This window comes from Lysobacter brunescens (assembly GCF_042677005.1).
Classification (GTDB): domain Bacteria; phylum Pseudomonadota; class Gammaproteobacteria; order Xanthomonadales; family Xanthomonadaceae; genus Lysobacter_I; species Lysobacter_I brunescens.
The window spans coordinates 1-56798 of record NZ_JBHTIF010000003.1; the positions used below are offsets into that span (position 1 = coordinate 1).

The 56798-nt window shown below is 65.9% G+C and carries 52 protein-coding genes, 1 tRNA gene and 1 pseudogene (1 of these 54 running past the window's edge); 41 read left to right on the forward strand and 13 right to left on the reverse strand.

Features of this window, described 5'->3' with window-relative positions; genetic code table 11:
• Positions 1 to 45 precede the first annotated feature (45 nt).
• Complete coding sequence (locus tag ACFQ0E_RS13870; protein ID WP_386824784.1) at positions 46 to 12897, forward strand: putative Ig domain-containing protein; 12852 nt, start codon at positions 46 to 48, stop codon at positions 12895 to 12897.
• 2 nt (positions 12898 to 12899) lie between these two features.
• A complete protein-coding gene (locus ACFQ0E_RS13875) occupies positions 12900 to 13166 on the forward strand; it encodes a hypothetical protein (protein ID WP_386824786.1) in 267 nt (88 codons plus the stop codon).
• A 184-nt stretch (positions 13167 to 13350) separates the two neighbouring features.
• On the opposite strand, the gene ACFQ0E_RS13880 is transcribed toward ACFQ0E_RS13875, so the two are convergent.
• On the reverse strand, positions 13351 to 13731 hold the full coding sequence (locus tag ACFQ0E_RS13880) for an integrase core domain-containing protein (RefSeq protein ID WP_386824788.1): 381 nt from the start codon (positions 13729 to 13731) through the stop codon (positions 13351 to 13353).
• 84 nt (positions 13732 to 13815) lie between these two features.
• A complete protein-coding gene (locus tag ACFQ0E_RS13885) occupies positions 13816 to 14622 on the reverse strand; it encodes a hypothetical protein (protein WP_386824790.1) in 807 nt (268 codons plus the stop codon).
• A gap of 625 nt (positions 14623 to 15247) precedes the next feature.
• Here ACFQ0E_RS13885 and ACFQ0E_RS13890 point away from each other — a divergent pair.
• The 29 genes and pseudogenes from ACFQ0E_RS13890 (at position 15248) to ACFQ0E_RS14030 (ending at position 36901) form a co-directional block, all read left to right on the forward strand.
• Positions 15248 to 15964 carry a hypothetical protein gene (locus tag ACFQ0E_RS13890; protein WP_386824792.1) on the forward strand — a complete coding sequence of 239 codons (717 nt, stop codon included), beginning with the start codon at positions 15248 to 15250 and terminating at the stop codon, positions 15962 to 15964.
• Positions 15961 to 16347, forward strand: a complete 387-nt coding sequence (locus ACFQ0E_RS13895; protein ID WP_386824794.1) for a hypothetical protein — start codon at positions 15961 to 15963, stop codon at positions 16345 to 16347. The genes ACFQ0E_RS13890 and ACFQ0E_RS13895 overlap by 4 nt, the downstream gene beginning before the upstream one ends.
• 204 nt (positions 16348 to 16551) lie before the next feature.
• Positions 16552 to 16644: pseudogene (locus ACFQ0E_RS13900) on the forward strand (hypothetical protein); the annotation flags it as partial.
• A 234-nt stretch (positions 16645 to 16878) separates the two neighbouring features.
• Positions 16879 to 17700: a tetratricopeptide repeat protein gene (locus ACFQ0E_RS13905; protein ID WP_386825392.1), complete on the forward strand. Its 822-nt coding sequence runs from the start codon at positions 16879 to 16881 to the stop codon at positions 17698 to 17700.
• Positions 17701 to 17715: 15 nt separating this feature from the next.
• Positions 17716 to 17979: a flagellar biosynthetic protein FliQ gene (locus ACFQ0E_RS13910; RefSeq protein WP_386824795.1), complete on the forward strand. Its 264-nt coding sequence runs from the start codon at positions 17716 to 17718 to the stop codon at positions 17977 to 17979.
• 2 nt (positions 17980 to 17981) lie between these two features.
• On the forward strand, positions 17982 to 18758 hold the full coding sequence (locus tag ACFQ0E_RS13915) for a flagellar biosynthetic protein FliR (protein ID WP_386824797.1): 777 nt from the start codon (positions 17982 to 17984) through the stop codon (positions 18756 to 18758).
• A 1-nt stretch (position 18759) separates the two neighbouring features.
• A complete protein-coding gene (locus ACFQ0E_RS13920; RefSeq protein ID WP_386824799.1) occupies positions 18760 to 19830 on the forward strand; it encodes an EscU/YscU/HrcU family type III secretion system export apparatus switch protein in 1071 nt (356 codons plus the stop codon).
• A complete protein-coding gene (gene flhA / locus ACFQ0E_RS13925; protein WP_386824801.1) occupies positions 19827 to 21887 on the forward strand; it encodes a flagellar biosynthesis protein FlhA in 2061 nt (686 codons plus the stop codon). The genes ACFQ0E_RS13920 and flhA overlap by 4 nt, the downstream gene beginning before the upstream one ends.
• Positions 21888 to 21894: 7 nt before the next feature.
• Entirely contained in the window at positions 21895 to 22581 is a 687-nt protein-coding gene (locus tag ACFQ0E_RS13930; protein ID WP_386824803.1) for a flagellar hook-basal body protein, read from the forward strand.
• A 46-nt stretch (positions 22582 to 22627) separates the two neighbouring features.
• Positions 22628 to 23392 carry a flagellar hook-basal body protein gene (locus ACFQ0E_RS13935; RefSeq protein ID WP_386824805.1) on the forward strand — a complete coding sequence of 255 codons (765 nt, stop codon included), beginning with the start codon at positions 22628 to 22630 and terminating at the stop codon, positions 23390 to 23392.
• Positions 23393 to 23535: 143 nt separating this feature from the next.
• Positions 23536 to 24126 carry a flagellar basal body P-ring formation chaperone FlgA gene (gene flgA / locus ACFQ0E_RS13940; protein WP_386824807.1) on the forward strand — a complete coding sequence of 197 codons (591 nt, stop codon included), beginning with the start codon at positions 23536 to 23538 and terminating at the stop codon, positions 24124 to 24126.
• 35 nt (positions 24127 to 24161) lie between these two features.
• Positions 24162 to 24755: a flagellar basal body L-ring protein FlgH gene (locus ACFQ0E_RS13945; RefSeq protein WP_386824809.1), complete on the forward strand. Its 594-nt coding sequence runs from the start codon at positions 24162 to 24164 to the stop codon at positions 24753 to 24755.
• An 80-nt stretch (positions 24756 to 24835) separates the two neighbouring features.
• Positions 24836 to 25897, forward strand: coding sequence for a flagellar basal body P-ring protein FlgI (locus ACFQ0E_RS13950; protein WP_386824811.1), 1062 nt, complete (start codon positions 24836 to 24838; stop codon positions 25895 to 25897).
• Between the two features lie 48 nt (positions 25898 to 25945).
• The gene (locus ACFQ0E_RS13955) at positions 25946 to 26317 is read left to right on the forward strand and encodes a flagellar basal body rod protein FlgB (RefSeq protein WP_386824812.1); all 372 of its coding nucleotides are present in this window, start codon (positions 25946 to 25948) and stop codon (positions 26315 to 26317) included.
• A 2-nt stretch (positions 26318 to 26319) separates the two neighbouring features.
• On the forward strand, positions 26320 to 26727 hold the full coding sequence (locus tag ACFQ0E_RS13960) for a flagellar basal body rod protein FlgC (RefSeq protein WP_386824814.1): 408 nt from the start codon (positions 26320 to 26322) through the stop codon (positions 26725 to 26727).
• Positions 26727 to 27038 carry a flagellar hook-basal body complex protein FliE gene (gene fliE, locus ACFQ0E_RS13965; RefSeq protein ID WP_386824816.1) on the forward strand — a complete coding sequence of 104 codons (312 nt, stop codon included), beginning with the start codon at positions 26727 to 26729 and terminating at the stop codon, positions 27036 to 27038. The genes ACFQ0E_RS13960 and fliE overlap by 1 nt, the downstream gene beginning before the upstream one ends.
• Before the next feature lie 66 nt (positions 27039 to 27104).
• On the forward strand, positions 27105 to 28493 hold the full coding sequence (fliF, locus tag ACFQ0E_RS13970; protein WP_386824818.1) for a flagellar basal-body MS-ring/collar protein FliF: 1389 nt from the start codon (positions 27105 to 27107) through the stop codon (positions 28491 to 28493).
• Complete coding sequence (locus ACFQ0E_RS13975; RefSeq protein ID WP_386824820.1) at positions 28490 to 28942, forward strand: hypothetical protein; 453 nt, start codon at positions 28490 to 28492, stop codon at positions 28940 to 28942. The genes fliF and ACFQ0E_RS13975 overlap by 4 nt, the downstream gene beginning before the upstream one ends.
• Positions 28942 to 29661 (forward strand): FliH/SctL family protein, encoded by a 720-nt coding sequence (locus tag ACFQ0E_RS13980; RefSeq protein ID WP_386824822.1) that lies wholly within the window; start codon positions 28942 to 28944, stop codon positions 29659 to 29661. The genes ACFQ0E_RS13975 and ACFQ0E_RS13980 overlap by 1 nt, the downstream gene beginning before the upstream one ends.
• On the forward strand, positions 29658 to 30989 hold the full coding sequence (locus ACFQ0E_RS13985; RefSeq protein ID WP_386824824.1) for a FliI/YscN family ATPase: 1332 nt from the start codon (positions 29658 to 29660) through the stop codon (positions 30987 to 30989). Before ACFQ0E_RS13980 ends, ACFQ0E_RS13985 begins: the two co-directional genes overlap by 4 nt.
• The gene (locus tag ACFQ0E_RS13990; protein WP_386824826.1) at positions 30986 to 31450 is read left to right on the forward strand and encodes a hypothetical protein; all 465 of its coding nucleotides are present in this window, start codon (positions 30986 to 30988) and stop codon (positions 31448 to 31450) included. Before ACFQ0E_RS13985 ends, ACFQ0E_RS13990 begins: the two co-directional genes overlap by 4 nt.
• Positions 31447 to 32316 (forward strand): hypothetical protein, encoded by an 870-nt coding sequence (locus tag ACFQ0E_RS13995; protein WP_386824828.1) that lies wholly within the window; start codon positions 31447 to 31449, stop codon positions 32314 to 32316. Before ACFQ0E_RS13990 ends, ACFQ0E_RS13995 begins: the two co-directional genes overlap by 4 nt.
• 3 nt (positions 32317 to 32319) lie before the next feature.
• Positions 32320 to 32736, forward strand: coding sequence for a flagellar hook assembly protein FlgD (locus ACFQ0E_RS14000; protein ID WP_386824830.1), 417 nt, complete (start codon positions 32320 to 32322; stop codon positions 32734 to 32736).
• A gap of 18 nt (positions 32737 to 32754) precedes the next feature.
• Entirely contained in the window at positions 32755 to 33900 is a 1146-nt protein-coding gene (flgF, locus tag ACFQ0E_RS14005; RefSeq protein WP_386824832.1) for a flagellar basal-body rod protein FlgF, read from the forward strand.
• On the forward strand, positions 33900 to 34676 hold the full coding sequence (locus ACFQ0E_RS14010) for a hypothetical protein (RefSeq protein ID WP_386824834.1): 777 nt from the start codon (positions 33900 to 33902) through the stop codon (positions 34674 to 34676). The genes flgF and ACFQ0E_RS14010 overlap by 1 nt, the downstream gene beginning before the upstream one ends.
• On the forward strand, positions 34673 to 34984 hold the full coding sequence (locus ACFQ0E_RS14015) for a FliM/FliN family flagellar motor switch protein (RefSeq protein ID WP_386824836.1): 312 nt from the start codon (positions 34673 to 34675) through the stop codon (positions 34982 to 34984). The genes ACFQ0E_RS14010 and ACFQ0E_RS14015 overlap by 4 nt, the downstream gene beginning before the upstream one ends.
• Positions 34985 to 34987: 3 nt before the next feature.
• Complete coding sequence (locus tag ACFQ0E_RS14020) at positions 34988 to 35464, forward strand: hypothetical protein (protein ID WP_386824838.1); 477 nt, start codon at positions 34988 to 34990, stop codon at positions 35462 to 35464.
• On the forward strand, positions 35454 to 36215 hold the full coding sequence (fliP, locus tag ACFQ0E_RS14025) for a flagellar type III secretion system pore protein FliP (protein WP_386824840.1): 762 nt from the start codon (positions 35454 to 35456) through the stop codon (positions 36213 to 36215). The genes ACFQ0E_RS14020 and fliP overlap by 11 nt, the downstream gene beginning before the upstream one ends.
• 74 nt (positions 36216 to 36289) lie before the next feature.
• Complete coding sequence (locus ACFQ0E_RS14030) at positions 36290 to 36901, forward strand: sigma-70 family RNA polymerase sigma factor (protein WP_386824842.1); 612 nt, start codon at positions 36290 to 36292, stop codon at positions 36899 to 36901.
• A 299-nt stretch (positions 36902 to 37200) separates the two neighbouring features.
• Here ACFQ0E_RS14030 and ACFQ0E_RS14035 read toward each other — a convergent pair.
• Positions 37201 to 37293: transfer RNA gene (locus ACFQ0E_RS14035), tRNA-Ser, on the reverse strand.
• 124 nt (positions 37294 to 37417) lie between these two features.
• Between ACFQ0E_RS14035 and dnaX the strand changes: the two genes are divergently transcribed.
• The 5 genes from dnaX to ACFQ0E_RS14060 all read left to right on the forward strand — a co-directional run bounded on the left by dnaX (position 37418) and on the right by ACFQ0E_RS14060 (position 41064).
• Positions 37418 to 39220 carry a DNA polymerase III subunit gamma/tau gene (dnaX, locus tag ACFQ0E_RS14040; RefSeq protein ID WP_386824844.1) on the forward strand — a complete coding sequence of 601 codons (1803 nt, stop codon included), beginning with the start codon at positions 37418 to 37420 and terminating at the stop codon, positions 39218 to 39220.
• 12 nt (positions 39221 to 39232) lie between these two features.
• Positions 39233 to 39559, forward strand: coding sequence for a YbaB/EbfC family nucleoid-associated protein (locus tag ACFQ0E_RS14045; RefSeq protein WP_386824846.1), 327 nt, complete (start codon positions 39233 to 39235; stop codon positions 39557 to 39559).
• A 93-nt stretch (positions 39560 to 39652) separates the two neighbouring features.
• Positions 39653 to 40252, forward strand: a complete 600-nt coding sequence (gene recR / locus ACFQ0E_RS14050) for a recombination mediator RecR (protein ID WP_386824848.1) — start codon at positions 39653 to 39655, stop codon at positions 40250 to 40252.
• Between the two features lie 103 nt (positions 40253 to 40355).
• Entirely contained in the window at positions 40356 to 40697 is a 342-nt protein-coding gene (locus tag ACFQ0E_RS14055) for a histidine triad nucleotide-binding protein (protein WP_386824850.1), read from the forward strand.
• Between the two features lie 73 nt (positions 40698 to 40770).
• Positions 40771 to 41064, forward strand: coding sequence for a hypothetical protein (locus ACFQ0E_RS14060; protein ID WP_386824852.1), 294 nt, complete (start codon positions 40771 to 40773; stop codon positions 41062 to 41064).
• A gap of 45 nt (positions 41065 to 41109) precedes the next feature.
• Here ACFQ0E_RS14060 and ACFQ0E_RS14065 read toward each other — a convergent pair whose 3' ends face one another.
• The 4 genes from ACFQ0E_RS14065 to ACFQ0E_RS14080 form a co-directional block, all read right to left on the reverse strand.
• Entirely contained in the window at positions 41110 to 41538 is a 429-nt protein-coding gene (locus ACFQ0E_RS14065; protein ID WP_386824853.1) for a cupin domain-containing protein, read from the reverse strand.
• 61 nt (positions 41539 to 41599) lie between these two features.
• Positions 41600 to 42478 (reverse strand): PhzF family phenazine biosynthesis protein, encoded by an 879-nt coding sequence (locus ACFQ0E_RS14070; RefSeq protein ID WP_386824855.1) that lies wholly within the window; start codon positions 42476 to 42478, stop codon positions 41600 to 41602.
• A 136-nt stretch (positions 42479 to 42614) separates the two neighbouring features.
• Positions 42615 to 42947, reverse strand: coding sequence for a hypothetical protein (locus tag ACFQ0E_RS14075; protein ID WP_386824857.1), 333 nt, complete (start codon positions 42945 to 42947; stop codon positions 42615 to 42617).
• A 13-nt stretch (positions 42948 to 42960) separates the two neighbouring features.
• Positions 42961 to 43833 (reverse strand): PhzF family phenazine biosynthesis protein, encoded by an 873-nt coding sequence (locus ACFQ0E_RS14080; RefSeq protein ID WP_386824859.1) that lies wholly within the window; start codon positions 43831 to 43833, stop codon positions 42961 to 42963.
• A gap of 121 nt (positions 43834 to 43954) precedes the next feature.
• Here ACFQ0E_RS14080 and ACFQ0E_RS14085 point away from each other — a divergent pair, with 121 nt between their 5' ends.
• The 4 genes from ACFQ0E_RS14085 to ACFQ0E_RS14100 all read left to right on the forward strand — a co-directional run bounded on the left by ACFQ0E_RS14085 (position 43955) and on the right by ACFQ0E_RS14100 (position 49750).
• Positions 43955 to 46573 carry a bifunctional aspartate kinase/diaminopimelate decarboxylase gene (locus tag ACFQ0E_RS14085; RefSeq protein ID WP_386824861.1) on the forward strand — a complete coding sequence of 873 codons (2619 nt, stop codon included), beginning with the start codon at positions 43955 to 43957 and terminating at the stop codon, positions 46571 to 46573.
• Entirely contained in the window at positions 46566 to 47936 is a 1371-nt protein-coding gene (murL, locus tag ACFQ0E_RS14090) for a UDP-N-acetyl-alpha-D-muramoyl-L-alanyl-L-glutamate epimerase (protein ID WP_386824862.1), read from the forward strand. Before ACFQ0E_RS14085 ends, murL begins: the two co-directional genes overlap by 8 nt.
• Before the next feature lie 4 nt (positions 47937 to 47940).
• Positions 47941 to 49332, forward strand: a complete 1392-nt coding sequence (gene murD, locus ACFQ0E_RS14095; RefSeq protein ID WP_386824864.1) for a UDP-N-acetylmuramoyl-L-alanine--D-glutamate ligase — start codon at positions 47941 to 47943, stop codon at positions 49330 to 49332.
• Between the two features lie 64 nt (positions 49333 to 49396).
• Positions 49397 to 49750: a hypothetical protein gene (locus ACFQ0E_RS14100; protein WP_386824866.1), complete on the forward strand. Its 354-nt coding sequence runs from the start codon at positions 49397 to 49399 to the stop codon at positions 49748 to 49750.
• A gap of 78 nt (positions 49751 to 49828) precedes the next feature.
• Here ACFQ0E_RS14100 and ACFQ0E_RS14105 read toward each other — a convergent pair whose 3' ends face one another.
• The 3 genes from ACFQ0E_RS14105 to ACFQ0E_RS14115 all read right to left on the reverse strand — a co-directional run bounded on the left by ACFQ0E_RS14105 (position 49829) and on the right by ACFQ0E_RS14115 (position 52122).
• Positions 49829 to 50761, reverse strand: a complete 933-nt coding sequence (locus ACFQ0E_RS14105) for an alpha/beta fold hydrolase (RefSeq protein WP_386824867.1) — start codon at positions 50759 to 50761, stop codon at positions 49829 to 49831.
• Between the two features lie 119 nt (positions 50762 to 50880).
• Positions 50881 to 51123 carry a helix-hairpin-helix domain-containing protein gene (locus ACFQ0E_RS14110; RefSeq protein WP_386824868.1) on the reverse strand — a complete coding sequence of 81 codons (243 nt, stop codon included), beginning with the start codon at positions 51121 to 51123 and terminating at the stop codon, positions 50881 to 50883.
• A 3-nt stretch (positions 51124 to 51126) separates the two neighbouring features.
• Positions 51127 to 52122 (reverse strand): polyprenyl synthetase family protein, encoded by a 996-nt coding sequence (locus ACFQ0E_RS14115; protein ID WP_386824870.1) that lies wholly within the window; start codon positions 52120 to 52122, stop codon positions 51127 to 51129.
• A 178-nt stretch (positions 52123 to 52300) separates the two neighbouring features.
• Here ACFQ0E_RS14115 and ACFQ0E_RS14120 point away from each other — a divergent pair, with 178 nt between their 5' ends.
• Positions 52301 to 52813, forward strand: a complete 513-nt coding sequence (locus tag ACFQ0E_RS14120) for a single-stranded DNA-binding protein (protein WP_386824872.1) — start codon at positions 52301 to 52303, stop codon at positions 52811 to 52813.
• A 173-nt stretch (positions 52814 to 52986) separates the two neighbouring features.
• On the opposite strand, the gene ACFQ0E_RS14125 is transcribed toward ACFQ0E_RS14120, so the two are convergent.
• From ACFQ0E_RS14125 to ACFQ0E_RS14135, 3 genes are all read right to left on the reverse strand, one after another.
• Positions 52987 to 54099: a glycerophosphodiester phosphodiesterase gene (locus ACFQ0E_RS14125; RefSeq protein WP_386824874.1), complete on the reverse strand. Its 1113-nt coding sequence runs from the start codon at positions 54097 to 54099 to the stop codon at positions 52987 to 52989.
• A 109-nt stretch (positions 54100 to 54208) separates the two neighbouring features.
• Positions 54209 to 55837: a DHA2 family efflux MFS transporter permease subunit gene (locus ACFQ0E_RS14130; RefSeq protein ID WP_386824875.1), complete on the reverse strand. Its 1629-nt coding sequence runs from the start codon at positions 55835 to 55837 to the stop codon at positions 54209 to 54211.
• Positions 55824 to 56798, reverse strand: the 3' portion of a protein-coding gene (locus ACFQ0E_RS14135; RefSeq protein ID WP_386824877.1) for an HlyD family efflux transporter periplasmic adaptor subunit. It continues 240 nt past the right edge of the window; the window shows 975 of its 1215 coding nt (coding positions 241-1215); its start codon lies beyond the right edge, outside the window — the gene reads right to left on this strand; the stop codon is at positions 55824 to 55826. The genes ACFQ0E_RS14130 and ACFQ0E_RS14135 overlap by 14 nt, the downstream gene beginning before the upstream one ends.

The following is a 56798-nucleotide window of genomic DNA, read 5'->3' on the forward strand; positions in this document are numbered from 1 at the left end:
ATGCTGGATCTGACCACGGCGGGCAAGATCGCCGGCGGCAACGGCGTGGAGTCCGACCTCGCCGCGTTCGTCGCCGCGAATCCGGCGACGGCGCAGGCGACGCGTACGGTGTACGACATGGCGGGGCGTGCGACCTACACCGTCGATGGTGTAGGCGGATACATCCAGTATCGCCATGACGATGCAGATCGGGTCGTGGCGGTGCGCAAGGCGGCAACAGCACTGAATCTGTCGGCGATCACCGATGCAACGACAGTGGAACAGCTGTCGTCGATGGTGGTGGCCTCTGCCAGCGACGAGCATGTGCGCTACCTGCATGATCGTGCTGGCCGGGTAGCCTATACGATCGACGCTACGGGGGCATCCACTCGCGTCTGGCACGATGGTGCGGGTCGCATTCTGGGCACCCGTACGTTTGCGACCCGTCTTTCGACGGCCAACCTGGAGGGATTGACGGATGCGACGACGGTCCAAGAACTGGATGCGTTGCAGGTACAGAACGCCTCGGATGCATTGAGTTACCAAGTACATGACGCAGTCGGTCAGGTGCGCTATACGGTGCAGATGACCTCCGCCTCGACGGCATCGGTTCGACATGTCCGCTATGACGGCGTCGGTCGTGCATTCCGTCAGGATGCCTACACCACGACGATGACGATCGATCCCGTGCTGGCTTCGCGCCTGATGGATGGGACGGCCGTCGATGCCGATTTCGCATCGTTCGTGAGCGCCAACGCATCCACGGCGCATTCCATGAGAACGGTGTATGACGCGGCTGGGAACGCGGTTTTCAGCGTTGATGCCACCGGCGCGGTCGCGCGGAGCTGGTACGACGGTGCGGGCCGCATGGTTGCCAGTCGCCGGTTTGCTACACGTCTGGATACGGCAGGATTGGGCGACGAGAGTACGGCCGCCCAGCTGGACACCATGTTGGTGTTCAGCGACCAGGATCAGGGAACGTTCTATCGCGTCTACAACGCAGCCGGACAGTTGCGTTACACCGTCGATATGACATCTGCGAGCACAGCAGTACTGGCCGAGATGCTGTACGACGGTGTAGGACGCCAAGTCCTGTCGCGTGCGTACGGCGATGCGATGGCCTTCGACAGCGCGCTTGCGGCTAAGCTGGTCAATGGCCTGACGATAGATTCGGATTTCGCAAGCTTTGTCACGGCCAACGAATCGAGCGCGCGTACCGAAGCGCAGGTCTACGATGCTTCCGGTCGGGTTCGCTTTGCCTTGCAAAGGAATTTCAGCGATTGGTCGGTGTCCGAGCGCAATTATGATGGCGCAGGGCGGACGACGAGTGAAACGCGCTACGGCGCCCCGATCGCGTATACGCCCGGACAGGAAATTTCGCAGTTGTCGTCCGTGCTGGCTGGACAGGCTGACAGTCGCACCACGCGCTATGTCTACGACGCAGCCGGTCAGCTGCGATTCGTGCTTGACCCGACGGGCGCGCTCAGCGAGCGCCGCTACGATGCGATTGGTCAGGTCGTCGAGACGCGGAGTTACGGTCTGCGCCCGGGGGCGGGTGTCAACGTCGATCTCAACGCAATTGCTGAATGGGCGAACACGCAGGTCAGCAGCAACGTGCGCAAGGTGACGACTGCCTACGATGTCGCGGGTCGTCTGGTTACGCGTACCGACGCGCTCAATAACAGCGAGATCTTTACCTACGACGGTACGGGCCGGATGCTGAGCCGCACCGATCGCGCCGGCGCGATCTGGACGTACCAGTACGATGCCGCCGGCCGCAAGACTGCCGAGATCAGCCCCGAGGTCATGGTCTACGGCATCACCACGCAGGGCGCTCTCTCGGCAGCATCTCGACCGGTGGTGACCCGCTATGTCTACGATGCGCTGGGTCAGGTCGCGAGCAAGACCGAAGACGCGGACAATGCTTCCAGCGCTCGTACGACCAGTTACGCCTATGACCGGGTCGGTCGCCTGGTGAAGACCACGCTGCCGCATCCGGGCAGCATCGATCCGGGCACTGGCAACCTGGTCTTCAATGGTCCGGCACCGACGGTGGAGATCACCTACGACGCGCTGGGCAACGCCGTCGTGCAGAAGGATGCCAACAACCACTACAGCTACAAGGTCTACGATGGCTTCGGTCGCGTCCAGGCCGAGGTCGACGCGGAACGCAACGTCACCACTTATCAATACAACGCCTACGGCGAACAGATCATGCTGCAGCGCTACGCTGCGAGGCTCGACACAGGCGTTGTCGCGTTCTCCGGCGCAAACTGGCAGGCAGGGCAGGCGATCAGCTCGTCGCAGATTTCTGCGGGCGTCAATGCTGTCGATCCATTGAATCGCCAGATCCACACCGTCTACAACCGTCTGGGCCAGAAGGCCGAAGTCACGCTTTCTGCCGTTGATTACCGCAATCTCGACAACAGCAGCATCATCAGCAGCGGTACACCAACGACACGTTACGAGTACAACGCCTACGGCGAAGTCGTGCATGAGAAGGTGTTGGTGTCCGGCTCCACGGACCCGAACTCCGGCGGTGGATTCTGGGCCGAGACCTATCGCTATTACGACCAGGCCGGCCGCATGACCCATGTGGTTGATGCCGAAGGCTACATGACCGCGATGCAGTACAACGCCACCGGCGAAGTGCTGAAGACGATCGAATACGCCCGCGCGGTTGCCGTGCGCAACGCGCCGTCGCATGTTCCCGGCGCCCCCGTGTTGAGCCACTACTCCGGTACCTTGGGCCTGTCCACGAGCACGCCGCCCACCGCGCCTGCGGCAGGCGATGCTGCCAGTGGTTACGATCGCGAGACTCAGTGGACTTATGACGTGCTGGGACGCAAGGCGTCCGAGACCATGGTGCGTCATGTGCGCGCTGTCGACGGCAACGTCCAGCGGCAGTTGCTGAGCAGCCAATATGGCTACGATGCCGAAGACCGCGTCACGGTGCTGACCAATGCCGCCGGCACCACGACGACCACCTACAACGCACTCGGGCAGGTGACTTCGGTGCGCGAGCCCGCGCGCCAGGTGCTGACCAATACGGCGGATGCTGCCCTGCAGGCCAACAGCACGAACAATCTGGCGTCGTCCAGCCTGTACGAGCTGCGTTCCCCATACACCACGATGGCTTACGACGGCCTTGGCCGCGTGATCGCCACGCGCCGCCATGCCAATGGTCACGATGGGCTCAATCCACCTGCCATCGACGACGCGCGCGATCAGGTGATGCTCAGCGTCTACGATGCGCTGGATCGCGTGGTGATGACGCAGAGTGCATCGGGATGGAATTCCACCACGCCGGAGTTGCATCGGACCTACTCGGCCTATGATGCCAACGGCAATCTGCTGCACAGCTGGTCGCGCCTGGAAGGCTCTACAGATAGCCGCGACACGATGATTCACCGCTGGTATACCTACGACGCGGCCGGTCGCCAGCTCAGCACCCGCGTGGAGCGTACGGCGATCGGTTCCGAGGTGACGGTCGGCACCGACCAGCACGAGATCGTGGCCTACAATGCCTTCGGCGAGATCCTCAGCAAGTCCTATGCCGGTGTCGTCGGCGCGCTGACCTATGCCTACGATAACGCCGGCCGCATGGTCAGCGACAACAGTACCGGCGCGATCCGCAAGTACGCCTACAACCTGGCCGGCCAACAGACCCGCGAATCCCACTGGATCAGGCTCGACACCGCGAGTGCTGCGGTGGAAGCGTCGACGACGATGATCGTCGATGGCCTGGGGCGCACGACCAAGGTGGTGTTGCCCACGCATACGACCGATCTGGCCGCCGCTTCCACGGTCCTGCAGACACATGATCGCTGGGGCAATGTCGTCCGCATCATCGATGCGCGCGGTTACCAGACAGACTACGAGTACAACGATCAGAACCAGCTGGTGAAGGAGACCCGCCCGCTTGTCTGGGTGGTGGCCGAGAACGGTGCGGGCAGCTGGCAGCGCCCGGTCCATTACCGCTATCACGACGCACAGGGCCGTCTGGTCGGCATGCGCGATGCCAATGGCAACCTGCGGCAGTACACCTACGATGTCGTGGGCCAGCAGGTTTCGATGACCGATGGCACTGGCAATATCACGCGCCAGGCCTATGACATCTTTGGCCAGCAGCGGATGGTCGAAGATGCGCTGGGCCACATCACATGGCAGGCCTTTGATCGTGCTGGCCGCGTGACCTCGATCGGCGACTTCATGGCCAATGGCGCCGTGCGATCGCAGCATGTGCTGCAGAGTTACAGCCTGAACCAGAACGGCGATCGCCTTGCGACGACCAATGCGTTGAACGCCACTGCGAAATACGACTACGACAGTCAGGGGCGGATGATCCGCAGCCAGACGGCGATGAACGTGGTCCAAGGCTACGCCTACGATGTCCAGGGGCGGAAGGTCCTCGAAACCAATCATTTCAGCGAGGTGAATCCGTCCCACACGGATCGCGACAACAAGCTGGTTCGCCTGAACGCGCTGAGCTGGGAGTACGACGCTTTCGGTCGCGTCATCGATCACAACAACCTCAGCGCACGCGACAGCAACTACGAGTACGACCCGCTGTCGGGCATGCTCATGAGCGAGACCGTGGCCGGCGGTTTCGGTCTGATGACCATCGACCCTGTCCTGAACCAGTATGTACAGGCAGCAGCCAACGGCCAGAAGACATACACCTATTACGCCAATGGCCGCATCCGCACGATCACCGAAAGCGGTGGTTCGACCAGTCGCTACGAGTACGACGCGGCCGGCAACCGTACCGTGGAAGAGGTCGATGCCACCGACCGTCAGGGCACGCGCCACTGGACGGTGACGCGGACGACCTACGACAGCAACAATCGTGTCCTGCGCGTCGTCCAGGACGACATGGCGGTGACGCCGAGCAAGCGCATCTTCGACCTGCGCTACGACTACGACGCCAACGGCAACCGTCGTCGCGTGCAGTCGACATCCGGTTACGGCAACAGCGTCACCCCGGTCGGAGTGTCGAACGCTGGCCCCGTGCTGATCAATCCGCCACGCGACAGCGGCGTGCGTCCCGGTGAAATTTCGCAGATCCGCCTGCTGTTCAGCGATATCTTCCGCGATCCCGAGAACGACGCACTGTCACTGACCATCACGTTGGCAGATGGCTCGCCCCTGCCTTCGTGGCTGCGAGCCAGTCGCGATGCGCAGACCGGCGAGATCGTCCTCGTGGCCTCGCCGCCAGCAGGAGCCCAGGATTCCGAAGTCGTCGTCAAGCTCACGGCGTTCGAGACCGCCAACAGCACGAACACCATCAGCACCACATTCACGGTCAAGGTGCGCCAGAACATGGCGCCCGAGGCCCGTGCCGATGCGCCGGCGATTCCCGCCGCCATCGTCGGGCAGGCTTTCCTGCACGAGATCAGTCCGTACGCGCATTTCATCGACCTCGATGTCAACGAATCGCTGACCCTCAGCGCGCATGGCGTCGGCTGGCCGGCATGGCTGCAGGTCGAGACGGTCGGCGGACGCCTCCGCCTGCAGGGCACGCCGCCCTCCGAGCAAAGTTACACGTTCGTATTGCGCGCCACGGATTCGCGCGGCGCGCATGCCGAACGTTCCGTCACCATCAATGCCGCTGCGTATGCCGGCCCTGCGGTGGTCGCGCCGCCTGCGCCGATCCAGGCCACCGTCGGCCATGGCATGCAGTGGTCCAAGCCGCTGGGCGAATTGTTCAGCGGCGGATTGCCGCTGCAGATCACGGCGACCGGCCTGCCCAGCTGGATGGCATTCGATCGCATCGACCTGCCGGTGCCGACCCTGCGCCTGCAAGGCACGGTGCCGCCGGCCGAGGCTGGTGGCAATGTCTACAACATCCAGTTGCATGCGCGCGATGCGAACGGCGGCAGCGTGTCCACCACGCTGGTATTCACCGTACGCGCCAATCCGGCGCCCGTCGCGCAGGTCTCGAGCCTGGCGCTCCCGGAAGCCCGGTTGAACATCGCCTATGACTACACGGTCCCCTTGTCGAGCCTGTTCATCGACCCCGAAGGCGAGGCATTCGCGCTGCGCTACCTGCCGGACAACATTGCCCTGTCGACCTGGCTGATGGTGAGCGTGAACCACACGGCAGGCACCGTGCGTTTCCATGGAACGCCGACTGGCCCGTCGCAACTGGGCAGCCAGCCGTTCACGCTGAAGGCCATCGACGCGGCGCTCAGCAATTCGACCATCGCCGGCAGCATCCTGGTGCGCGACAACAATGCGCCCATGCGCAGCACGACCGCCTTGCCGGACCAAGCGCTCAGCATCGGACGCAGCTTCAGCTTCACGTTGCCATCGGATGTCTTCGTCGATGCGGATGGCGATGCCATCACCATCCTGCCGCAGCTGGCGATCCAGGAGTCCGAACCCGATCTTGAAAACGGGCCGAACGCGCGGATCCATCATGTCGATCTGCAGGCATTGCCTGCATGGATCAGCTACGACGCCAGCACCCGCACGTTCACTGGCACGGTCCCCTCGAACCAGGCCGCCGGCTCGTCGATCACCATCCGACTCGCCGCTTGGGACAACACCGGCCGCAACAATGCCATCAGCGAACAGGAACGCCAGTTCCTCGGTGCTGCAGGCCAGGTGAACGATCGCGATATCGTCCTGAATTTCCAGGCCTGGTCGAACACGGCACCTCAGTACGTCAACGGCAAGCTCACCAACCAGACGCTCGTCCACGGCGGCGCTGTGGATCTGCCCTTGCCCTCGGCCTCGTTCGTCGAGCCCGATGGCGACCCGCTGAGCTACAGCGCAGAAGTGCAGATCGGCGGCAACTGGATCGACATCAGCCAGATCGGCTTGAGCATCGATGCGGTCACGGGCCGCATCAGCGGCACGGCAACCAACCTCATCGGCAGCACGATCCAGGCCCGCATCCTGGCGCGTGATCCGCAGGGTGGGACCGGTGTTGGGCAATTCGCCTTCGACGTCACCAACACCCCGCCGACGGTGCAGGCCATTCCGGCACAGTCGGTTGGTCGCAACGTCGACTGGAATTTCCCGCTGTCGTCGTTCTTCAGCGATGTGAACAGCGACGCGCTGACCTACAGCGTGAGCGGCCTGCCGCCGGCACTGTCGCTCAACAGCAGCACGGGCACGATCACCGGCATGCCGACCGTGGCGCTGGGCAGTTACAGCGTCACCGTCACCGCCAGCGATGGTCGTGGCGGCACTGCCAGCACCAGTTTCACGCTGCAGGTGGTGAACAGCTCGCCCGTACCCGCCAGCATCGGCGGCCAGACTGCGACCGCCGGCGGCACCTGGTCCTTCCAGGCGCCGGCCTTTACCGATCCCAACAACGACACCCTGACCTACACAGCCAGTGGCCTGCCGTCGTGGATGAACTTCACTGCCGGCAATCGCACCTTCAGCGGCACGCCTTCGGCCGTGGGCAGTTGGACCATTACGCTCACCGCGACCGACACTGCAGGCGTCAGTGCCAGCACCAGCTTCACGGTGAGCACGCCGAATACCGCGCCGCAGGCCACGACCATCGCGGCAAGGACCATCGGTCGCAATCAGGCCTGGTCGCTGGCGACCGCTGCGCATTTCAGCGATGCCAATGGCGATGCCTTGAGCTACACGGCGACCGGCCTGCCTTCGGGTTTGAGCATCGACGCCGCGACCGGCCTCATCAGCGGCACGCCGAGCGCGCTGGGCACCTTCAGCGTGACCGTCACCGCCAGCGATGGCCGGGGCGGCACGGCCAGCGCCACGTTCGCGATCACCGTCAGCAACACCGCGCCGCTGTACACCACCACGCTGCCCAATCGCAGTGCGCAGGCGGGCTCGGCGGTGTCGTGGGCGCTGCCGGCGAACACCTTCACCGATGCCAACGGCGATACTTTGACCTATGCGCTCTGGGTGCAGATCCCGGCGCACGAGGAAACCTACTGGAACGCGCAGGACCAGGCCTGGGATGTGCGCAATGTGGCCGCACAGTGGGTGCAGCCGTCGAACGCAGGCTTGTCGATCGCGGCCAACGGCACGATCAGCGGCACGCTCGGTGCGTTGAGCGCCAGCGGCAAGACGTTCTACAACTACCAGGCGAAGATCGTCGCCAGCGACCCGACGGGCGCCACGGCGGAGGGCACGTTCGCGGTGCACGCCAACGCAGCGCCGACCGCGCCGTCGGTGACCACGCCGGTGGCGAAGCAGAACCTCGGCTACAGCTTCGCGCTGCCGGCCTTCACCGACGCCAATGACGACACGTTGACCTACAGCGTGTCGAACCTGCCGCCGGGCCTGAGCTTCACCGCCGCCACGCGCACGATCAGCGGCACGCCGACGACGGCCGGCAACTGGGCGGTGAGCTACAGCGCCCACGATGGCCTGTCGACCAGCTCGGTGACCTTCACCCTGGGCGTGGAAGCCAACACGCCGCCGTCTGCGCCGACGGTGCTGACCCAGACCGCGACGCAGAACGGCTCGGTGTGGCTGGTGCTGCCGGCCTTCACCGATCCCAACGGTGATGGGCTGATCCACAGCGTGTCGAACCTGCCGCCGGGTTTGAGCTTCAGGGCGCAGGACCGCACGATCAGCGGCACGGCGACGACGCAGGGCAGCTGGACGGTGACCTACAGCGCCACCGATGGCCGTGGCGGTACGGCCAGCACCACCTTCGTGTTCTCGGTCGCCGCGCCCGTGGCGAACCGCGCGCCGGTGTACAACAACACGCTGCAGGACCATGACGCGACCTACGGCCTGAACTACCAGTTCCCGGCGAACGCGTTCACCGATCCTGACGGCAACACGCTGAGCTACACCGCCAGCGGCCTGCCGGCGTGGATGAGCTTCAACGCAGGCGATCGTCGCTTCACCGGCACGCCGCCGACGGGCGCGGCGTTCCTGAGCTGGACGATCACGGTGACTGCGCACGATACGGCGGGCCTGACCGCCAGCGGCAGCTTCACGGTCTGGCGCGAGGGTGCGAGCAACAACGGCTGGGGCGGTGGCGAGACCGAGGGTGCGCTGTACACGTCGCAGAGCTACAGCTTCGACATGGGCATGGAAGAGTACGATGCCGGCGACTACGAAACCGGTCCTGTCTACGGCACGCCCGAGTCCACGACCGAGTCCGGTGGCGGGGAGGGCGGTGCCGCACCGCCGCCGAGCACGCCGATCTACACGCTGCCGACGAAGACCAAGGACCAGTGGTTCACCTACGACGCCGAGAACCGGATGACGATCGTGGCCGGTCGCCTGGTCGGCACGGCCGGCGCGGCGGACGCGTACATCGAAGTGGTGCCGGAACTCGACGAGGCGACCGCGACGCAGGAGCAGAAGGACGACCGCACCGACTCGTACATGCTGACCTACAACGCGATCGGTCAGGTGTCCGTGCGCTACCACCGCGACAAGGACGGCCACCTGATGCAGACGGTGACCGCGTACGACCAGCGCGGCCAGCGCACGTACGAGTTCCACGAGCAGCGCGTGGGCGGCGACTACAAGGGCATCGCCAAGGAGTTCCGCTACGACGAAGCGGGCCAGATCATCGCCACGCGCAGCCGGTTCGCCCTGGGCGAGAAGCGCTGGACGATCGTGCCGCCGGAGAGTTCTGGCGACGGTCTGGTGTCGGAGGAGGTGAATGTCGGCGGCTGGCTCGATGGCGCCGAGAACATGCAGTACGACGCCGACGGCCGTGCGCTGCTGCAGGCCACGTACCAGCGCGGCATGAACGGCCGGCAGAACGTCCACCCGGACGACGGCGACCAGTACAACGACGTGCAGCTGCTGCGCCTGATCAGCCGCGTGGACTACACCGAAGCCGACGGCACCAACCCGGCGTGGAACGACTTCGACCTGAGCGACAACGCCTCGGCCTACGACGAGGCGGGGCGGTTGAAGAGCTATCGCTACAGTTCGACGCAGGCGATCAACGGTGACCTGCCGTACACGCACACCTTCACGATGACCTACGAAGGCTGGGGCAGCTGGCAGGAGCGTGAGGTGTACGGCACCTCGACCAACGAAGCGTATCGCAACACCGTCAACCGGATCAGCTTCGACGCCTGGGGCCGGATCGTTCATCAGGGCCAGCACACCTACAAGGACGGCGTGCATGACCAGATCCGCGTGTACACCTACACCGGCGACGGCATGGTGCACAGCCGCCGCGACGGCTGGTGGGATGGTCGCTTCAAGCAGTTGGCGGACAAGCCGCAGAACTTCCAGTTCGTGCACAGCGGCGGCAAGCAGGTGGCGCAGCTGCAGGCGGGTGGCGGGATGCAGGTCAGTCTGCTTCTGGAGCGCCCGACCTCAGGAGAATGGTGGGTGCAACGTGCCCAACTGGCCAACGGCAAGGTCAACGCCTTCACCAAGGTCAACGGCACAGCCGGCCAGGGCGGCACCTACAGTGCCGGTGGCGGCATGGTCGCGGTGCTGGAAGGCGAAGACCTGCAGGCGGTGTCGCAACGCGTGTACGGCAGCAGCCGCTACTGGTACGTGCTCGCCGAAGCCAACGGCCTGACCGCCAGCGCCGCCCTGACCCCGGGCCTGCAGCTGCGCGCCCCGGAAGTGAGCGTCACCGCGAACGACGCGAACACGTTCAAGCCGTACAACCCCAACGAAGCCATCGGCCCGACGAGCCCGAGCCTGCCTTACATCCCGGATGCTAACGCTGGTGGATGCAGCACGGCGGCGATGATCGTCATGCTTGTGATCGCTATCGTCGTTTGTGTCTTCGTTCCTGTTCTTGCACCTATCTTGGGTCCATATTTTGGCGGAGCAGCCATCACTACAGGTGTTCTGGCATATTCAGGGGCCACAATCGGCAGTGTGATGGCGGCAGGTTTCATCGCCGGTGCTGCAGGTAGTGCTATCGGTCAGGGCATCAATAGCGTAACGGGCAACGGCAGCTTCAGCTGGAGGCAGGTTGCAGTAGATGGTATTACGACCGCTCTTTCGATGGGTGTTGCGTATGGGCTTCCGAGTGTGCCTGGTCTCGGGAAAACCGTTGCGGACGCTGCAGGGGAAAGCACGCGGGTTCTCAATGGCTGGGGGCGGATGGCCGCGGCAGCGATCAACTATGCAGGAAAGACCGCTGCCAACAAGATTGCAGGAATGCCCACCAGCTTCAGTTGGAAGGCGATGGCAGCAAGTGTTGTCGGTAGTTCGATAAGCGGTGCTGTCGGCACTTTGCCCACACCGCTGCAGTCGGCAGGGTTCGGGTCCGACCTTGTTGGTGGATTCATTGACGGATCAATCAATCTGCATGTGCGCCGAGCCTTCGGCTTTGATGACAAGGTGGATTATGCCCAGATCTTTGGAAGCGCATTCGCGAACGCTGCTGGCAACGCTATTGGTCGCGCGATCAATGGCTGGCGTGCGAGACGTGCTGAGGATCGAATCGCTCTAATCCAAGAGCACTCTGCTGCGATCAGCAATGACATCAGTACAAAGCTGCAGAACCAGTTCAATGATGAGCATGGAACCGTTCTGTTGCAGGATGGAGAGCTGTCCGATCAGGCCATGGCTCGCATAGAGAATGGTCAGACTAGGTTGGAGGCTAGGTTTGCCAGAACGCAGGCGGAGTATATGGCTGCCAAAGCAAGGGCAGAGGCGGCGGCTAAGAGGAGGGTCGAGTTGCAGCGCGCTGCGGAATTGGAGCGGGCGAAGCGGTTGCAACAGACCAATGATCTAGCGCATCAACAATATGTTTTTGGCCTGTTAGGCGGCACGCCTCGCAATTACAAGGCAGAGGCAATGAGTCGGACGCTTGGTCAATTCGAGGAGCCGGCGCCATCAACGCTTTCTGATGTCATATCAAGACGGAATCTCGCATCAATATCTAGTCGCTCTGGCTCCGGTTTCAGTACGGTAGAGAGAAGTGCTCGTGAGAATGTTATTGATTGGCTGAGTGACAGCAAGCTTGGCGAATATCGTCTGGGTCAGGCGGCTATCGGTGTCGCTGATTGGGTGAGTGCCGTGCCTGGACAGCTGTGGGATTTGGGTTCTCAGACGACGGCGTGGGGCCAGTACTCACAATTGAGCGGCCTGTATACTGAGTTCGATCAGTATGGCTTTATGGGCACGTCCGCTCGACGTAGGGAGCAGGCCGGGCGTGCGGTTTCTGAATGGTGGTCGCAGAAAGATGGGTCCGTGCAGGACCGGGCAAAGATGTATCTTGATATTGTGACTGTTGTCGTTGCGCCCGAGAAAATTTTGGCGCGATATTCTGGCGTTGCAAAGTTGGGTAAGATCAATTATTTGGCAGGAGCGGAAAGAGCGGCGCGTGCTGAGGCAATGGATGACTTCGGTGGCGGAAGGTTGGTTGGCGGAACCGCATCATATGGGCGCAGAGAGAGTTACGGACAGATTTTTGAAAAAACTGAGTACTTCTCGCCGACTAGAGACCTGCCGGATGACATACCCGCAGCCATCGATCGTGCGATTGAGCTGTCGAATAAGTACGGTGCAGAAATTGATAGAGATCTTCTCAGGTTTGTTGCGGTCAGTCCTGAACACATGAAAAGAATTAGTGATGACGCGCAAGCATTTTATGGCCCGCAAACGTCACTATCAGAATCATGGCAACTTAATCAGCTCGTGGAATTTGATCTGTGGCCGGGAAGTCGAACTCTATCCGTTGCAGAAGAGAGTGGTATGGTCAATGTCTATTTTAGTCGTGATGTGTTGAGGAGTGATGCTCGAACTATCGCTGTATTCACGCATGAAGCGAAAGAGGTTAAGCTTGTTGCAGCCGAATTTGAGAGGGTTGGGCGCATGAGTTTAGCTGACTACGATGTGCTGACGACGCCAAAATCTAGTGCAAACGCTCACGGGGCCGCAGTCAAGGCTGGCGACTATGCTGTGGCAAAATACTTGCTGGAGAACAATCTTGTTACTAAGGAAAAGATTTTCGATTTGTTCAAAACAAGGTATTTTTAATCATGCATGATTCCATGAAAGAATTTTTGGCGTGGATAAACACCAATGAAATTCCCCCCAGGGTTTCGGCATTATTCATGATGAATTATTTAATTGACCATGGGAGCGCAGAAGAATATCCATTGGTTCCTGTTGAAATAAAGGACGAGATAAACAGAATTGTTGATATTTACTTGACGGGAGACCGTGTTGTCACGGCTGGAGGTGGGAATAGAACGGATATCACTGAGCTGGTGGGATCTGCCGCACGTATTTTGGGAAGGGCTTGAGAAAAAATGGGTGGGAAAATCCGGGACACCCACTTTCTTTCTTGCTACCGACCGCAGCGGACGAGGGTAATATCCAACGTCGCCTTCCCAGGCCGCGTGGGCAAGTAAACCGGGACATCCACTCTTCTTGGTATGTTTGTACAAGTTGGGTAATTACCCGACACTCGGGCCTCGGCAGTGGCGGTTACGCGGCGAGTGTGTCGGGTTCGTTCTCGGGAACGATGGATGGCAGGGCCTCGATCGCAAGCGTTTTGCGTAGCGCCTGGGCGGGCGTTCTGCCCCTCAGGCGATAGCCCTGGTGGCTGCGTTCGAGGTTGTAGTAGCGCAGGAAGGTGTCCAGGTCGCGCTGCATCTCGGCTGGCGTGATGTACCAGGTCTGGCGCCCTGCGACGCGGAAGCATTCGTCCAGCAGCGTGAGGTTCATGCGTTCGACGAAGCCGTTGGTGCGCGGCGTAACAATCTTCGTCCTGCGGTGTTCGATGCCTTCCATCGCCAGCAGCAGTTCGTATGGATGCTGCTCGGGCTTGCCGCAGTGGGGAAAATCGGGAAAATCCGGGACACCCACTTTCTTTCCTGCTACCGCAGCGGACGAGGGTAATATCCAACGTCCGCTGCCTTCCCAGGCCGCGTGGGCAGCGCATATGAACCATCACCCACGCGCCATCCCCCCAGCCGGGCGTCCAGTCCGCTCGCGATGTTTCACCCCCAGTTTCAAGGCCAGCCGGATACCCGCCAACCACTGCTGCCCCATCCGTTCGGCGAGAGCGATCAGGTCCTGCGCCGAGCCTGCGGCGCGATGCCAGCCGCTGTTGAAGGCGGCGACGCGGGTGGTCCAGCGCGTCCCGTCGCGATCGATGTTCGCGAGGACGGCGGGTGCATCCGGTGAAATTCGCCCACGCTTGCCCGGCGCGAGTTGGCGACCGGTCCAGTCGAGGATGTGCAGATAATCGGCGGTGGTGATGTCGACGGTAGGACGCAGCCTGCCCGCGATCGGCTTCAGTGGTGAAGTCGCTGATGCCGGATCTTCGCGCACCTGCGTGACACGTTCCGCTGCGCTGGTGTAGGTCGAAGTTTCAAGCCGATCGGCCATGCCGGCGCGGATCGGGTTCAGGTCGACATACGTCATGGCGGCGAGGATCGCGCGCTCGTCGCACAGCGCCTGGCATTTGTAGCGGCCCTCCCAGAACCGCCCCTTGCAGCCGTCCTCGCGATTCGCGCGACGAGCGATGGGTTCGACTAGGCAGCGCATGAGCCAGGACAGACTGCCGAGGCGCTCGCGGAGCGTCTCGATCCGCTCGGGATTCGCCTGCAAACGCAGGCATTTGGCCTCGATCGCGGCGTCGCTGTCCTCGCGCGGCGGAAACAGGCGGACCCAGCGCGCGGCGACTTCGTCCTCGGACCAGCGCAGCGTCTCGCCTGGGTCGATGCGCAACACAAGATGCAGATGATTGCTCATCACCGCATAGGCGTCGATCGCGACGGCGAAGCATTCGGCGACGAGTCGGATGCGGTCTTCGATCCAGCCCCGGCGATGTTCGAAGGACTGCCCGCTGACGCCGCAGAGGAAGGCACGGCGCACGCAGCGTTGGACACAGTGGAAGGCGCCAGGGCTGTGATGCGGGGCGATGCGCGAACGAGGCCGGGTCATGCCTCAGTGTCGCGGAGGGCGGGCGGGTGGGATGTCGGGGAAGTGCTGATGCGGGTGTCGGGGAAGTCTGAGTTGTGGGTGTCCCCGTTTCACCTTGACACCTTGACACCTTGAGGCGGGGCAGGTGGGATGTCGGGGAACTGCTGATCCGGGTGTCGGGGAAATCTGAGTTGTGGGTGTCCCCGTTTTGTAAAGTCTGAGCTGTGGGTGTCCCAGTTCAGTTTCAGTTTTTTTTTTGGGGGGGGGATTGTTTCATTTGTGGATCCAATAGCTCATCCAGAAGTAGAATTCATCAGAAATTAACCCTAAACAATCCCCTCCATGCCGGGATGAGAAGGGTAGGTGACTCGGGGCACGCCGTATCCCCTGTCACACCACGGCGACTCTCGTCTCCGGGAGTGCCCCGAGTCACCTGCTTCGCAGGGCTCGACTGGTGGCGCCGTCCCGGTCGGATGTGCGACCGGTCGATCTCCTTGCAATGAATCCCATACTTTCTCTTCGTGCCCTGTCCACGCGATCGTGGACGGGGCATGCCACCATGAACGACGCGCCGCCCGGCGCATCAGGACCCTCGATGAACCTCGACAATCTCGACAATGAAGAGCTGCTGCGCCTCTCGCTGGAAGCCATCAACGGCAATCGCGATGCAGAAGCGATCTCGATGCTGAAACACATTCTTTCTCGCGAGCCAGACCACATGTATGCGACGTTCCTGCTCGCGGCGCAGCATGCGCAGCTCGGCATGTTCGATCGCGCGGAAGCGGGTTTCCGTGCTGCGGTGGCCTTGGCGCCGGACTTCCCGGTCGCGCGTTTCCAGCTGGGTCAGCTGCTCACGATGAAGGGCGCTGCGGACGAGGTTCGCGAGGTGATGTCGCCGCTGTTCGACGGCACGGATGCGTTGGCTGCCTATGCGCGCGGGATGGCCGCGATCGCTGCTGAAAACGCGGAAGAAGGCATTCGCGAACTCGAAGCCGGACTCGCGTTGCCGCAGGAAATTCCCGCACTGGCCGTGGACATGCGTCGACTGAGCGACAACCTGCGCCAGAACCTGCCTGGCACGATCGAAGCGCCGGCCGTGGCTTCGGACATCGCGCCGGCGCCTGCCTATCTCGCAGGCTACGGGTACGGCCGTAGCGGCAACGACGAGTGACCATCGATCGGCTCTCGTCGCTGTCCGCGCAGTTCGCTGCGTTGCGCGCGGAGCTGGCGAAGAAGTCGGGCGAGGCGCGACGCAGACCGCGGATGGAGGATGCGGAAGAGGCATCCTCCACGACGGGAACTTCACGCCCGGATTCGCAATCTCTGAGACGGCAGCTGGCGACACTGGTGCAGGGCGTGGATGTCGGCGATGCCGTCGCCGTGAACCATGTCCGCCCGAAGGTTGTCAAGGCGATATTGTTGTGGGAGTTCGGCGCGTCGCTTCGTGAACACGCGGAGTGGCAGCCGATGATCGATGCGATCGCGCATGCGCTGGAGCGCGACGAGCGATTCATTCATGTTTTCAATCAGTTGATCGAGGAACTGCAGTCATGATCAGAAATCATTGCAGGGTTTGTTGACAACCGTCTTTTCGGTCGGTTAGCGTAAAAAAGAGAGACGCGAATCACACGGCTTCACTACAGGAAGCAAGGCACATGGATCGGTAACTTCGCGTAGTTCATGTTGCTGCAAGGACTCGACGTGCCTTCATGGGGATGAGGGGTGTTGGGTATACAAACCCACGGAGACACACGCCTGATGAGTACCCATCAAGTGCGCGCTGCGCGCCTGCGCGATTTTTTGGCGCAAGATCCCCACAATCCCGACCTCGCCTGCGATCTTGCCGATGCCCTGTTCGCATTCGGTGAGGTGATCGCAGCGCGCGATGTGCTCGATTCCCTTCCGCAGGATGTCGCGCTCGCTCCGGGTGTACGCTTTCGCCTGGCGCGCTGCGCATTGGCCACGGGTGAGTACGCGGATGCTGCTTCGATCCACGCAGCCATGCTGCAGGAAGGGCTCGACGGCGTCGCCTTGCGACACGACCTCGCCTTCGCCCAACTGTGCATGCAGCATGCGGACGAAGCGATGCGCACGCTGTCGGCCGCATTCGACGCCTTCGGCGCGACGCCCGAACTCCTGATACTGAAATCCAGGATTGCCTTGATGCAGGCCGACTTCGCGCTTGCGGTCTCCAGCGCGGATGAAGCGCTTGCGATGCGTCCAGGCGACCCGGTCGCGCTCGGCGTCAAGGCGCTGGCCCAGTTCGATGGCAGCGAGCAGGACGCTTCCGCCTACACCGCGCGCACTGCGCTCGAGATCGATCCCTACCAGCATGAGGCGCTGCTGGTCGCTGCGACACTCTGCCTCTGGCAGCAGGATGTCGACACCGCGCAACCGCTGTTCGAGCGTGCGCTCGAACGTCATCCGAACTCCGGTCGTGCGCTCTCCGGTTACGGCCAACTGCTGATGCTCCGCAATGAGCTGCCGCGCGCCGGTGAGGTGCTTGCGCATGCCTCGCGGACCATGTCGAACCACATCGGCACATGGCACGCATTGGCGTGGTGCCAGTTGCTCATGGGGCGCATCGACGATGCGGAGGCGAGCTATCGCAGCGCCCACGAAGTCGATCGCAACTTCGGCGACACGCATGGCGGCCTCGCATTGATCGCCGCATTGCGCGGCCAGTACGACGAGGCTGACCTGTCGATCCGGCGCGCGCTGCGTCTGGACCCCAACGCTGCGACCGCACGCTACGCACAGGCATTGCTCATGGAAGCGCGCGGCGATGCCGCAGGTTCCGAAGCGCAGATCGCGAAGCTGCTGCCGCAGACCGGACTGTTCGCAAGCATGCCCGTGAGCGAATTCGCGCACCGGCTCAAGAGCACGTTGACCAGCGGAAATCGCTGACGGTTCCAGACCCCCATGGATTCAGATCTCGCTCTCCGTCTGCTGACGGACATGCTGCTGTCGGCTGCAAAAGTGTCAGCGCCCATTCTCCTGACGACGTTGGTCATCGGCCTGCTGATTTCGATCGTGCAGGTCGTGACGCAGGTCCAGGAAATGACCTTGACATTCGTGCCGAAGCTCATCGTCGTCATTATCGTCTGCCTCGCACTGGGCGGCTGGATGCTGTCCGTTGCGATGGAGATGTCCAGGCGCATGTTCGAAATCGCGGGGAGCCTCTGAGCATGGCGTCGATCGACAGTCTGCAGCAGCTCGCCGGCCTGATCGCACTTGCGTTCCTGCGCTATGTGCCTGCAGTCGTGCTGCCCGGTTTCTCGCCTTTGCGCTGGGCGCCGGCGATGGTGCGGATCACGCTTGCGCTCGGCCTCGCCTGGCTCACGGTGCTGGCGATGCCGGCATCCGTGCCGGGGTTTTCGATCCGCGGCGTGGAAGGCTGGATCGTCGCCGCGCTTGCGGAACTGTCGATCGGCATGGTCTTCGGCCTGGTGGTGATGGTGCCGCAGGCTGCGCTGCACAGCGCGGGCTGGTTGATCGATATCCAGGCGGGTCTCGGTGCGGCGACCCTGTTCAATCCCGGCGCCGAAGGCGACCCGCAGTCCCTGCTCGGCACGGCGCTGATGCTGCTGGCCACGGTCCTGTTCTTCACGCTGGATCTGCATCTCGAACTCTATCGCGGCCTGGTCGGCAGCATGCAGGTGCTGCCGCTAGGCGGGCACGAAGCGCGGCTGAACATGGAGGCCTTCTTCGGTCTGCTCGGCAGCAGTTTCCTGTTCGCTCTCATGATCGCGGCGCCCGTGCTGCTCGGCCTGTTCGCGGTCGATGTCGGCGTCGCCTATGCCACGCGGTCGATGCCGCAGGCGAACGTGTACTTCCTGGCGCTGCCGTTGAAGGTCCTCGTGGCCGTGCTGCTGCTGGTGGCCACGCTCCGCTACGTGCCGGCATTGATGCTGCGGCTCTACCACGACGCGTTCTCGCGCGTCCCTGCCATGCTGGGAGGCTGACGTGTCCGAAGCTGACAAGGACAAGACCGAAGAGCCGACTCCCTTTCGCCTGGAGGAAGCGCGCAAGCGCGGCGAGGTCGCGAAGAGCATCGACGTGCCGGGCACGCTCATCATGATCGTGGCCGCCGCGATCATCGGCCTGACCGGCGCGGGCGTCGCGTACCAGCTCGCCAACGCCACGAGACGCATGATTGCGGTGTCCGGCGAGGTCTCGACGATCGATGGCGCACTCTTCGACTGGATGTCGAACGTCTATGCGCCGGTCTGGCAGGCGCTGACGCCCCTCGTGCTCGGGTTGCTCGTCACTGCGGTGGTGGGCCATCTGCTGCAGACCGGCCCGATCTTCACCACGCATCCGCTGAAACCGGACTTCAAGCGGATGAATCCCATGCAGACCATCAAGCGCATCTTCTCGATGCGGACCTTGTGGGAGCTGGGCAAGATGGCCGCGAAGTTCATCCTGCTCGGTGCGATCTGCGCGATCTTCGTCTGGAAAGGCGCGGCGCTGGCCGAGGCGGTCGCGATGACCCTGCCCAGGCGCATCGGCTCGCTGATGCTGTCCGCGTTCATCAAGGCATCGGTCTATGTGCTGATGGTCCTGGCGCTGCTGGCTTTCATCGATCTGCTGTTCGCACGGCGCGAATTCATGAAGAAGATGCGCATGAGTCGTCGCGAGCTGAAGGACGAGATCAAGCGGCGCGATGGCGATCCGACGGTCAAGTCGAAACAGAAGCAGCAGATCCGCGAGCTGCTCAAGAAGACGCGCGCACTGGGGCGGGTGCGCGAGGCCGACGTGGTGCTGACCAATCCGACGCATGTCGCGGTCGCGCTGCGCTATCGCCCTGGCGAAACGCTGGCGCCGGTGGTGCTGGCGAAAGGGGCGGGGCTCCTCAGCAGCCGGATCCGCAGGCTCGCCGCGCGGCATCGCGTGCCGATCGTGCGCGTCCCGGCACTGGCGCGGGCGCTGTACAGCGAATGCGAGATCGACGGCATGGTGCCAGCGGACCGCTACGCGGAACTGGCGCCTGTCTATCGTGAACTCTGGGCCGCGCAACGGGAGACCGGCGCATGAAGGAACTGTTCCTGCAATTGTGGCGCGGCAAGCGCGACCTGATGCTGATCGGCCTGGTCATCGGCGTCCTCATCGTGCTGTTCGTGCCGATCCCGCCGATGCTGCTGGATTTCCTGCTGGTGGCGAACATCAGCATGGCCCTGCTCATCCTGCTGGTTACCTTCTTCACCGAGACGCCGCTGAAGTTCTCGACTTTCCCGACAATCCTGCTGCTGGCGACGCTGTTCCGGCTGGCGCTGAACGTCTCGGCCACGCGCCTCATCCTCGAAGGTGCGGACGCCGGGCGTGTGATCAACGCGATCGGCGAGTTCGTCGTGGGCGGCAACTACGTCGTGGGCGCGGTGGTCTTCCTGATCCTCGTGGTCGTGCAGTACGTGGTGGTGACCAGCGGCGCGCAGCGTGTCGCGGAAGTGGCCGCGCGCTTCACCCTGGACAGCATGCCCGGCAAGCAGATGAGCATCGACGCCGACATGAACATGGGGCTGATCGATGAGCACGAGGCACGGCGTCGACGGGCGCTGATCGAGAAGGAAGCGAACTTCTACGGCGCGATGGATGGTGCGACCAAGTTCGTCAAGGGCGACGCGATCGCCGGCATCATCATCATCCTGGTCAACATCGTCGGCGGACTCGCGATCGGCATCGCCCAGCTCGGCCTGCCGTGGGGCGAGGCCGTGCAGCGCTTCACCCTGCTGACCATCGGCGACGGCATCGTCACCCAGATCCCGTCCCTCGTCATCGCGGTCGCGACCGGCGTCATCATCACGCGTGCTGCGGCCGATGCCCAGCTCGGCACCGAGATTCCGCGCCAGGTGCTGGCGAATCCGAAGGCCCTGATGATCGTCGGCGTGGCGCTGTTCCTCACGCTGTTGCTGCCGGGATTCCCGAAGGTGCCGGTGTTCGTGGTGCTGCTGACGCTGGCCGGCCTGATCTGGATGAGCCTGCGTGCCGCGAAGGAAGCCGAAGCGGAAGGCGAGGCCGACGCTGCGAGCAGTACGGGGCAGACCAAGGCCAGCGATGAAATCCAGCAGTGGATGCGCATCGAGCCGCTGGAAATCCGCCACGGTGCCGATCTGTCGTCGCTGTTCTCGGGGCCAGACAGCGACTTCCAGGAACGTGTGGCGACCCTGCGCAAGCAGATCGCGCAGGATCTCGGCTTCCTCATGCCGAAGCTGCAGGTGGTGCCGCGCATGGAACTCGGGGCGAAGGCCTACGAAATCCACTTCCACGGCAGTCGCGTCGGCGGTGGCGAGCTGATGCTCGACCACGTCCTGGCGATCAATCCCGGAGGCAGCCGCATGAAGCTGGAGGGGCCGGAGACGCGAGACCCTGCCTATGGCCTGCCTGCGCAGTGGATCTCCAAGCAGTCGCGCCAGGCGGCGCGCACCGCCGGATACACCATCGTGGATCCGGATACCGTGCTCATGACGCACCTGGGCGAACTGATGAAGCGTCAGTCTGCGGAACTGCTCACGCGCGCCGGCGTGGAGCGCATGCTCCAGCGGATGCGGGAACAGCATGGTTCGCTGATCGAGGAACTCGTGCCGGCGGTGATGAGCTATTCCGACATCCAGAAAGTGCTGCAGCATCTCCTGCGCGAACAGGTCAGCATCCGCAACCTCGAAGCCATCCTCGAAACCCTGGTCGACGCAGGCAAGACGACCAAGGCGGCCGAAGAGCTGGCCGAGCGTGTCCGCGAGCGTCTGGGCGGCGCGATCTGCCAGGGCCTGCGCGATGCGCAGGGCGATCTGCACGTCCTGACCCTTGCGCCTGATTTCGAGCGCGCGCTGCTCACGAATGCACGCGGCGAACAGCGCTCTTCGCTGTTCACCGAAATGGGCCAGCTCGATGCGTTCATGAAGAACCTGACCCGCCAGGTCGAGGCCATGATGGGCCGCAACCTCGCGCCGGTCGTGCTGTGCCCGGCGCCGATCCGGCGACCGCTGCGCGCGATGCTGCAGCGCTCCATGCCCTACGTCACGGTGATCGGTCTCAACGAGATTCCCGTCAACCAGTCCGTCCGTTCCTTCGCCTCCATCCAGGCCGCTGCCGCGTGAGAACACCATGACCGATACCCTGCAAGCGATCGCCCGCAGCCTCAGCAACGATGTGCAGACGCTGTCCACGGTCAGCCACAACGTCGCCAACATGCATACGCCCGGTTATCGCGCAGTGCGCGCGATTCCGGAATTCCAGCCCGATGCGGCATCGGCGGAGCGCAGGTTCGCGACCGCCATCGACCAGCGCGACGGCGCGCTGGCGCAGACCGGCGGCGAACTGGATATTGCCCTGCGCGGCGAGGGTTTCCTCGTCGTTGAACGCAATGGACAGATGCTGCTGACCCGCGCCGGTTCGCTGCGGATCGACAACGAAGGGCGCCTGGCCACGGTCGCCGGCGATCTCGCGATGGGTTACGCCGGCCCCCTGCAGATGCCGGCCGGCAAGGCGCGTTTCGGCCGGGATGGCCAGGTGTTCGTCGGCGATGCACCGGTCGGACAGCTGCAGATCGTCGCGGTGGGCGACGCGTCGCGACTGCGCGCGGTCGGCAATGGCGCCTATGCCTACGACGGTCCGCTGGCCGAATGGAAGGGCAGCGTGGTGCAGGGTGCGGTCGAGCACGCCAACGTCGATGCCGCCGAGGAAACCGTGCGCCTGATGGAACTCACCCGCCATGCCGAATCGGTGCAGCGCGCGATCGGCATCTACGACAAGGCCATGGACACCGGCATCAACCAGATCGGCGGCAACTGATCCGCCGATTCAAACAAGACACCGCTTTCGACACAGGACACACGACATGATCGACGCACTTTACATCTCCGCCAGCGGCCTGCGCAGCGGACAGAAGCAGATCGACGTGATCTCGAACAACGTCGCGAACATGAACACGCCCGGATTCAAGCGCGGGCGCGTCAACTTCGTCGAGGTCGCCACCGCGGGCGTCGCTGCCGCCACGGGTAGCCAGATCGAGTCGACGGGCAATGGCACGCGCATCCACTCCACGTCGACCATGTTCGGCGAAGGCGAGCTGCGCGCGACGCAGAATCCGCTCGACCTGGCCATCCTGGGCAGCGGCTTCTTCGAATTCGAGGCCGAGGACGGCACGCTGGTCTACAGCCGTGATGGCCAGTTCCGCCTGGATGCCGAGGGGCAGCTGGTCAACGTGCAGGGCCTGCGCCTGTCGCGCCCGGTGCAGATTCCCGCCGACGCCACGCAGGTCCGCGTCGCGCCCAACGGCGAAGTGACCGCACTGCTGGCAGGGCAGACCGAGCGCACGCTGCTCGGCGCGATCGAGCTGACCGCGTTCGCGGCTTCCGATGCGCTGGTCGCGATCGGCGACAACCGCTTCACGGCCACCGAGGCGGCGGGTGCGCCCGCCTACGGCCGCCCGGGCGACACCGGCTTCGGCAAGGTCCAGCAGGGCTACGTCGAAATGGCCAACGTCGAGATGGTCGAGGAGATGACCGCGCTCGTGCTGGCGCAGCGCGCGTACCAGCTCAATGCGCGCGTGCTTCAGGCCTCCGACCAGATTCTCGAAACGATCAACAACCTCCGTCGCTGACTCCGACGCCGACCATTCGCATGCACGCTTCCCTGGCCATCGTCCTCGCCTTCATCGCCGCGGCTTCGCCGACGTCTATGCAGGCACAGAAGCAGACGCAGACCGTGTCCGTCGCAGACCTGCAGCGCGAGGTCGAGACGGCCGTGGTCGCGCGCCTGCGCGACATACGCAGCCAGGCGCGCGTGGTGGCGATCGAAGGACTGCGCGACCAGGTTCTGCCTGCCGGGCGCGTGAAGCTGGAGGTCGGCAGCATCGCCGGACGCTGGCCGCGCGCACGCGCGGGCGTTCCGGTGCGTGTGCTGATCGATGGCCGCAACGTGCGGACGCTGACGGCCTGGGTGTCGCTCAGCGATGTCCGCAGCGTGCCGACCTACGCGGAAAACACGTCCGCCAGATCGCCGGCCGAGACCCTGCATCTCGTGCCCGGAGACGTCGACATGACATGTTGCGGAGATGCGCAGGTCGTCGATGCGGATGCGTTGTCCGGTCTTCGCGTGCGGCGTGCGGTGCGTGCGGGGGAGCCGGCACTGCAGTCGGATTTCGAACCGATGCCCGATGTCGCCGAACGGCAGAGCGTCGGGATCGAAGTCGTGCGCGGCACGGTGCGGGTCACGACGACGGGCATCGCGCTCGGCGATGCGCGCATCGGCCAGATCGTGTCCGTGCGTCCTGACGCTTCGACCGATGTGGTGAAGGCGCGGGTGATCGATAAACAAAAGGTGATTCTCGAATGAACAGATGGACTGAACCACACCGCGCCCCATCGCGCATGCGCCGGCTCGCATGCCTGATGCTGCTGGCCGCCGGCGCAGCCGTGCAGGCCGCCGATGGCCCGCCGGTCGCCGGTCGCGAAAGCCTGATCGATCCGAACCAGTACCGCGGCCTCGCGGCCGACCATCGGGCCTATCGCACCGGCGACATCGTGATGATCAATGTGCTGGAAGCGACGCGCGCGAAGTCGCAGGCGGCGACCGAAGCCGGCAGCGAACTCGATCTCAACGTCGGCCTCGCTGCGCCTTCGACGAACTACAGCGCCAGCCTGGGGCTCGGTGGCGGCAACGCCTCGGGCGCGCAGACCACGCGTGTCGGCGAGTTGCGTACGCAGATGTCGGCGCAGGTCGTCGGTGTCGAACCGAATGGTGCACTGCGGATTTCCGGCGAGCAGTCGCTGATCGTCAATGGCGAGCGCCAGAAGATACGCCTGTCCGGCGTGGTCCGGCGCGAGGACATCGGCGCCGACAACGCGGTCTGGTCCAACCGGATCGCCAACGCCGACATCGAACTGCTCGGCGTCGGCGTCGTCAGCGAATCGACTCGCCAGAGCATTCTCTATCGCGTCTTCAAATGGCTGAGGTTGCTGTGATGCATCTTCCCCGCGTCTTCTTTACCGCATCGCTCACGGCGTCCCTCGTTCTGGCTGGTGTCGCTGGCTGTATCGCGCCCGTGCATGCGGCCGAAGTCAGGATCAAGGACATCGCTCGCATCGCGGGTGTCCGCGACAATCCGCTGACCGGCTACGGCCTGGTCTTCGGCCTGGCCGGGTCCGGCGATTCCATCCGCAATCGCGCTACCGTGCAGTCGATCGCGAATACGCTGCGCAACTTCGGCGTGAACGTGAGCGAGGCCGATCTGGCCAGCCGCAACGTCGCTGCGGTCATCGTGACCGCGCGCCTGCCGGCCTTCGCCGAACCCGGTCAGTCGCTGGATGTGCAGGTCGCGTCGTCGGGCGATGCGCGCAGCCTGAACGGCGGCACCCTGATGCAGACGCCGCTGATGGGTCCGGACGGTCGGCTCTACGCGCTGGCGCAGGGCGCCGTGCTCAACGGTGGCTACCTGTTCGAAGGCGAAACCGCGTCGGTGCAGAAGAATCATCCGACAGTGGGCCGCGTGCCTTCCGGCGCGACCGTCGAGCAGGCCTCGCCGCTGCGCGTTGCCGGCGACGGGCGTTCGCTCAGCGTGCTGTTGAACGAAGCGGACTTCACCAACGCGAACCGTGTCGCGGCCGCGATCCGCGCCGCGCTGCCTGCCACGCAGGTGCATGCGGAGCATGCAGGCAAGGTGGTCGTCGATTACGGCAGCGCACCGCAGAACATCGTCGCCGAGATCGCGCGGATCGAGAACATCGCCATCGACCAGCAGCGCCGCGCGCGCGTGGTGGTCAACGAGCGGACCGGCACGATCGTGGCCGGTGGCGACGTGCGCCTGGGCGAGGTCAGCATTTCGCACGGCAGCCTCAAGGTCGAGATCCGCACCGACTACAGCGTGTCCCAGCCGAACGGCATCCTGGTACGCCCGGGCGCGAATGTCGGCACCGTCGTCGTCCCGCAGACATCGATCCGCGTGGGCGAGGGCGAAGCGCCGCTGGTGCGCGTCCCGGAAGGCGCTTCTGTCGGCGACCTGGTCGCCTCCCTGCGCGCGATCAGGCTGAGCACGCGCGACGTGATCGCAGTACTGCAATCCATCAAGGCCGCGGGCGCGCTCGACGGCGAACTGATCATCCAGTAACTGGCCCGCCAGTCACCGGTCATCCGAAACGGACAGGACGAACACGAGATGAACACAGAAAACACCATCGATGCCGTGCGCCTCGCGCTGAACATGCAGGATATCCGTGCGCGCGTGGCCGGCATGAACGTCGCCAATGCGAACAAGCCCGATGCCACGGCACTGCGCGTCGACTTCGCCAAGGTCGAGGCGGCGCTGCGCGAAGTGGCACGGTCCGGGAATGAAGTCGAGATCTCGCATCTCCTCACGGCGGCCGGACAGGAACTCGCCGGCATCGAGCCCGCCACCGAGGGCGCCGCGATCCGCCTCGACGGCGAGATCGGCGACATCGCCGCCGCAGGCGTCGAGTACCAGGCGCTGACAGAAGCCCTGAACCGTCAGTTCGGTCTGATGCGCATCGCCATCGCGGGGAGGATCTGATCATGGCGATCGATTCCGCACTCGAAGCCGTGCGCGCCGGCATGGATTACGAACGCCTCCGCCTGGATGCGGCCAGCCGCAACATCGCCAATGCCAACGTGCCTGTGGCGCACGGCAAGGCGGCGACGCTGTGGCGCGTGGACGGCGGTGTCGCTGCCGGAGGCTTCGCGCGCGTCGCCGGATCGCCCGACGATCTGGTGATCGGCGAGCGCGAAGCGCAGACACGCGAGGTCCACGATCCGGGCCATCCCATGGCCAATGCCGAAGGCATGGTGCGCTACCCGCAGGTCGACCTCGTCCAGGAAATGACCACGATGATGACCGCGAGCCGTGGCTACGAAGCCAACGTCCGCTCGTTCAACTTCCTGCGCAACATGATGCTGCGCGCCATCGAAATCGGAGCCAAGTGATGTCCATCGAAGCAGTCGCCTCCGTCTCTCCCTTCGCTGCCGTCACGGATGCTCCCGGCATTTCGCCGACGATCGACCTGCGCACTCCGGGCGCGGATTTCGCCGACATGATCGGCGCCGGCCTCAATCGCGTCGATGCGAGCCTGCGCGATGCCGATGCCAAGGTGCGCGGCCTGGCGGCCGGCGACGATATTCCGCTGCACGACGTGATGATCTCGATGGAGAAGGCTCGTCTCGACCTGATGCTGGTGGTCGAGGTCCGCAATCGCCTGGTCGAGGCCTACCAGGAACTCAACCGCATGCAGCTCTGACGCCGCGAAGCGTCCGATCGGTCGTCCCCGACGGCCCGCTGATCTTTTCACCCAGGATCCTCCGAGATGAATCCCCTCAAGTTCTACCAGGCCCTCGAACGCGGCGCGCGCATCGGCTTCGCCGTCGGCGCACTGGTCATCGTCCTGATCACTGCCGCCATGCTGTGGTGGCTGATGTCGCCGCGCGAGCAGCTGCTGTTCGGCGGATTGAAGGAAACCGATGCCGCCGAGATCGTCGAGGCGCTGAACGAATGGAAGGTGCCGCACACGATCGTCGATGGCGGCAGCGGCATCGCCGTACCCGAAGAGATGATGTACGAGACGCGCATGCGCCTCGTCTCCGCCGGCATTCCGCGTGGCGGCGCTGTCGGCTTCGAGCTGTTTGACGATTCCGACTTCGGCGTCACCGAGTTCGCGCAGCGGGTCAATTACCAGCGTGCGCTGCAGGGCGAAATCGAACGCACGATCGCGGCCCTGCCTGCGGTCGAGAACGCGCGGGTCCACCTGACCATCCGCCGCCCCGGGCTGTTCGTCGGCGAGCAGGAGCAGTCGAAGGCGTCGGTCGCCGTGACCCTGCGTCCCGGCGAGCAGCTGACCCGCAACCAGGTGCGCGGCATTCGTGGCCTGGTCGCGGCGGCGGTGGAAGGACTGTCGGTGTCGCAGGTCGCCGTGCTCGATGCGGCCGGCAACCTGCTGGCCGGCGGCGACGGCACGACCGGGCAGAGCTTCGATGCGCGCGACGAGGAGGAATCCCGGGTCGAGTCGCGGATCCAGGCCAAGGTCAACGACCTGCTCGCCCAGGTCCTGAACGAGGGCGACTACCGCGTCTCCGTGGATGTCCAGCTCGACTTCGATGCGGTGCGTCGCGTCAACGAGCGGCCGATGACCGACGATGCCGTCGTGGTGCGCAAGCGGACGAATTCCAATTCGAATGCGGATGCCGAAAGCGACGCACCGCGCCAGAACAACGAGGATGTCGAGTTCCGCCATGGCACGCTGCGCGAAGAGATCGCGCTCGCGCCGGGCCGCGTCCAGCGCGTCTCGGTGGCCGTGATCCTGCCGATGTCGATGGACGACAGCGAACTGGCGCGCATCGAATCGCTCATCGCCACCGCAGCCGGCATCGACGAGGTGCGTGGCGACCGACTGGAAGTCTCGCGCCTCGGTCGCGGTCTGCGCTTCGCGCAGCGCGAAGGCGAGGCCGTACCGCCCGTCACCGCCGAGGAGGCGAGTGCCGATGCTGTGTCCGCCCGTGCGCCGGTTCGCGTCGGCTTCGATGCGCAGGCATGGCCGGCCTGGTCGAAGATGCTGCTGCTCATCGTCGTCGGGCTCGTGCTCGGCGTCACCGTCGCGCTGGCGCTGCAGCGCCGTCCCGCCAAGCTGACACCGACCGAGCGTGAAGCCGTGCTGGGCAAGATGCGCACATGGCTGGCCGAAGGGACGCTGCCGCAATGACCACGCCGACCACGCAGGGACAGCGCAAGACCGCGCTGCTGCTGATGACCATGCGCAAGGAGGACCGACGCCGGCTGCTGTCGCGCCTGCCGCGCGTCATGGCCGTCTCGGTGCGCCGCCTGGTCGATGAGCTCGAAGCGATGCCGTTTTCCGTCGCCGATCTGGCCGACGAACTGCTGGCGGAAGAGGTCTGGGGACTCACGGCGCGCAACTCGTTGGAACTCGACCAGATCGTCGCGCTGTCGCGACGCCTGCCGCCTGCGTGGTTCGCGCGTGCGCTCGTCGCGTGGCCGGGCGTGGATCGCAACTTCTGCCTGTCGCTCCTCGATGCGCCCAGGGCCGCCGAGGTGAAGCGCGAGCTGGATGCCATCGGGCCGATGCCGGACAAGGTCGCTGATGCGATCAAGGCCGAGGTCGTCGCGCTGCTGGCGTCCCGGGAGGCCGCCTGATGTCGTCCCCTATCGAACGCGTCGCTGCCGATGCGCGCATCGTCGGGTTGTCGGATCTGCTCAAGCCGCGCCCGGTGCCTGTCCGCAAAGACGATGAGGCGAGTGCGCCGACCGATGCCGTCGTCGTTCCGGCGCAGCCCGATCCGCGCGTGCTGATCGAGCAGGAGCGCCAGCGCGTGCTCGAGGCAGCGCGCAAGGAAGGCCTGGCCGCCGGCATGCGCGATGCGGAAAAGACCATCGAGGCCCGCGCGCGCGATGCCGAACAGGTGTGTGAGCAGAAGTACCGCAAGGAAACCGAGCGCCTCGCCGATGCCACGCGACGTCTCGAAGCGTTGATCCAGTCGCTGCCGGACGCCGTATCCGCGCTCGAGCGCGATGTCGAGACCTTGACCGTGCAGGCCACCTTCGCCGCGACCGCCCGCGTGGTCGCCGATGCCGCGCGCGACGATACGCTGGTGCTCGGCTACTGCCGCGAGGCCCTCGCCGAGTACCCGATGCGCCCGATCGTGCTGCGCGTGCATCCGGGTGCGCTGGCCGTCGTGAAGGATGCATTGGCCGATGCCGAGATCCGCGTGGAAGGCGATGCCCGCCTGGCTGCCGCGCAATGCCGCGTCGAAAGCGCCAAGGGACTCTACGACATCAGTCTCGAACATCGCCTCGATGCGCTTCGGCAGCAATTGCTGGCCAGCCTCGACGCTTCCCGGGAGCCGCGCGCGTGAACGCGTTCGCCGACCGTCTCCTTGCCAATATCCGCCGCATGCCGGTGGGACGCCAGCTCGGCCGCATCGTGTCGTACAACGGCCTGGTGATCGAGGCGATCGGCCCGGAGGCGCGGCTCGGCGAGCTGTGCACGATCGAATCCGAGCATGATCCGGATGGCGGCTTCATGGCCGAAGTGGTCGGTTTCCGCCAGGAACGCATCCTGCTGATGCCGTATGCGCATCTGGCGGGTATCTCGACGCACAGCATCATCCGCGCGACGGGCCGGCCGATGACCGTCCCGGTGGGCGATGCCCTGCTGGGTCGCGTGGTCGATGCTTTCAGCCGGCCGCTGGACGATGGCGAATCGATTCGCTTCGACACCGAATACCCGCTCTATCGCGAACCGATCAATCCGATGGCGCGCGCGCCGATCGACACCGTTCTCGAAACCGGTGTGCGCACGATCGACGGTCTGCTCACGCTGGGCCACGGACAGCGCGTCGGGATCATGGCTGGCAGCGGCGTCGGCAAGAGCACGCTGCTCGGCATGCTGGCGCGCCAGGTGGTGGCCGATGTCACCGTTCTGGCGCTCGTTGGCGAACGCGGCCGAGAAGTCGGCGAATTCCTCGACCATGCGCTCGGTCCGGAGGGCCTGAAGCGCTCGGTCGTCGTGGTCGCCACCTCGGACGAGCCAGCCCTGGTCCGTGCGCACGCCGCGCACGCGGCGCACGCCATGGCCGAGTATTTCCGCGACCAGGGCAAGTCGGTGCTGCTCATCGTCGACTCGATGACCCGGTTCGCGATGGCCCAGCGCGAGATCGGCCTGGCCATCGGCGAGCCGCCGACCTTCCGTGGCTACACGCCTTCGGTGTTCAGCAAGCTGCCGACGCTGCTCGAACGCTGCGGTCGGCTGCGTGCCGGTGGCGCGATCACGGGCATCTACAGCGTGCTCGTCGAAGGCGACGACATGAACGAGCCGGTCACCGACCACATGCGCGCGATTCTCGACGGACACATCGTGCTCGATCGCGACCTGGCCTCGCGCGGACACCATCCGGCGATCGACGTGCTGCGCAGCGCGAGTCGACTGATGTCCCATGTCGCGAGCGACGCCGAGCAGGCGACGGCCCGCGACGTCAAGAAACAGATGGTGGTCTATGCCGCATCGCGCGACCTGATCGAGCTGGGTGCGCATCAGCGCGGCGTGAATGCCGCGCTCGATGCGGCAATCGACGTGAAGGCGCCGCTCGACAAGGTGTTGCAGCAGACGCCGCGTGAGTTCTCCGGTCGCGCCGAGGCCATGCGTCAGTTCACCGCCGCGCTGCGCCAGAGGGGCGGAGCATGAGTGCCCGCTACGCACCCGCGATCTCGACGCTGGTTCGCTGGCGCGCCTTCGAGGAAGCGCTGGCCGAGCGTGGTTGCCAGCAGGCGTCCGCACGTGTGCTGGCGGCGAACGATGCGCTCGACAAGGCGAGTGCCGTCGCCGAGACCATCGCACGACGTCGGGACGAGCTGCTGTCGGCCGGTGCGCTGGATCTCACGCTGCTGCAGGCCGTTGCCGAGTTCGAAGGTCTCGCGCGGGACGAGGAATCCAGGCGTCGCGATGCCCTGCGCCAGTGCGAGCGCGAACGTGACGAGGCGATCGCTGCGCATGTCGATGCGCGCACGCGCACGCGCGTCGCGGAAACCCGTCGCGACCGTGTTGTCGCCGAAGCGCGCGATCAGGAAGAAAAGAAACTGTTCGACCAGATGGCGTCCCTGCTGGTCGCCACCGCCGTCGATTCGTACAAGGGAGAAGCTGCATGATAGATCCGCTGCTCAACATCGCGATGCCCCAGCCGGGGCCTTCGCCCGCACAGCAGGAGGCTGCGCCGGGCACGCCATCGTTCCTGCCGTGGATGCAGCCGGGGCAGGGTGACGCTGGCGCGAACGCGCAGGCATCGACTGCATTGCCTGATCCCATGGTGGGCGATCCGCTCATGGCGCAGGGATTCGTCCTCAATCCGGGCGATGCCGCAGGCAGTGTCCCCGACGCGCGCGGCGCTGCGGGGCTGATGTCCGATTCCACCAGCCTGATGCTCGATTCGACGCGCTGGCGCGACTTCGTCGCTGCAACGCTGGAACTGCACGTGCGCAATCCGCAGGGCGAGCGCGAGGTCGTCGCGATGCCGTGGCGCCTGATGGCCAGCGGCCATCTCGCGCATGCCAATGCGATGGCCGGCATGCCCGGGGCGCTCTCCGTCGCGAGCGGAGCGCATGCAGGCTTGGATGCGCAGGCTGTTTCCGCGACCGCCTCGCCGGGCGTTCCGCTCGCGTCGCATGGCGGGTCCTTGCCTGCCTTCGACAACACGGGAGCCGTGATCGCGGCATCGACTTCGCAGTCTGCGAATCGCACGCGTGACGATGTCGCCGCGCTGAAGACGATGTCGTCGCACGCGCCCGCTGCCGCCGAATGGCTGGCGCGCTGGATGAAGTGGATCGAGCGCGATGGCCGTGACGCCGTGGTCTGGCTGCGCGACTTCAGCATCGACGACGACCAGGCCGCACGGGTCGTCGAAGGCCTCCGCAGTTTCGCCCAGTCGCAGGGCGTCGGCCTCGAACGGATCGTCGTGAACGGCCGCGAACTCTGGCGCAACCCCCAACTCGCCGCCTTTTCCGGACACAGGGAGTAATCCATGCCGGTCGATGCCATCGGTGGCGTGCTCAACGCCCAGAACACGAACGCAAGCAGTAGCAGCAGCATCAACCAGGACGAGTTCATCCGCCTCTTCCTGACCCAGCTGCAATTCCAGGATCCGCTCGAACCCGTCGACAATCGCGAGTTCCTGTCCCAGCTGGCGCAGTTCACCGCGCTCGAGCAGTCGCGCCAGACCAGCCAGAACACCACGGACCTGCTGTCGATGAACGCGACGTCCCAGGCGGTGTCGCTGCTGAATCGCCGCGTCGAGGTCAACGCGGGCGGCACGCCGTTCATCGGAACGGTGACCGCAGTGAATTTCTCCAGCAGCGGTGCGCAGCTCACCGTCACGCCGACCACCGGCACGGTGCGCACCGGCATCCGTCTCTCCCAGGTCACCCTGGTCACGCCCTGATTCCACGAGGAGTAAGCCATGTTCCAAGCCTTGTTCAACAGCCTCTCCGGCCTCTTCAGCTTCTCGAGGAGCCTCAATACCGTCAGCAACAACGTCGCCAACATGAATACCCCGGGCTTCCGCGGCAGCGACTCGTTCTTCTCGAACGTGGCCGGCGGACGCGGTACGCGCATCAGCGGCGAAGGCCTGCGCACGCAGGCGGGCGACATCCGCCAGACCGGCAACGTCACCGACGTCGCCATCCAGGGTGAAGGCTATTTCATCCTCAGCGACGAACAGGGCAACGTGTACTACACGCGCGCCGGCCAGTTCCGCTTCAACGATCAGGGCCTGCTGGTCGATTCCGTCAGCGGCCATCGCGTCATGGCGTTCAACAGCACGGGCGCGCTGACCCCGATCGATTTCGACGATTACCGCACGATTCCGCCCGTCGCCACGACCTCCGTGCGCATCACCGGCAACATCGCGACCACGTCGACCACGACCGATGTCAACAGCATCACCGTCTTCGACGCGCAGGGCGGTTCGCAGCAGCTGGCCGTGCGTTTCACCAACAACGGCAACGGCGTGTTCCAGGTCAACGTCACCAATGCCGCCGGCACGTCCGTCGGTACCGGCCAGGTGACCTTCACCAACGGCACGCCGTCCGCCGGCAACACCGTGACCGTCACCCTGCCCGGACCGAACGGCAACAACCAGGTCATCACGCTCAACCTGGGCACCGCAGGCACCACCGACGGCATGTACTCGCTGCAGGGTTCGCCGACCAACCTCAGCTCGCGCGTGGTCGATGGCCACGGCCTGCTGGGTGCGGTCGAGATGAGCTTCGACGACAAGGGCATCCTGCAATTCGTCTACTCGGCTTCCGAACGTCGCAGCGGCCCGCAGCTGGCGCTGGCGCGTTTCCCGAACGAAAGCTCGCTGCGTCTCGATGGCGGCCGCCTGATTTCCGGCGTCACCGTCACCGAACGCGAGATCGGCCGCCCCACCAATGGCGGCTTCGGTCGCATCGCCGGCGGCAGCCTGGAGATGTCGAACGTCGACCTGACCCAGGAGTTCGCCGACATGATCATCATCCAGCGCGGCTACCAGGCCAGCTCGCGCGTGATGAGCGTGAGCAACGAGATGCTCGAACAGCTTTACAACAGCACGCGGGGCGGCTGATGAACGTGCTGCCCTTGCGCTGGCAGGGCGCGTCGCGGGCCGATGCCCTGCGCGCGCTGCTCGATGCGCGCATCGCCGAATGGGCGTCGCAATGGATGTCCGCATCAAAGGCGTCCGGTGTTGCCGTGGATGCGCCGGCGGACCACCGTCCGGACCAGGGCGGGGAAGGGCGCTGGTACACGCTCCGCGATGGCGACGCCCTCCTGAGCATGCGCCTGTCGCCGCGCGCCTTCGAGCATTTCGGTTGCCTGCTCGCGGGCACGACGACGGCCGACGACGCTGGATTATCGGCAGGACTGGGCCAGCGCGCGCTGACGGCGTTGATGCGGTCCTTGTTCGGCGCGCAGGCACCGACCAGCCTGATCGCCATCGACGGCTCACCGGCGCCGTCCGACATCGGATCGCGATTCGGCGCGTTCGGCATGCAGCTCTCCATCGGCGTCATCCGCATCGAGCTCTGCGCGAATGCGGTCCTGTGCGCTCGCCTGGTGCCGGCGGTGCAGATCGCACGCGAGCCCCTCGTGCCCCGTCGCGCCGCCATCGGTCCGGTCGATGCGACCCTCGATGCCGTGCTCGACCTGGGGCAGACGGTGCTGGCCGACACGCTGTCGCTCAAGCCGGGTGAGGTGCTCAAGACCGCCATCCCGGTCAGCGCCGGTTTGCGCCTCGTCTCCTCGCGCGGCGAGGACATCCTCGGCGGCACGCTCGTGGCCGACGGCGCGCACCGCGCGCTGAAGGTGACCCAACTCCATTTCAAGAAGGAAACATCACGATGAAAAGCAATCTCGCCGAAGACACGACGGCCAGTGCAGCCTTCGACAATGCGGCCCCGATGACGGCGGCAGCCGGGCTGTCCAGGGACATCGGCCTGATCGGTCATGTCCAGGTCTCGATGACCGCGCAGGTCGGCACGGTGACGATGTCCGTCGAACGGCTGTTCTCGCTCGCGGCGGGCGACGTGGTCAAGATGAACGAATTGCTGGAGGCGCCGCTGACGCTGATGCTCAACGGCAAGCCGGTCGCGCGCGGCGAACTGCTCGCGGTCGACGACCACTTCGGCATCCGCATCCTCGAAGTGGCCTGAACGATGCAGCAGGCCTCGACCGCCGCCGAGCCGGCCGTCACGGCGCGTTCCGTGGCACCGGCGACGACCGTTCCGGCGCCCGTCGTCACGACCAAGATGGTGCCGGAACGCCCTGTCGCGCCGATTCCCTACCGCAAGGAAGGCAGCGCAGCGGGCGGTTCGCTGATCGGTGTGCTGGCGATCACCGTGCTGATGCTCGCAGTCTTCGTGGTGGTGCTGCGTCTCGCGAAATCGCGCGGCCTGCTCGATCGCTGGATCGTGTCCGGGCCTGTCGGTGCGACGGCGAACAGGGCAGGCCACGATGCGATGCGCGTGGAGCAGGCCCTGCGCGTCAGTCCTCGCACCATGCTTTACCGCATCCGCGATGGCGAGCGTCGTTACGTGCTGGTCGAATCCATCGCCGCGAATGCGCGGTTGCATCCCCTGCGCGACGGAGACGACGCGCCTTCCCTTGATGACGGACATGACGATGAACAGTGATTCGCGCCGACAGGGCAGCCGCCTGCCGTGGCGCGTCTTTGCCCTCGCCAGCCTGTGCTGCGTGGCCGGTGCCGCCTTCGCCGCGGATCCGGTCGACATGGTCGGTGGCGTGATGAAGCAGGACTATTCGCCCGTGCTGCGCAATTTCGTCGCGCTGTCGATGCTGTCCCTGATCCCGGTGATGCTGATCGGCATGACCGCGTTCACGCGCATCGTCATCGTGCTGTCGCTGCTGCGCCACGCGCTCGGCCTGCCGCAGACACCGCCGAACAGCGTGATCGTCGCGCTCTCGATCTGCCTGACCTATTTCACGATGGCGCCGGTGGTTGACGAGATCGACAAGGTCGCGCTCACACCCTACCTGGCTGAGCAGATCGATACCCGCGAGGCGCTGGAGCGTGGCGCGGTGCCTCTCCGCCAGTTCATGATCCGCCAGACCCGAGAGTCGGACCTGCGCGCCGTGCTCGAGATGGCGCGTGCGCCCGCGCCCAAGTCGATCGAAGACATCGCGATGCGGCATCTCGCGCCCGCGTTCCTGCTCAGCGAGCTGAAGACGGCCTTCCAGATCGGCTTCGTGATCTTCCTGCCGTTCCTGATGATCGATCTCGTGGTCGGCTCCGTGCTCATGGCGCTCGGCATGATCATGGTGCCGCCAGCGACCATCAGCCTGCCGCTGAAGATATTGCTGTTCGTCCTGATCGATGGCTGGGTGCTGGTTTCCCGCGCCCTGTTGAGCAGCTACTGGTCCTGAGCATGTCGGTCGCGATCGATCTCGTCGCCGAGGAAGCCGAGCTTTGGCGACGATTTCGCCAGGGTGGGGACCTCGTGGCACGCGATCATCTCTTCCGCCTGCACATGGCCTGGGCGGCGGCGATCGCCAGGAGCGTCTATCGACGGGTCGGCATCTTCAGTCTCGATACCCTCGATTTCGTGCAGAACGCCGAATTGGGCATGCTGGAAGCGCTCTCGCGCTACGAGCCCGAGCGGGGCGTCGACTTCCGCGCCTTCGCGCGTGCGCGCGTGCGTGGCGCCGTCTTCAATGGCGTGAGATCGATGCTGCGCGAGCGCGGCATTTCCAACGACGACCAGCGCCATGCCGAGCGACTCTCCCATCACCGCGACGCGGAGGGCGATGCGTTCGACACCGTGGTCGATGCGGTGATCGCGCTGGGCATGGGCTTCCTGCTCGATCATGCCGCCAGCGAGGCGACGATCGACGCGTCGACCTACGTGCAGCGCGACCAGACGCATCTGCGCCTGAAGGCCGCCGTCGACCGCCTGCCGGACCGCCTGCAGGACGTGGTGATCGCCCATTACTTCGAATTCGTGCCCTTCAGCGATGTCGCCGACAGCCTGGGGATCAGTCGAAGCCGGGTATCGCAATTGCATCGGGAGGCGCTGCAGCGTTTGCGTGACATCCTGCGCGACTGCCGGTGATCCGAGCCCGGGTTCCTGATCGAGACACATCTATATGTGTGCAGCGGGCCTGATGACCCGCATCGAGGGCTGTGGCGTGGCGGCCATGTCCCGGATAGAGCAAATTCCTGAAAGATCAGGGCCTTGCCTGAAAGCTTGGCGGAGGGTGGGATGCACTCTGACCATCCATGGCCCTCGCCCGATGGGCGGCTTCGCCGTGCGCATCGGCAGTCCTGCCGATGCGTCGAACCCGTGGGGGTTCTCACCCGCTGCGCTCCGCCAGATACGCAAAAGCCCCCTTGCGGGGGCCTTCGCGTATCTGGCGGAGAGAGGGGGATTCGAACCCCCGAAGCGCGGTTTAGACGCTTACACACTTTCCAGGCGTGCTCCTTCAACCACTCGGACACCTCTCCGGATTTTGCCCTGCGGCGGCTTTCCAGCCGTCTCGGGGGCGCCAATTCTAGCTTCATCCCTTTAATGAGACAAGGAAACGCCCGCCCGGGTCCGGCCGAACGGCGCGCATGGCAGAATGTGCCCATGTCCTATCTCGTCCTCGCCCGCAAGTGGCGCCCCAAGCGTTTCGCCGAACTGGTCGGGCAGGAGCACGTGGTCCGCGCGCTCAGCAATGCCCTCGACACCGGCCGGGTCCACCACGCCTTCCTGTTCACCGGCACCCGGGGCGTGGGCAAGACCACCATCGCCCGCATCTTCGCCAAGTCCTTGAATTGCGAGCAGGGCACGTCCGCCGAGCCCTGCGGCCAGTGCAATGCCTGCCGGGACATCGATGCCGGCCGGTTCATCGACCTGCTGGAGATCGACGCGGCCTCGAACACCGGCGTGGACGACGTCCGCGAGGTGATCGACAACGCCCAGTACATGCCCTCGCGCGGCCGGGTGAAGGTCTATCTGATCGACGAAGTCCACATGCTGTCGAAGTCGGCGTTCAACGCGCTGCTGAAGACGCTGGAGGAGCCGCCGGGGCACGTGAAATTCCTGCTCGCGACCACCGATCCGCAGAAGCTGCCGGTCACCGTGCTGTCGCGCTGCCTGCAGTTCAACCTCAAGCGCCTGGAGGAAAGCCAGATCCAGGGGCAAATGGCGAAGATCCTCGAAGCCGAGGGCATTCCCGCCGAACCGGGCGCGATCCGCCAGCTGGCGAAGTCCGCCGATGGCAGTCTCCGCGACGGTCTGTCGCTGCTCGACCAGGCGATCGCCTACACCGGCGCCAGCACCACCCACGAAGGTGGGGCGGGCGTGCCGCTCACCGATGCCGGGGTCGCGACCATGCTCGGCACGGTCGACCGGATGCGGGTCGGGGCCGTGCTCGGTGCCCTTGTCGCCGGCGACGGTGCTGCCCTGATGAACGAGATCGCGGCGCTGTCCGACTTCTCGCCCGACTGGGCCGGCGTGCTGGATGCCCTGGCCGAGGCCCTGCATCGCGTGCAGGTCCGGCAACTGGTGCCGTCGGCGGAGATCGAAGCCGATGGCGTCGATATCGATGCGATTGCCGGCCAGTTGCGGCCGGAAATCGTCCAGCTGTGGTACCAGATGGCACTCCATGGCCGCCGCGACCTGGGCTATGCCCCCAGCCCGCGCGCCGGGTTCGAGATGACCGCGCTGCGCATGCTCGCCTTCCGTCCGGCCGAGGGCGGTGGCGCCCAGGTCGAACGGCCAGCGGCCAGCGGCGTTCGTGGTCCCGAGGCCGCGCGTGCCGCCGCCTTCGAGAGCGCAGCGGCCAAGCCCGCGCCTTCGATGTCGCGCCCGCTGCCGCCGGAGGCACGGGAAAACCCGGCTGCCCCGGAGCGCAGGCCAGTGGCCCAGCCGGCACCGCCCCCCGCAGCCGCGCCCGCATCAATGCCGTCGCCGCGCATCGAGATGACCGCGCCGCCGGCCGCCCAGATAGCCCCGGCACCGAGCCTCCCTTCCGCCGAGGCGCCGCCGCCGAACATCGCGATCGACAGCGACCGCTGGCTGGACCTGGTCGCCAACTGCGGCCTGCGTGGGCCCGCGCGCGAACTGGCCGCGCATGCCGCGTTCATCGACTATGCCAACGGCGTGATGCGCCTGGCGCTTTCACCCGATGACGACCACCTGCGCCTGCCGGGCCTGATCAATGCACTGACCGACTCGCTGAACGCGCAGCTCGGCGGAACCGTGCAATTGCGTTTCGAAACCGGCCAGGCGCCGAACGCCGAAACCCTGCACCAGCGCAACGAACGCCAGCGCGACCAGAAGCAGGCGTCCGCCGAAGAGAATTTCGTGGCCCATCCGGACGTGCAGCGTCTGGTAGGCCAGGGCGCGAAGCTCGTGCCCGATTCCATCCGTCCCTACCAAGATTGAGAGAACGCCAACATGCGTGGAAACATCGCCCAACTGATGCAGCAGGCGCAGAAGATGCAGGAAAACCTGCAGCGCGCGCAGGAAGAACTGGCCAAGCTTGAAGTCACCGGCAGCGCCGGCGGCGGCATGGTCAGCATCACGCTCACCGGCAAGATGGAATGCCGCAAGGTGCGCATCGAGCCGAGCGTGCTGTCCGATGCGGAGATGACCGAAGACCTGATCGCCGCCGCGATCAACGACGCGGTGAACAAGGTCAACGCCGAATCGCAGGCGAAGATGTCCGGCGCCACCGCCGGCATGCCGATCCCGCCGGGCATGAAGATCCCGGGGATGTTCTGATCCCTCATTCGTTTTGTAGAGCGGGTCGAAGACCCGCTGCCCACTCTCCGGAGAGGTGTGTAGCGGGTCTTCGACCCGCTCTACAGGCCTGACATGACCGCTTCCCTCCTCGAACAACTCATCGACGCCTTCCGCGTGCTGCCGGGCGTGGGCCAGAAGACCGCGCAGCGGATGGCCTACCACGTGCTCGAACGCGACCGCGAGGGCGGCCAGCGCCTGGCGAATGCGCTGGCCGATTCGGTCGAGCGCGTCGGTCATTGCGAGCGTTGCCGCGATTTCAGCGAAACCCCGGTCTGCACAATCTGTGCCAGCGCTGCGCGCGACGCGCATCTGCTGTGCGTGGTCGAGTCGCCGGTGGATCGTCTCGCGATCGAGCAGGCGACAGGCTATCGCGGCTACTACTTCATCCTGCAGGGCCGCCTGAGCCCGCTCGACGGCATCGGCCCGCGCGAACTCGGTCTCGACGCGCTCGCCGCACGACTGGCCGAAGGCGAAGTGCAGGAACTCGTGGTTGCCACCAACCCCACCGTCGAAGGCGAAGCCACCGCGCACTACCTCGCCCAGCTCGCGCGCCAGCACAAGGTCAAGCCGACCCGGCTCACCCACGGCGTGCCGCTGGGCGGCGAACTCGAATACGTCGATCGCGGCACGCTGTCGCATGCGTTCGGCTCGCGGAGCGAGATGCCGATCTGATCATCCGGCCCCGGATGTGGGAGCGACGCGAGTCGCGACGCCTGCAGCCGCCGTAGGTTTTCGGGATGCGCTTACAATCCGGGCATCACCACAGGAGACGCCCATGTCGGACACCATTTTCCACAAGATCATCCGCCGCGAGATCCCCGCGACCATCGTCTACGAGGACGACGGCATCATCGCCTTCAAGGACATCGCGCCGCAGGCACCGATCCACATCCTGTTCGTGCCGAAGGTGACAGTGCCCACGCTCAACGACGTGCAGCCCGATCAGGCCGAGATCATCGGCCGCCTCGCCGTCGCCGCCGCGAACTACGCCAAGCGGGAGGGCTTCGCCGAAGACGGCTATCGCATCGTCATGAACTGCAACGACCACGGCGGGCAGACGGTGTTCCAGATCCACATGCATCTGCTGGCCGGTGGGCCGTTGGGGCGGTTCGGGTGAAATCGCAATTCACACGCGCGTGCGTGGTGCACTGTCTTCGACGCTGTCGAGACATCAGTGCGTGTTTTTATCCATGATCGCTGATTCAGTCGAAGCGAATCTTGGTCATCTTGTGCAACGCCTGTCGCCATTGTCATCCCTCGTATCGATACGAGGGTCTGGTGCGGGACGATTTCTCTATATCGTCTGCAATGGGCGATCCGCTGAAGTCTCTCCGGCCGAGGAAAAGTGGTGGGTCGAATTGTGGGGTTCGCTGGAGGAAGATGCTCAGCCGGAAATCGATGTCATGCTGGACTCGATTGCCGAAGTCGAAGTCTTTCTGTTGGACTACTTCTTTCCTGAGGGCGCGCAGTTCTCGTCGTTCTGAAGTCGGCGTTTGATTCGGCCTGCATGCGACAGGTCTTGCAGCTGCCTACTGCGCTTCCTTGACCGACAGCGGCTTGTCCACCGCGCCGGCATAGAACACGACCAGCTTCAGCGGCGTGGTGCCGGCGTTCCGGCCGTTGTGCAGGGTGTTCACCACCTCGGCGAGCGTGTCGCCGGCCTTCAGGCGCTTGACCGAACCATCCTTCAATCGCACGTCCAGTTCGCCTTCGAGCAGCATGCCGAACGAGGGCACGGGATGTTGATGCCAGCCCGTTTCTCCGCCGGGCGCGATCTCGACCAGGATGCCGGTGATTTCCGCCTGACCCGCAGGATAGGCGATGGGCGTCCCGTCCCAGCTCGACGTGGTCTTCATCAGTGTCGTGGTCTTGACTGATGCGGAGGATTCCAGCGCGTGGGCGTTCGACTGGAACAGCAGGCCAAGTGCGAGCAGGCAGAGCGTCTTCGTGGTGTTCATGCGTTGCGTTCTCCTGAGCGTGGTCGGCGCCTGCATCCGTAGAGATTTGTCCGCTGAAACACTAGCGCCAATCAATCTCCCCGCGCACCACCGTGCACACCCGTCCACCCGACCACACGTCGCCTGCATCGTCGACGGTGAGTTCGATGATCGCGTCGTGGCCGACTTCGCGGCCCTGGCTGATGCGGTAGAAACCGCTGTCGCCGGGCAGGGCGTCCTGCGAGGCGAGCCAGGCGGCGAGGGTGGCATTGGCGGCGCCGGAGGCGGCGTCCTCGAACTGCGCGGGGGCGCCGACCCAGGCGCGGACGGCGAGGTAGTACACCGGGTCGTCGCTGCGCGCGAACGCGCACAGGCCCATGCTCTCGGTGGATTGCGCGAGGGTGCCGATCGCGTCCCACGGCGGTGTGGCTTCGCGCAGAGCGGCTTCGCTTTCCAGCTCGGCCAGCCACCAGCGGCGACCGCCGTCCATCAGCGCGGGAGGCAATGCGCCGAGCGGCAGGGTCTTCAGCACGTCGCGCAGGCGCGGGTCGTCGGTGCTGGCGACCTCGCGCACGCTGGCGCGCGGCGTGCGCACCGCGATGGTGCGCGTGCGGCCTTCGCCGTCCACGCGCAGCGGCAGCTTGCCGGCGATGCCGTCCTGCACCAGCAGGCCGTCCTTCGGCGTGGCCAGTCCCGCTTCGAGCACGGCGTGCGCGGTGCCGACGCTGGGATGCCCGGCGAAGGGCACTTCGCGGCGCGGGCTGAACATGCGGATGCGATAGCTGCTGTCGTCGCTCACCGGCGGCAGCACGAAGGTGGTTTCCGGCAGGCGCGTCCATTTCGCGATGGCCTGCATCTCCGCATCGCTCAGGCCCTCCGCATCGAGCACCACCGCCAGCGGGTTGCCGGCGCCGGGGCGGTCGGCGAAGACATCGACTTGCACGTAACGACGGAGACTCATTGCAGACTGCATCCGGGCATCGGGGCCGCGCAGCTTAGCAGCGCGCGGCACGCAACGCGCATGCGCCGCGCGATCATCGCGAATAATCTGAAAACCCGCGATTCTTTGGCAGTTTTTGCCAAAGTTTCAGATGCAATCAGTGCCCCGTGTCATCACCTTCATCGACTGCGGCGGACCACAGATCGAACAGGTGACATTCGCCCTCGCGTGCAGCTTCGTCGTAGGCGTCCAGCCATTCCGGATCGTCTTCGCACGCGGCGCGCTCGACAGGCTGCGGCGGCTGCTCCTGCGCCACCACCTCCCAATCGCTGTCGCGGTAGTAGGCGAGGGCGATGGCCAGCGCGGCGTCGGCATCGTCCGCACGCACGAAGCTGGTCGCGATCGCACCGCCGATCTCGCCGGCATCCGCGCTGTGCGGCGCGGGACGGAGTTCGTACTGCATCGCATGGATCTTTGGGGCGTGGATCATGATGCCGTCTCCCTCACCAGGCCACGGTGCCGACGATCACCGGCACCACGTCGCCGCCGATGAACACATCGCCGGCTGCATCGACCTGCACCTCGACGCGGCCGTCGCGCCCCAGCTCGCGCCCCTGGCTGCCGACGTAGCATCCGGCTATACCGGGCAGGCGTCCGGCATGGGCCAGCCGCGCGGCGATGCCGGCCTGGGCGCTGCCGGTCACCGGGTCCTCCGAGATGCCATCGGCCGGGCAGAACGCGCGGACGACGAGATGGTGGTTGTCGCGTTCCTCGGGCGCATGCACGGCAAGCCCGACGGCACCGGTGGCCTCGGTCAGCGCGGCGATGGCGGGCAAATCCGGACGGAGGCTGCGCACGGCCTCGGCATCGGTCAGCTCCAGCAGCCACCACTTCGGGCCGTTGTCCCACAGGGCGGGCTCGAGCGCGCCGAGTCGAAGGCTGCTCGCGACTGCGTCCATCAATGCCGGCGCCAGTTCCTCACCACCGACCCGACGCGCGCGCGGCGCGCGGATCGCGGTGCGGCGGCGGCCGTCGCGATGCTCGATCTGCACCGGCAGCAGGCCGGCGGCGCATTCCTGCACCAGGCTGGTCCGCTCCGGCGCGACCAGCCCGGATTCCAGCACGGCCCAGGCCGCACCGACGCTGGGATGCCCGGCGAAGGGCAGTTCGCTGCGCGGCGTGAAGATCCGCACCCGGTAGTCGGCCTCGGGCGTGGTCGGCGGCAGCAGGAAGATGGTTTCGGAGAGGTTGGTCCAGGCCGCGAAGGCCTGCATGCGCGCCGGGTCGAAGCGTTCGCCGTCGATCACCGCGCCGAGGGCGTTGCCCATACCGGGGCGTGCGGCGAACACGTCCATCTGCAGATAACGAAGCACCATCTCTCCACTGCTCCCGCTGGCTTAGAATGTGGGGTTCCGACGCGCCGCTCCCGTGGGCGGTTCCGAGCGCCGGAACCACGCAGTCTACATCCCCCCAATTCCCTCTCCTCAAAGCAGACCAATGCCCGATACGCATCCTGCCGACCCCCGCCAAGGCGCCTGGGTCGTGCTCAAGTTCGGCGGCACCTCGGTGTCGCGTCGCCACCGCTGGGACACCATCGGCCGGCTGGCGAAAAAACGGATGGATGACACGGGCGGTCGCGTGCTGGTGGTGGTCTCTGCGCTGTCGGGCGTCACCAACGAATTGACCGCGATCGCGGACGGTCGCGAGATCGACGATCGCATCGCCGCGCTTATCGAACGGCACCGCGCGTTCTGCGTGGAGCTCGATCTCGATGCCGATGCCGTGCTGGGCGAGCGTCTTTCGATCCTGTCCGCGCTCGGCACCGATCCGCGCGCCGCGTCGCGTGCGCTCGACTGGCAGGCCGAAGTGCTGGCTCAGGGCGAGCTGCTGTCGTCGACGATCGGTGCGGCCTATCTGCATGCGCAGGGACTCGACATCGGCTGGTGCGATTCGCGTGACTGGCTGTCTGCGGTGTCGCTGCCCAATGCAAGCGCCTGGGCGCAGCGGCTGTCGGTGAACTGCCAGTATCTCGGCGAAAAGGCCTTTCTCGACGATGTCCGCAGTCGCTTCGCCGCGCAGCCGACGCGCGCGCTCATCGCGCAGGGCTTCATCGCCCGCCATGCCGATGGCCAGACCGCGATTCTCGGTCGCGGCGGCTCGGACACGTCCGCGGCGTATTTCGGCGCGCTGCTGAAAGCGTCGCGCGTCGAGATCTGGACCGACGTGCCCGGCATGTTCAGCGCGAACCCGCGCGAGGTGCCCGACGCGCGCCTGCTCGCCCGCCTCGACTACGCAGAAGCGCAGGAAATCGCGACCACCGGCGCCAAGGTGCTGCATCCGCGTTCGATCGCGCCGTGCCGCGACGCCGGCGTGGCGATGGCGATTCTCGACACCGAGCGCCCGGAACTGCTGGGCACGCGCATCGACGGCACGGCCACCACCGTGCCGGGCGTGAAGGCGATCAGCCGACGCAACGGCATCGTCCTGGTGTCCATGGAAAGCATGGGCATGTGGCAGCAGGTCGGCTTCCTCGCCGACGTGTTCGAGCGCTTCAAGCGCCACGGCCTGTCGATCGACATGATCGGCTCGTCGGAAACCAACGTGACCGTGTCGCTCGACCCGAGCGAGAACCTGGTCAGCAGCAGCGTGCTGGCCGAACTGTCGGCCGATCTGTCCGAAGTCTGCCGCGTGAAGGTCATCGCGCCCTGCGCGGCGATCACCCTGGTCGGTCGCGGCATGCGCTCGCTGCTGCACAAGCTGTCGGATGTCTGGGCGACGTTCGGTCGCGAGCGCGTCCATCTGATCTCGCAGTCGTCGAACGACCTCAACCTCACCTTCGTGATCGACGAAGCCGATGCCGACGGCCTGCTGCCGCACCTGCATGGCGAGCTGATCCGCAGCGGCGCGATGCCGGTGCAGGATGGTGCGGTGTTCGGTCCGAGCTGGACCGAGATCGCGCACGGCAAGCCCCAGCGCGAAACGCCGTGGTGGCGTGGGCACGTGGCCGATCTGGTCGCGCGTGCCGAGGCCGGCACGCCGCGCTACGTCTACCACCTGCCGACCGTGCGCGCCCGCGCGCGTGCGCTGCGCGAGACGACCGCGATCGACCTGCGGTTCTACGCACTCAAGGCCAATCCGAACCCGGCGATCCTGCGCACGCTGGAGGCCGAAGGCTTCGGCTTCGAATGCGTGTCGCTGGCCGAGGTGGCGCACGTGCTCGCGACCTTGCCGGGCATCGATCCGGCGCGCGTGCTGTTCACGCCGAGCTTCGCGCCCCGCGCCGAATACGACGCGGCGCTGGCCAAGGGCATCCACGTCACCGTCGACAGCGTCGAGGCCCTGCAGCGCTGGCCGGAGAGCTTCCGCGACCGCGCGATCTGGCTGCGCCTCGACCTCGGTCGCGGCGATGGCCATCACGAGAAGGTGCGCACCGGCGGCAGCGACGCCAAGTTCGGCCTGCCGGTGGCGAAGGTGAACGCCTTCGTCGCCGAGGCGCGCAAGCTCGGCACGAAGATCGTCGCGCTGCACGCGCACCTCGGCAGCGGCATCGACAACCCCTCTCACTGGCGCGACGTGTTCGCCGACCTGGCCAGCCTCGCCGACCAGGTGGGTACGGTCGACATCATCGACATCGGCGGCGGTCTGCCGGTGCCTTACACCGCCGATGCACGACCCTTCGACATCGCCGCGTGGCGTGCGGGTCTGGACGAGATCAAGGCCGGCTACGGGCGGTATCGCCTCGCGATCGAACCGGGTCGCTACCTTGTCGCCGAGGCCGGCGTGGTGCTGGTCCGCGCGACCCAGGTCATCGAGAAGGACGGCATCCGCCGTGTCGGCCTGGACGGCGGCATGAACGTGCTGATGCGCCCGGCGATGTACGGCGCCTACCACGGCGTGCACAACCTCTCGCGCATCGATGACGCCGCCATCTCGGCCTTCGACGTGGTCGGCCCGATCTGCGAAAGCAGCGATGTGTTCGGTCGCGCACGCATGCTGCCTGCCGCCAGCGCCGAGGGCGACGTGTTCCTGATCGCCGACGCCGGCGCCTACGGCATGGCGATGGCGAACACCTACAACCTGCGGGCGCTGCCGGCAGAGGAAATCATCGATGTCTGATCCTGCCAAAGACTTCAAACGCGACGAGATTCGCGCCTTCCGTTTCGTCCGCTGCGGCTTCGACGCGCAGGCCGGCATCGCGCAGCTGGTCTATGCCTTCGACGACGGTCCGGAGCTGGTCGAGACCGTGACCGTGCCGGGCGCGCCGTTCGTGCTGGAGGGCGCGCGTGCCGAGGCTGCGGAACGCGCACTGCGCCTGCTGCACCTGATCGCCGGCGTGAGCTACTACAAGGCGGCGGTGCCGGAGGAGATCCGCATCGACGGTTATGCGATCGATGCGGACACCGCCGCGCTGCTGGAGGGCGTCTACCTCAACGGCCTCGGCGAGTTCGCGTACCGCAATGGCCTGAACCTGCGCGGCCGCATCCGCTTCCCCGTGGGAGCGACGCAAGTCGCGACGAGCGCCCCGGCGCTCGGTCTCCCCGAACACGCGCTGGTCGCCATCGGCGGCGGCAAGGATTCGCTGGTCTCGATCGAGGCGCTGCGCGGCATCGACATCGCGCAGACGGTCACGTGGATCGGCGGTTCGCAGCTCATCAAGGCCTGTGCCGAGCGCACAGGCCTGCCGACGCTCAACCTCGGCCGCCAGCTCGCGCCGCAGTTGTTCGAGTACAACCGCCAGGGCGCGTGGAACGGGCACATCCCGGTGACCGCCGTGAATTCGGCGATCATGGTCTTTGCCGCGATCCTGACCGGTGCGAACCAGGTGGTGTTCTCCAACGAGCGTTCCGCCAGCTACGGCAGCCTCATCGAAGGCACAGGCGAAGTGAACCACCAGTGGTCGAAGGGCTGGGCCTTCGAGCGCGACTTCGGCGACTACGTGCACGCGCGCATCGCCGCCGACCTGCATTACTACTCGCTGCTGCGCCCGCTCAGCGAACTGGCGGTCGCGCGACAGTTCGCGAAGAGCGACCACTACGACGCGCATTTCTCCAGCTGCAACCGCAATTTCCACATCCTCGGCGAGCGCCCGGTCAACCGCTGGTGCGGCGTCTGCCCGAAATGCCACTTCGTGTTCCTCGCGCTGGCGCCGTTCATGCCGAAACCGCGCCTCGTCGGCATCTTCGGCCGCAACCTGCTCGACGATCCCGTGCAGACCGCCGGCTACGACGCGCTGCTCGAATTCCAGGACCACAAGCCGTTCGAGTGCGTGGGCGAGGGGCGGGAATCGCGCGCGGCGATGGCGGCGCTGGCCGAACGTCCGGAATGGCGCGAGGACGACATCGTCGAACGCTTCGTCCGCGAGATCCGGCCGCAGCTCGATGCGACCGAACTCGATGTCGACGCGTTGATGGCGATCGACGACGAGCACCGCGTGCCGGCCGCGATCTGGGAGCGCCTGCGTGCGCGCTTCGCGGCCTGAGTCGATGCTCGACATCGCATCGCTGGCGGGCCTGAAGGTCGCGCTCTGGGGCTGGGGCCGCGAAGGCCGCGCGGCGTGGCGCGTATTGCGCCGACGCCTGCCGGCGCTGTCGCTGACCCTGTTCTGCAGCGAAGCGGAGCTGGCCGATGCGAACGCGCTCGGCGATGCGCTGCTCACTGCGCGCACCGATGCCACTGCCGAAGCGCTGTCGGCGTTCGATGTCGTGATCAAGTCGCCGGGCATCAGCCCGTACAAGCCGGAAGCGCTGGCTGCCGCCGAACGCGGCACGCGCTTCATCGGCGGCACCGCGCTGTGGTTCGCCGAACACGCCGATGCGCGCACGATCTGCGTCACCGGCACCAAGGGCAAGAGCACCACCACCGCGCTGCTCGCGCACCTGCTGCGCGCCGGCGGGCATCGCACCGCGCTGTGCGGCAACATCGGTCTGCCGCTGCTCGAAGTGATCGACGTCGACGATCCGCCGGAATTCTGGGCGATCGAGCTGTCGAGCTACCAGACCGGCGATGTCGCCGCCTCCGGCGTGCGCCCGTCGATCGCGGTGGCGACGAACATCTTCCCCGAGCACCTCGACTGGCACGGCAGCGAAGCGCAGTACGTGTCCGACAAGCTGTCGCTGTTCACCGGTGCCGCGCCGCGCATCGCGATCCTCAACGGTGCCGATCCGCGCCTGTCCGCGCTCTCGCTGCCGCACAGCGAGGTCCGCTTCGTCGGCGGCGAGGACGGCTGGCATCTGCGCGGCGATGTCGTGCATCGCGGCGAGCGTGCGGTGTTCGATGCCGCCGATGTGCCGCTGCCGGGTCGCCACAACCGCAGCAATCTCTGCGCGGTGCTCGCGGCGATCGAGGCCTTGGGCCTGGATGCCGAGGCGCTGGCGCCACATGCCGCCACCTTCCAGCCGCTGCCGCATCGCCTGCAGACGCTGGGCACGCGCGATGGCCTGACCTGGGTCAACGATTCGATCAGCACCACACCGCATGCCAGTCTCGCCGCGCTGGACTGCTTCCGCTCGCGTCGCGTCGCGCTGCTCGCGGGTGGGCACGACCGCGGCATCGACTGGTCGGATTTCGCGCAGGCCATGCGCCGCCATGCACCGGCCGTGATCGTCACCCTCGGCCAGAACGGCCCGAAGATCCACGACCTGCTGGCGCCGGTCTCAGACGAGGCTGGCTTCGCGCTGGTCGCTGCGGTCGATCTGCCGGACGCCGTCGCGAAAGCGCGTGCCGCGCTGGGCGGGGAGGGCGTGGTCCTGCTGTCGCCGGGCGCGCCGAGTTTCGGCAGCTATCGCGACTACACCGAACGCGGCCGGCACTTCGCCGCACTCGCCGGATTCGATCCCGAGGCGATCACCGCGATTCCGGGACTCGGCATCGCCTGATCGCCGCGCGGCTTGCGATATCCTTGGGGTTTCGCCATCACGGCATCCTCCGGAGGACTCCCGCATGTACGATCCCCTGCTCGAACACCTCATCGAACTCGCCGAAGCCGAGACCCCGGTCGAAGCCGAGGTCTCGCTCATCGTCGGCGGCATGCTCGTCACCGGTCATGTGGTCAGCGAAGAGAAATACATGTCCAGCCATGCGCTGACCCGTGCGTATCTCGAACTCGATGCCGAAGCCGAGGGCGAGTCCGATGCGGATGCGTCGGAGGAAGGCGACGAGGAAGACGAAGACGACGATGATTTCGACGACGACGTCGCTTACATCCATCTGCGTGATGCGCAGGCCGCCGGCGGCAAGCTCGGCTTCTTCCGCGTGGCCCTGACCGACGTATCGGGTTTTTCCCTGCGCGGTTGATCGGATCGACAGTACGAATGCAACAAGGCCCGGCATTGCCGGGCCTTGTCGTTCGAGGGGGATGGGGACGCCCTGCGATCAGCGCAGGCGGTGTCGCTTCGCGAAGGCATGCACGGCGTCGCGATAGGCATCGGGCGCGTCGATGAAGGGGTTGTGGCGACCGGGCAGGGTGACGCGCGTCATCGTCGGATACGCGAAGCGTTCCGCCTGAGGGCCGACGGCATGGTCGTCCTGGCCGTCGATCACCAGCACCGGGACCGTCACCTGTGCGGTCGACGGGATCAGGTCGTTGAAGTAGCTGCCCGGGTGGCCGCTGAAGACCTTCGTGCCCATGTCGCGGTTCCTGCCGAGGTCATGGCCTGCCACCTTGGCCTCCGCCGCGCGCTTCGAGGCTTCGGATGCGTACTGCAGCTGCCAGGACAGGCCCATCTTCTGCAGCATGCCCAGCACGGTGAAGTAGCGTTGCGGGAACGGGATCGCGTCGTCGAAGCTCGGACGCGCCGCTTCGGGAATCAGGGCCAGGCCGTGCGTGTAGCTGCTCTGCATCGACATGCCCAGGTCGAGCAGCACGTTGCCCATGATCATCGCGCGCACCCGCTCCGGATGCTTCACGGCATAGGACTGCGCGATCAGTCCGCCGAACGAATAGGCGACCACGGTCCAGCGTTCGATCTTCAGGTGCCGGCGCAGGGCTTCGAGATCCGCGACCTGGCGCTCGAGCGAATAGTCACCATTGCCGGCGCTGGCCGAATGGCCGCTGCCGCGCTGGTCGAGGTAGACCATGCGGAAGTCGCGTTCGAACAGGTCGCCCGCGACGGCCTGGAAACCCGCTGATCCGGAGCCTGGACCGCCATGGACGAACACCGCAGGCGCGCCTGTGCCGGCGATGTCGTAGTGCAGGACGACGCCGTCGTCGGTGGTGAAGGTGCCGACGCCGTCGGCGAGAGGCACAGCGTGCGCGGTCGCGAAGGCGGCCAGAGCTGAAACGAGGAGGACGAGGCGACGCAACATGGTGGCTCCGGAGGCGACGAAAGACAGGCCTCCAGTCTGGCGATGCGCGTCCGATGGCATCAGGGGTCGATCGTCACCCCGTGCCCCTGCCTTTCGTCACCCGAAGTCGATGCGTCGGGTCAGCCTGCGGTCGCCGCGCGCGCAGCCGCAACTGCATTGGCGATGGCGGATTTCGCCTGCGGGCTGTTGCGCCAGCAGGTGGTTCCGAGCATGCCGGCGACCTGCTGCAGGATCGCATCGACTTCCGTGTCCGCGAGCAGCGCAAGCGAATCGATGCCGATCTGTTCGAGTCGATCGATCACGGTCGGGCCCACGCCCTTCAGCGAGAGCAGCAGGGTCCGCTGGTCGGCAGGAAATCCCATGGTTCAACGATCGCGCTGCACCGCGTAACGCGCCAGGCCGCGCAGCGCAGCGAGGGCGTCGTTGTCGCCGAGGCCATCGAGGGCATCTTCGGCGGCGGTCGCATAGTCCTCGGCGCGCTTGCGGCTGTAGTCGATGCCCCCGGTCGCCGCGATCGCTGCCAGCACTTCGGGCATCGCATCGACATCGCCTTCCTGCACGATCGTGCGCAGGCGCTCGCGGGTAGCCGCGTCGGCATGCTGGATTGCGTGGATCAGCGGCAGCGTGGCCTTGCCTTCGGCGAGATCGTCGCCGAGGTGCTTGCCCAGTGCGGCTTCGTCGGCGCTGTAGTCCAGCACGTCGTCGGCGATCTGGAAGGCATAGCCCAGGGCCATGCCGTAGTCGTGCAGCTTCTGCTGGACGGCGGCGTCGGCGCCCGCGAGCAGGGCACCCAGGCGGGTCGCGGCGGCGAACAGCACGGCGGTCTTGCGCTCGATCACCTTCAGGTAGGCCGGCTCGTCGGTGTCCGGGTTGCGGATGTGCAGCAGCTGCAGCACTTCGCCCTCTGCGATGGCGTTGGTGGTGTCGGCGAGGATCTTCATCACCTCGACCCGCTCCAGCTCGACCATCAGCTGGAAGCTGCGCGAGTACAGGAAGTCGCCGACCAGCACGCTGGCGGCATTGCCGAACACGGCATTGGCGGTCTTGCGGCCCCGGCGCAGGTCGGATTCGTCGACCACGTCGTCATGGAGCAGGGTGGCGGTGTGGATGAACTCGACCACGGCAGCCAGCTGCTGGGCATCGCCGCCCTGGTGGCCCAGCGCGCGGGCCGCGAGCAGGAGCAGCATGGGACGCAGGCGTTTGCCGCCGCCGGAGACGATGTGCTCGGCCACCTGGTTGACCAGGACCACGTCCGAGCCCAGGCGACGGCGGATCAGGGCGTCCACGGCGGCCATGTCCGGGGAGGCCAGGGCCAGGATGGCGGGCAGGTCGAGCGAGGCGGGCACCGAAGTGGCTTCCATGTGGGGTCCAGGCGGGCGAAGCGGCCATTATAAATGGCCGGCGACACCGGGTCGGGCTTGCCCGACCCTGCGATGCGGGATTTTCCGACCCGGTCACGGCCTGTTGCCTGATGCCGCCGAGGCCCCGGTTATAATGGAATGTCCTTCGCCACCCACGGCGACTCAGCAGGAACTCTTCATGGCACGCGGCATCAACAAGGTGATCCTGGTCGGCAACCTCGGCAACGATCCCGAAACCAAGTACACCCAGGGCGGCATGGCCGTCACCAAGGTCAGCCTGGCCACCACCTCGGTGCGCAAGGACAGGGAAGGCAACACCCAGGAACGCACCGAGTGGCACCGGGTGACCTTCTTCGGCAAGCTCGGCGAGATCGCTGGCGAATACCTGCGCAAGGGCAGCCAGGTCTACGTCGAAGGCTCGATCCGCTATGACAAGTACACCGGTCAGGACGGCGTCGAGCGCTATTCCACCGACATCATCGCCGACGAGATGCAGATGCTCGGCGGTCGCGGCGATGGCGGCGGCGGTGAACGTCCGCAGCGCGCCCAGCGTTCGGAAGGCGGCGGCGGCTACGGCGGCGGCCAGCGCAGCGGTGGCGGCGGTGGATACGGCGGCGGTCAGCGCCAGGCCCCGGCCAACAACCCGCCCCCGGCGATGGACGACTTCTCCGACGACGACATCCCGTTCTGATTCCCGGCATCCACTGCCCGGATCATCGAAAAGCCCGCCGGCGACGGCGGGCTTTTTCGTTGCCGCGTGTACTTTTTCCGCCGCGGATGATGCGGATTCACGCGAATCTGTTCGGTGATGAAGATCGCTTTCGATCCGCAAACTCCGCGTCGACCCGTGGCAAAAAGCATATCTCAGTCGCCGTCCACTGCGCGACGACCGACGGCCGGGTCGTCGGTGAAGAAGCCGTCGATGCCCACGGCGATGGCGTCGCGGATCTGCCGGATCGAGCCGGCGTCGTGGCGCGCGGCGGGGCCGCCCGTGCCGCGATAGTCGCCGGGCAGGAAGTGGTTCTCGGGTCGGAAGGTGTAGACGATCACCTGCAGCCCGGCGGCATGCGCGGCGTCGACGAGCGGGCTGCGCGATGTGCCGTCTTCGGCCTTGCGCGGTGCGATGGCGAGGTAATGCGGGCCGATGGCATCGGCATAGGTCGCGACTTCGCGCAGCGCTTCGGGCGTGGCCAGCGAGGCATAGCTGCGCGGTTTGCCGACGGCGACGGTGTCGAAGGGCTTCTCGTTCGGGTCACCGTAGAGCTGCAGCAGCGTCAGATTCGATGGACGCGGGATCCGCTCGCGCAGCGCGCGCAGGTTGGCGGTCTCGAACGACTGGATCACCACGGGCGCAGTGCGTGTGTGCGGATGCGCGTTCAGTGCATCGAGCAATCTGCTTTCCATCGCCAGGCCCAGCGATGCGAAATGGGTCGGATGCTTCAGCTCCGGCGCCAGGCCGATGACGCGGCCGCGCGCGGCGGATTCGGCGGCGGCGAGATCGAGGATCTCGGCCAGGGTCGGGATCTCGAAACGGCCGTCCAATGCCGTGCTGCGCAGCTCGGGCAGGCGTTCGCGGGCGCGCAGCGTCTTCAGTTCGGCCAGGGTGAAATCCTCGGTGAACCAGCCGGTCACGCGCTCGCCGTCGATGCTGCGCGTGGTGCGTCGGCCGGTGAATTCGGGACGCGACGCGACATCGGTGGTACCGGAGATCTCGTTCTCGTGGCGCGCGACGAGCACGCCGTCGCGCGTGCTGACCAGGTCGGGCTCGATCAGGTCGGCGCCGTCCTCGATCGCCTTCCGGTAGCTTTCCAGCGTGTGCTCGGGACGCAGCGCGCTGGCGCCGCGATGGCCGATGACCAGCGGCGGCGTTCGGTTGTCGGAGGTCGGCGGCATGGGCTTCGCTTGCGGATGGGACGTGGTCTTGCATCCTGCCACGAGCAGGAGGGCGAGCAGGGCGGCGGTCAGGCGAGGGGACATGGCATGCGGGGCTGGCGGGGGCGGCGCCAGCATGCACGATCGAGATTGCGGTTGTTCGCGTGCCCGACACGGCGCGGTCGGGGTGCGACTGGATTCAACGGGTCTCGAGTCAGTGACCGCCGGCCGCTGCGGGCCCCGCCTTCGCGCCGAACGGCGGCTTGGCCAACCAGACGAACGCGATCACGCACAGGAAGATGATGCCCAGCAGATGGAAGATCTCGTTGAAGCCGATCTGCGCGGCCTGCTGGGTGATCATGCGTTCCAGCACCGCTGCGCCGGTCTGCGGGTCGCCGCCGCCGAGCGCGGCGACCTGCTGCATCGTGGATGGGTCGTAGGCCGAGACCCGCTCGGTGAGATGCGCGTGATGCACGGCGCCGCGTTCGGTCCAGGCGTAGGTGGTCAGCGAGGCCGCGAAGCTGCCGCCGAGGGTGCGCATGAACGTCGCCAGCCCCGAGCCGGCCGCGATTTCGTGCGGTTCCAGGTCCGACAGCAGGATCTGCAGCACGGGCATGAAGAACAGCGCGACGCCGATGCCCTGGAACAGCTGGATCAGCGCGATCGTGTTGAAGTCGACGTCGAGGTTGAAGTGCGATCGTGCGAAGCTCGTGAACGACATCGCGACGAACGCGAGGCTGGCGAGCATGCGCAGGTCGAAGCGGCTCGCGTACTTGCCCACGAATGGCGTGAGCAGCACCGGCAGGATGCCGATCGGGGCGGTCGCGAAGCCCGCCCAGATCGCGGTGTAGCCGAGATTGCGCTGCAGCCACAGCGGCACGAGGATGCCGACGCTGAAGAAAGCCGCATAGGCGACCACCATCGCGGCGGTGCCCGCGCTGAAATTGCGGTGGCGGAACAGGCGCAGGTTGACGATCGGGTCCTTGTCGGTGAGTTCCCAGATCACGAACACCGCCAGCGAGATCGCGGCGATGATCGCGAGTACCACGATCAGCTGCGAACGGAACCAGTCCTCGTCGTTGCCCAGGTCGAGCAGGATCTGCAGCGCGCCCACGCCCAGCACCAGCGTGGCCAGGCCGATGTAATCCATCTTCGGTTTTTCGAGACGCTCCGGCCGGCCCTTGAGCTGGCGGCCGACGACGATGCTGGAGAAGATGCCGATCGGCACGTTGATGAAGAAGATCCATTCCCAGCTGTAGTTGTCGGTGATCCAGCCACCAAGGATCGGCCCCGCGATCGGCGCGACCACCGTCACCATCGCCAGCAGGGCGATTGCCTGCCCGCGTTTCTGCGGCGGGTAGATCGACAGCAGCAGCGCCTGGGTGACCGGATACATCGGCCCGGCGACGAAGCCCTGCAGTGCGCGCGCGAACACGAGGAAGCCCATGCTGCTCGCGATGCCGCACAGGAAGGACGCGATCACGAAGGCCAGCGTCGACCACATGAACAGCTTGCGCTCGCCGTACTTGCGGCTGAGCCAGCCGGTCAGCGGCAGCGCGATGGCATTGCTCACCGCGAACGAGGTGATCACCCAGGTCGCCTGGTTGGCGCTGCCGCCGAGGTTGCCGGAGATCGTCGGCAGCGAGACGTTGGCGATCGTCGTGTCCAGCACCTGCATGAACGACGCGAGCGCGAGGCCCAGCGTGGTCAGCGGCACGCTGGCGGGCAGGAAACCCGGCGCCGCAGGTGGCGGCGCAGCGGGTGCGGCGTCGGCGGTGGCCGTTGCGGTGGTCATGGCGTGGGTCCGGGCGTCGGGATTGCGCGCGCGATCAGCGCGACGCACCCGGCAGGTTGTCGCGGACGACGCGCTGGATCAGCGCATCGGCTTCGGCGAGCTGCTTCGCATAGGCGCTGGTGACCAGCACGGGCTTCGTCGCGGGCCGGGTCGCGAGCGTCGTGCCGTCGCGCTGCTTCAGCGACACATCGGCCGACATGCTCATGCCGACGCGCAGTGGATGTTCGGCCAGCTGCTTCGGCTCCAGCGTCACGCGCACCGGCACGCGCTGCACGATCTTGATCCAGTTGCCGCTGGCGTTCTGCGCCGGTAGCAGTGCGAACGCGCTACCGGTGCCCAGGCCGATGCTCGCGATCCGGCCGATGTAGCGCACGTCGTCGCCGTAGACGTCCGAGACCAATTCGACCGGCTGGCCGATGCGCATGTCGCGCAGCTGGGTTTCCTTGAAGTTCGCGTCCACCCAGACCTGGTCCAGCGGGACCACGGTCATCAGGGTGGTGCCGGGCTGCACGCGCTGGCCGAGCTGCACGCTGCGTTTCGCGACGTGGCCCGAGATCGGCGCGAGGATCGCGCCGCGCTGCAGGTTGAGGTAGGCCTGGCGCAGCTGCGCGGCGGCGGCCTCGACCTGCGGCTGCTTCATCACCGTGGTGTCGTCGACCAGCGCGCGGCTCCGCGACAGCTGGCCGCGCGAGGAGGACAGCGCGGCTTCTGCGGCGTCGAGCTGGGCGCGGGCATGCGCGAGTTCCTCGGCCGAGACCGCACCTTCGGCGACGAGGCCCGCACGCCGCGCCACGTCGGCACGCGCCTGCTTCACCGCGACTTCGCGCGCGCGCAGGTCGGCTTCGCCGGCATCCACCGCGTTGAACAGGCCGCGGACCTGACGCACGGTGCCGGCGAGGTTGGCTTCGGCCTGCTCGAAGGCGACGCGTGCATCGTTCGGATCGAGCTGCACGAGCGGCTGACCCGCTTCGACGCGCGCGCCTTCGTCGGCGAGGATGCTGACCACGGT

Bases quoted from the DNA above. Each gene is read 5' to 3' on its own strand.
- ACFQ0E_RS13875 (WP_386824786.1), top strand. From the start codon at position 12,900: ATGCATGATTCCATGAAAGAATTTTTGGCGTGGATAAACACCAATGAA.
- ACFQ0E_RS13885 (WP_386824790.1), bottom strand. From the start codon at position 14,622: ATGAGCAATCATCTGCATCTTGTGTTGCGCATCGACCCAGGCGAGACG.
- ACFQ0E_RS13905 (WP_386825392.1), top strand. From the start codon at position 16,879: ATGCGCACGCTGTCGGCCGCATTCGACGCCTTCGGCGCGACGCCCGAA.
- ACFQ0E_RS13910 (WP_386824795.1), top strand. From the start codon at position 17,716: ATGGATTCAGATCTCGCTCTCCGTCTGCTGACGGACATGCTGCTGTCG.
- ACFQ0E_RS13915 (WP_386824797.1), top strand. From the start codon at position 17,982: ATGGCGTCGATCGACAGTCTGCAGCAGCTCGCCGGCCTGATCGCACTT.
- flhA (WP_386824801.1), top strand. From the start codon at position 19,827: ATGAAGGAACTGTTCCTGCAATTGTGGCGCGGCAAGCGCGACCTGATG.
- ACFQ0E_RS13930 (WP_386824803.1), top strand. From the start codon at position 21,895: ATGACCGATACCCTGCAAGCGATCGCCCGCAGCCTCAGCAACGATGTG.
- ACFQ0E_RS13935 (WP_386824805.1), top strand. From the start codon at position 22,628: ATGATCGACGCACTTTACATCTCCGCCAGCGGCCTGCGCAGCGGACAG.
- ACFQ0E_RS13945 (WP_386824809.1), top strand. From the start codon at position 24,162: ATGCGCCGGCTCGCATGCCTGATGCTGCTGGCCGCCGGCGCAGCCGTG.
- ACFQ0E_RS13955 (WP_386824812.1), top strand. From the start codon at position 25,946: ATGAACACAGAAAACACCATCGATGCCGTGCGCCTCGCGCTGAACATG.
- ACFQ0E_RS13960 (WP_386824814.1), top strand. From the start codon at position 26,320: ATGGCGATCGATTCCGCACTCGAAGCCGTGCGCGCCGGCATGGATTAC.
- fliE (WP_386824816.1), top strand. From the start codon at position 26,727: ATGTCCATCGAAGCAGTCGCCTCCGTCTCTCCCTTCGCTGCCGTCACG.
- fliF (WP_386824818.1), top strand. From the start codon at position 27,105: ATGAATCCCCTCAAGTTCTACCAGGCCCTCGAACGCGGCGCGCGCATC.
- ACFQ0E_RS13975 (WP_386824820.1), top strand. From the start codon at position 28,490: ATGACCACGCCGACCACGCAGGGACAGCGCAAGACCGCGCTGCTGCTG.
- ACFQ0E_RS13980 (WP_386824822.1), top strand. From the start codon at position 28,942: ATGTCGTCCCCTATCGAACGCGTCGCTGCCGATGCGCGCATCGTCGGG.
- ACFQ0E_RS13990 (WP_386824826.1), top strand. From the start codon at position 30,986: ATGAGTGCCCGCTACGCACCCGCGATCTCGACGCTGGTTCGCTGGCGC.
- ACFQ0E_RS13995 (WP_386824828.1), top strand. From the start codon at position 31,447: ATGATAGATCCGCTGCTCAACATCGCGATGCCCCAGCCGGGGCCTTCG.
- ACFQ0E_RS14000 (WP_386824830.1), top strand. From the start codon at position 32,320: ATGCCGGTCGATGCCATCGGTGGCGTGCTCAACGCCCAGAACACGAAC.
- flgF (WP_386824832.1), top strand. From the start codon at position 32,755: ATGTTCCAAGCCTTGTTCAACAGCCTCTCCGGCCTCTTCAGCTTCTCG.
- ACFQ0E_RS14010 (WP_386824834.1), top strand. From the start codon at position 33,900: ATGAACGTGCTGCCCTTGCGCTGGCAGGGCGCGTCGCGGGCCGATGCC.
- ACFQ0E_RS14015 (WP_386824836.1), top strand. From the start codon at position 34,673: ATGAAAAGCAATCTCGCCGAAGACACGACGGCCAGTGCAGCCTTCGAC.
- ACFQ0E_RS14020 (WP_386824838.1), top strand. From the start codon at position 34,988: ATGCAGCAGGCCTCGACCGCCGCCGAGCCGGCCGTCACGGCGCGTTCC.
- fliP (WP_386824840.1), top strand. From the start codon at position 35,454: ATGAACAGTGATTCGCGCCGACAGGGCAGCCGCCTGCCGTGGCGCGTC.
- dnaX (WP_386824844.1), top strand. From the start codon at position 37,418: ATGTCCTATCTCGTCCTCGCCCGCAAGTGGCGCCCCAAGCGTTTCGCC.
- ACFQ0E_RS14045 (WP_386824846.1), top strand. From the start codon at position 39,233: ATGCGTGGAAACATCGCCCAACTGATGCAGCAGGCGCAGAAGATGCAG.
- recR (WP_386824848.1), top strand. From the start codon at position 39,653: ATGACCGCTTCCCTCCTCGAACAACTCATCGACGCCTTCCGCGTGCTG.
- ACFQ0E_RS14055 (WP_386824850.1), top strand. From the start codon at position 40,356: ATGTCGGACACCATTTTCCACAAGATCATCCGCCGCGAGATCCCCGCG.
- ACFQ0E_RS14060 (WP_386824852.1), top strand. From the start codon at position 40,771: ATGATCGCTGATTCAGTCGAAGCGAATCTTGGTCATCTTGTGCAACGC.
- ACFQ0E_RS14065 (WP_386824853.1), bottom strand. From the start codon at position 41,538: ATGAACACCACGAAGACGCTCTGCCTGCTCGCACTTGGCCTGCTGTTC.
- ACFQ0E_RS14070 (WP_386824855.1), bottom strand. From the start codon at position 42,478: ATGAGTCTCCGTCGTTACGTGCAAGTCGATGTCTTCGCCGACCGCCCC.
- ACFQ0E_RS14075 (WP_386824857.1), bottom strand. From the start codon at position 42,947: ATGATCCACGCCCCAAAGATCCATGCGATGCAGTACGAACTCCGTCCC.
- ACFQ0E_RS14080 (WP_386824859.1), bottom strand. From the start codon at position 43,833: ATGGTGCTTCGTTATCTGCAGATGGACGTGTTCGCCGCACGCCCCGGT.
- ACFQ0E_RS14085 (WP_386824861.1), top strand. From the start codon at position 43,955: ATGCCCGATACGCATCCTGCCGACCCCCGCCAAGGCGCCTGGGTCGTG.
- murL (WP_386824862.1), top strand. From the start codon at position 46,566: ATGTCTGATCCTGCCAAAGACTTCAAACGCGACGAGATTCGCGCCTTC.
- murD (WP_386824864.1), top strand. From the start codon at position 47,941: ATGCTCGACATCGCATCGCTGGCGGGCCTGAAGGTCGCGCTCTGGGGC.
- ACFQ0E_RS14100 (WP_386824866.1), top strand. From the start codon at position 49,397: ATGTACGATCCCCTGCTCGAACACCTCATCGAACTCGCCGAAGCCGAG.
- ACFQ0E_RS14105 (WP_386824867.1), bottom strand. From the start codon at position 50,761: ATGTTGCGTCGCCTCGTCCTCCTCGTTTCAGCTCTGGCCGCCTTCGCG.
- ACFQ0E_RS14110 (WP_386824868.1), bottom strand. From the start codon at position 51,123: ATGGGATTTCCTGCCGACCAGCGGACCCTGCTGCTCTCGCTGAAGGGC.
- ACFQ0E_RS14115 (WP_386824870.1), bottom strand. From the start codon at position 52,122: ATGGAAGCCACTTCGGTGCCCGCCTCGCTCGACCTGCCCGCCATCCTG.
- ACFQ0E_RS14120 (WP_386824872.1), top strand. From the start codon at position 52,301: ATGGCACGCGGCATCAACAAGGTGATCCTGGTCGGCAACCTCGGCAAC.
- ACFQ0E_RS14125 (WP_386824874.1), bottom strand. From the start codon at position 54,099: ATGTCCCCTCGCCTGACCGCCGCCCTGCTCGCCCTCCTGCTCGTGGCA.